The sequence below is a fragment of the Vibrio tetraodonis genome, assembly GCF_003350295.1.
Classification (GTDB): Bacteria; Pseudomonadota; Gammaproteobacteria; order Enterobacterales; family Vibrionaceae; genus Vibrio; species Vibrio tetraodonis.
The window spans coordinates 1-57,671 of sequence record NZ_QLYY01000016.1 but is presented as its reverse complement, the minus strand read 5'-3'; the positions used below and the strand labels follow the sequence as shown (position 1 = coordinate 57,671).

Genomic DNA, 57,671 nt, shown 5'->3' with positions numbered 1-57,671 from the left:
AGAAATTTTGTTAGGACTATTAATCAATGGCCACGATTCACACACTCAGCCAACTTCTGATCCAAAGCGATTGCCAATATCAGGTGTACGACCTTGGACGTCGTATAAAACACATTGATAATAAGACTTTTTCAGATGTCGAGCATGGCCTTCAGCCCTACCCTTACCCGTTACAACGCAAAGCTCATCTCGCAATTTGTTACTGGAATGAAAACAAACAACCATGGATCTGGTTCTTAAAGTTTGAATTAGATGAGCGAGGACTCCTTAAGCAAGCAGATGTAGGAAATTTTCTTAAATACGTCATCGAAGCCATGGGAACTCGTATCAATAAAGAGATGACGCAAGAACAACAGCAAAAATTGGCCAATAATCCCTATACCTTCAAGCCTGCGGAAGACAAAATGGCTGTATTCCATAGCCAGATTCGAGCTTTGCTATCTCTCCCTTGCAGTCAATATTATGAACATGCACAGTGCTACTTCTCAGGCGAACTTGGATGGAACAAGTGGCAAACTGTTGGGCTACAAGGTGTCACCGATATTTGTGCGCGCCTAAGCGAAGAACAGAACGGCGTGTATGTACGCAAAGCAATCAAGCAAGTACCAAACGAACCTTTATACGCTCTACTTGGCGCTCTTGAGCACTCCTACCTGCCAAATAAACTAGCAGATCGGCTAAAAGAATTTGCCTTCGAGAAAATCAATCAACAATGTCCAGACATTTTCCTGATTGGTGCGTTGACCCGTGCACTCTCAGGTGCAGATGACCAGTATTTGTACCCTGTGGTTCAGGAAGTCCTTTCATCGGCGCGTTTAAGTCACCAAGAAGTGCTCATTGGAATCGCGGGACGCTGCTGGCACATATTGACAAACCATGGCTTGGCGGAACAATTTTTACTGAGGTTGGCACAAACGGGTAATCAAGCATTATTTAATCAGTTATTTGCTGACCTAGTCATGTTACCTGAGCTGAGAATGGTATTACTGCCCTTGCTGCACTCAACACCATCTCCAGAGCTGGCAAATGCGCTAGCTCATCTCCAGCAAGCAACAAAAGGCTAGTTAATGATTGGGAATCTGTTTGCCATATTGGCCCTATTTTTTATCGCTTTTGTTTTCTGGCAACAGAGACGGCAAGCTGAATTAGCTAAAGTAATTGCAGCTAAAAAATGTAAGCAACTTGATTTGCAACTACTGAATATCGCGCTAAAGAAGCACAGTGCTAGAATGCCTGATGGCCGCTGGTATTGGCACTCTATTTATCAATTTGAATTTTCTTCACTTGGTGATGACTGCTATCAAGGACAATTGATTATGCGTGGCTTGAGCTTGATACGAGTGAAAGTTCCTCCTCATCGAATGTGAATACATAACGGAAATGCAATATGTCAGGATAAATATTGCCTTGTTGTTCAAAGCCTAGCTTCTCCAAAACCCGGATGGCGGGGATATCACAACTATCTACTTTGGCGCTCACTTGCGGCAGTTTTAAATCCGTTAATGCTTTGGGTAAGAAAGCCCCGATCACTTCACTTGCCACCCCTTTTCCCCAATAGGCTTTATCAAACATAAAGCCTAATTCTGGTTGTCTATCTAAATCATGAATAAATACATGACCGATATAGTCTCGTGAGCGATTATTAAGAACAGCAAGGGAGTATATGCTCGGGTCATAGAGAATACGTTGGAATAAGCGTTTAGCAGAAGATACAGTATGTAAAGCTTCTCGTTTATTAGAGTGCCTGACACAGTAACTCAGCATTAAAAACTCTGATTGTAGAGATTCATTGTAGGGAATAAGTAAAGTTCGACGAGTTGCAATAATCATGGCCCCACCTATTGACAGCGTGCCCCCTACATAGCAGGGGGCACTTTAATTCCTCGAGAAGAGAAATAAGGCCGAAAGTCATACCAACTAAAATATTTATTGTTGTAAGTTATTACTTTTTGACGTTGTTAGTTTAAATCATGACTAAACCAATACATCCTTGATGCATTACATCTTATTGGCTGTGTGCCTAGTTTTACTGCCTAGTCACCAAGATACACTGTGCTGAATGCTGGTGAGCTTCCATTTTTTATTTTAAGTATCAGTGCCCTAGCGACAGACACACTATATAAGATTCCGTAATATAAACAATGTAAGAAATCACTTTACTACTAAAGCTCCCAGCAAACAAAAAATTTAAAAACTTAATAATCAAACACTTAAAAACATCCACACCTCCCACTAATGATAAAACTAAATTTTATCTCACGAGGACTATAAGAGATCTCTTACAAGAGAGGTAAGTGTTTTCTATTCGCATTAGGGGGTGAGTTTAAGTATGATTAAGATACACCAAGAGCCGAGGAGAACCTATGCTTACTCAGGATGTTAGCCATGAGTTAACTGAAGTTTTACAGCAAATCCAGTCAGAAGGAAAAGATCCGACGGTGGCACTTGTCAGAGCTCGTTTGAATACACCTGTTCCTATCCCTGCTTTAATAAAAGTGATAAAAGACTGGAAGCATTCAAAGCATGTCCCAAAGGTAGAAGTTGCAGCGAAAGAGGTTAACAGCGATGAGAAAATCGCTAAGTTAGAAAAACAAATCACAGACCTAACGATGAGACTCGATAAACTAGAAAAGAAATTTTCTCAAGGTTAACTTTTAGGTTCAATATAGATATAAAAAAGGCTCAGCAATATGCCAAGCCTTACACGGTACTTTAAAAAGTAGATTACCAGCCAGTTACTTCACGTAGACCTTTACCGATATCAGCTAGAGACTTAACCGTCTTAACGCCTGCTGCTTCTAGAGCTGCAAACTTATCTTCCGCTGTACCTTTACCACCAGAGATAATCGCACCAGCGTGGCCCATGCGCTTACCTGGAGGAGCCGTAACACCAGCAATGTAAGAAACAACTGGCTTAGTGACGTTCTCTTTGATAAATGCAGCCGCTTCTTCCTCAGCAGTACCACCGATTTCACCAATCATTACGATGGCTTCAGTTTCAGGGTCTTCTTGGAACAGCTTAAGGATATCAATGAAGTTTGAACCTGGAATTGGGTCTCCACCAATACCAACACAAGTAGACTGACCGAAACCTTCATCTGTCGTCTGCTTAACGGCTTCGTATGTAAGTGTACCAGAGCGAGATACGATACCTACTTTACCTTTTTTATGGATATGACCAGGCATAATACCAATCTTACATTCATCTGGCGTGATTAGACCTGGGCAGTTAGGACCGATCATGCGAACGCCAGTTTCTTCTAACTTAACTTTCACGTCGATCATATCTGTAGTAGGGATACCTTCAGTGATGGTTACGATAAGCTCGATGCCCGCATCAATCGCTTCCAGGATTGCATCTTTACAGAAAGGCGCCGGTACGTAGATAACTGTCGCTGTTGCACCAGTCGCTTCTACGGCTTCACGTACTGTGTTGAATACAGGGAGACCTAGGTGAGTTTGACCACCTTTACCTGGAGAAACACCACCAACCATCTGTGTACCGTATGCGATAGCTTGCTCAGAGTGGAAAGTACCTTGGCCACCAGTGAAACCCTGACAGATTACTTTGGTGTCTTTATTAATTAGTACAGACATTATTTGCCCTCCGCAGCAGCAACAACTTTCTTAGCTGCGTCAGTTAGCGACTCAGCTGCAATGATATCAACATCAGAATTAGCAAGAACTTCGCGACCTAGGTCAGCGTTAGTACCTTCTAGACGAACAACGACTGGTACGCTTACGCCTACCTCTTTAACTGCACCGATAATACCTTCAGCGATCATGTCACAACGGACGATGCCACCAAAGATGTTAACTAGTACTGCTTTTACATTGTCATCAGAAAGGATGATCTTGAATGCTTCTGCTACGCGCTCTTTGGTTGCGCCGCCACCTACGTCAAGGAAGTTAGCTGGTTTACCGCCGTGTAGATTTACAATATCCATGGTACCCATAGCAAGACCAGCACCATTAACCATACAACCTACATTACCGTCTAGTGCTACGTAATTCAGTTCCCACTGAGCAGCGTGTGCTTCGCGCTCATCCTCTTGTGAAGGATCGTGCATTTCACGCAATTTAGGCTGACGGTAAAGAGCATTAGAATCAATGTTGATCTTGCCGTCTAGACAAAGTAGGTTACCTTCGCCTGTTACAACTAAAGGGTTTATCTCAAGTAAAGCAAGATCGTACTGTGCAAACATGGTACCCAGTCCCATAAAGATCTTAACAAACTGCTTGATCTGATCACCCGATAGACCTAGTTTGAATGCTAGTTCGCGGCCTTGGTATGCCTGAGGGCCAACAAGTGGGTCAATGGCAGCTTTATGAATAAGCTCCGGAGTTTCTTCCGCCACTTTTTCGATTTCGACGCCACCTTCCGTTGAAGCCATAAACACGATCTTGCGAGTTGCACGGTCAACAACTGCGCCTAAGTACAGCTCATTAGCAATATTTGACGCTTCTTCAACAAGTATCTTGGTCACTGGCTGACCGTTAGCATCTGTTTGATAAGTGACTAAGTTTTGGCCTAACCACTTCTGCGCAAACTCCTTAACGCCATCTTTTGTGTCATGTAATTCAACACCACCAGCTTTACCACGTCCACCTGCGTGTACCTGACATTTAACGACTTTCTTCTCTGTGTTTATTCTTCCCGCCGCTTCGAAAGCTTGCTGAGGAGTGTCACATGCATAGCCTTCAGGCACAGGCAAACCGAATTCTGCAAACAGCTGTTTGGCTTGATATTCATGCAAATTCATTTTGTTATTCCGCTTATTTTCCCTTGGAGGGGTTTATTATGTCCATGACGTTTACATCTGTTGACACAAACGTCTGTAGGGTCTTCTCAAGTAAACCGCTAATAATGTAACGATTCAAATGAAGGCGGAACGCTGAACCTGTTCCGCCTTTTAAAAACCATTACCACTGAATTAAAACATTCAATCAGCGGTAAGAGTTAACTATACGTCAAGAAGTAGACGTGCAGGATCTTCAAGGAGCTCTTTGATCGTTACCAAGAAACCCACTGACTCTCGACCATCAATTAGACGGTGATCGTAAGAAAGGGCAAGGTACATCATAGGCAAGATTTCAACCTTTCCATCCACAGCCATAGGGCGATCTTGGATTTTGTGCATACCAAGAATTGCAGATTGAGGTGGGTTGATGATAGGGGTAGACATTAATGAACCAAACACACCACCGTTCGTGATTGTGAAGTTACCGCCCATTAATTCATCAACAGTAAGTTTTCCGTCGCGACCTTTAATAGCTAGCTCTTTTATGCCTTTTTCAATCTCAGAAAAACCTAACGTGTCACAGTCCTTAAGCACAGGAGTAACCAAACCGCGCGGTGTAGAAACTGCCATGCTAATGTCGAAATAGTTATGATAAACAATATCGTCACCATCTATCGACGCATTGACCTCTGGGAAACGTTTTAGGGCTTCAGTAACCGCTTTAACATAGAAAGACATGAAACCGAGACGAATACCATGACGCTCTTCGAACTGATCTTTGTATTGCTTACGTAGGTCCATAATAGGCTTCATGTTGACTTCATTAAACGTCGTCAACATAGCAGTGCTGTTTTTCGCCTCAAGCAGACGATTAGCCACTGTCTTACGCAAACGTGTCATAGGTACACGCTTCTGACTACGAGCAGCCGCTGGAGCATCAACACTTGGTGATGCAGCTGTCGCTGGGGCAGATTTAGCATTAGCTAGGTGAGCCTCGATGTCTTCACGAGTAATACGACCACCCACACCTGTGCCCTTTACTTGACCTGCGTCTAAGCTGTGCTCAGCTAATAGACGGCGCACTGCTGGGCTTAGAGCGTCGCTCGTCTCTTCAGTAAGAGAGGCGGTGTGACGCTTATCAGGAGAGGCTTCAGCAGCCTCCGTTTTATCTGGTGTTGGCTCGCCAGCAACGGCACCTGGGTTGAGCTTAGCAATAAGTTGCTTGGAAAGAACGGTTGCTCCCTCTTCTTCAATTATCGCTTCAAGAACACCAGCTTCAGGTGCTGGTACTTCCAAGACTACTTTGTCCGTTTCAATATCAACCAGTACTTCGTCACGCTCCACTGCGTCACCTGGTTTTTTGTGCCATGTTGCGACTGTCGCGTCTGCAACAGATTCAGGTAAATCTGGAACCAGAATTTCAATTGTCATATCTGTTTCTTCCTTTCACTTCTAGTTCTTAGTTCGAAGTTGTTGTATTAACGGTAAGCGCATCTTCAACTAGCGCTTTCTGCTGTTTTAAATGTACGGACATGTAGCCAACCGCTGGCGAAGCAGACGCTGCTCTACCTGCGTACTTGAGATCCGCTCCAGCAGGAATTGCCATGCGGAAGTTATGCTGACTACTATACCAAGCGCCCTGGTTTTGAGGCTCTTCCTGGCACCAAACGCAATCTTTCACATTTGTGTACTGTTCGATCGCCGCTTTGACTTCTTCCAGTGGGAAGGGATAAAGCTGCTCAATACGCACGATGGCAACATCTTCCTGCTCATTGCTTCGACGCTGTTCTAGCAAGTCAAAGTAAACTTTCCCTGAACAAAAGACCACTCGCTCTACTTTGCTAGGATCTAAATTGTCGATTTCAGCAATGGCGGGTTGGAAAGTGCCTTCGGCTAACTCGTCGAGAGTCGATGTACACAGAGGGTGTCTCAACAGTGATTTAGGTGACATAACTATAAGAGGTCTGCGCATTGGCCTTACCACTTGACGTCTTATCATGTGATAAACCTGAGCTGGCGTTGAAGGAACAACAACCTGCATGTTTTGTTCAGCGCACAACTGCAAGTAACGTTCTAAGCGAGCTGATGAATGCTCAGGACCTTGCCCTTCATAACCATGAGGAAGCAACATAGTTAAACCACATAAACGTGCCCACTTCTGCTCACCTGACGAAATGAATTGGTCTATAACTACTTGAGCTCCATTAGCAAAATCACCAAATTGAGCTTCCCAAATGGTAAGACCACCTGGCTCTGCCGTAGCGTAGCCATACTCAAATGCGAGAACAGCTTCTTCTGATAAAACAGAGTCGTAGACTTCGAACGGACCTTGTTTATCATGTACATTTGCGAGAGGTATGAAGGTACTTGCATCTGTCTGATTGTGGAGCACTGAGTGGCGGTGGAAGAAGGTACCACGCCCAGAGTCCTGACCAGAAATACGGATACGCTTACCATCGTCAACCAAGGTTGCATATGCTAAGGTTTCTGCCATACCCCAATCTAGTGCTTTTTCGCCGCCCATCATTGACATACGGTCGTTGTAGAGCTTGTTGACTCGGCTTTGTAGCCTGTGGCTATCTGGGTACTGGCAAATGCGTTGTCCTAGTTCAACAAGACGCTCCTTGCTGTAGGTACTATCCCACGCAGCATCCCAATCGTGCCCAATGTATGGGGCCCAATCGACAGAATGCAGTGCCATAGGTCGCCATTCTTTTACAACGACTTCACCACGGTCAAGCGCATCACGGTACTCATTAACCAGCTGAGTTGCAGTATCAATACCGAACTCGCCGCGTTCAATCAAAACATCAGCATACAGCTTACGGGGTGTAGGGTGCTTTTTGATCTTTTGGTACATCAAAGGCTGAGTTGCATTTGGCTCATCTGCTTCATTGTGACCATGTCGGCGATAACATACCAAATCAATCACAACATCTCGTTTGAACTCGTTTCGATAATCCAATGCAATACGTGTGACAAACGCGACCGCTTCGGGATCATCTGCATTAACATGAAAAATCGGCGCCTGAACCATCTTGGCGATATCCGTACAGTACATTGTCGAACGGGTATCATTTGGATTGGACGTTGTGAAGCCGACTTGATTGTTCACAACAATACGTACAGTACCACCAACCCGGTAACCTCGAGACTGAGACATGTTGAAAGTCTCAGCAACAACACCCTGTCCCGCAATCGCCGAATCACCATGAATAGTAATCGGAAGTACTGTGCTTCCCTCAGTGTCACCTAAACGATCCTGACGCGCACGAACAGACCCTATGACCACTGGGTTAACAATTTCTAAGTGGGAAGGGTTAAATGCTAGTACTAGGTGAACATCACCACCTGGCGTTGAGAAATCAGCGGAAAAACCTTGGTGATATTTAACGTCACCCGTGCCCCAAGTTTCATCATGCTTGCCGGCAAACTCGTCGAACAGATCTTGAGGCTTTTTACCGAGCACATTGACCAACATATTCAATCGGCCACGGTGCGCCATACCCACGACAACTTCACGCATACCATTTTTACCAGCGTGCCTAATGAGTTCCTTCATCATAGGGATGAGCGCGTCACCACCTTCGAGAGAAAAGCGTTTAGCCCCCGGGAACTTGGCCCCAAGATAGCGTTCCAGTCCTTCCGCTGCAGTCAGCTCTTCCAAGAACTCTTGCTTTTCTCGTTTCGAGAATGATGGTTGACCAACAACTGACTCTAGTCGCTGTTGAATCCAGCGCTTTTGCTCAGTGTTTGTCATGTGCATATATTCTGCACCAACAGAACCACAATAAATTTTGTTCAAGGCTGAGTGGATATCCTTAAGCAACATAGTCTCTTGACCAATTGCAAAGGAGCCAACATTGAACGACTCTTCAAAGTCTTCTTCGGTGAGATTATGGAATGTGGGGTCTAGCTCCACCACCGTAGGGCGTTGCCATAAACCGAGAGGATCAAGTTTCGCTGCTTCATGACCGCGAAAGCGGTAGGCATTAATCAGCTGGAGAACTTTTACTTGTTTTGCGTCGACATCTGGGTCACTAACTTGGACATTGTAATGCTTTGTTTCTTGAGCGAGACGCCGGAAGTAGTCACGGATACGTGAATGAGGCTGTTCTTTCACCTCTTCTGAAGGCTTGGGCAAACCTTCAAATACACGTTTCCACTCCTCACTTACCAGGTCGGGATCACTTAGATACAGTTCGTAGAGATCTTCTACATAAGTTGCATTGGCGCCAGCCAAGTGTGAAGACTCGAGCCATGCCTTCATCACGCCGTTGTGCATATTTTCCCTTAACCAGTAGTTTTCACGTTTGCTTCGGTCTATGCCGAGCTATAGAAAGCCAGCTACCAAGGTAGCTGGCAATTTTTTATCAATTACACCGAGCGATTTACCAACATGGTCTTAATATGACCGATAGCTTTCGTCGGGTTGAGTCCTTTAGGACAAACACTTACACAATTCATAATACTATGACAACGGAAAACGCTAAATGCATCATCAAGATTTGATAAGCGTTCATCAGTTGCAGTATCACGGCTATCAATTAACCACCGGTAAGCGGCTAATAGACCAGCAGGTCCAATGAATTTGTCCGGGTTCCACCAGAATGACGGGCATGACGTGGTACAGCACGCACACATAATACACTCGTACAAACCATCTAAATGAGCCCTCTCGTCCGGAGACTGCAGGTTTTCACGAGACGGAGGCAGAGCATCATCGTCAATCAAGAAAGGTTTTACCTTAGCGTAATTATCGTAGAACTGAGTCATATCGACGATTAAGTCGCGAACCACAGGCAGTCCAGGCAATGGACGAATCACTAATTTCCGTCCTTTTAAAGCGGACAAAGGGGTGATACATGCAAGGCCATTTTTACCATTCATATTCAAACCATCGGAACCACAAACCCCTTCTCGACATGAACGTCGAAAAGCGATAGTCGGATCTTGCTCTTTCAGCAGGATTAACGCGTCTAACACCATCATGTCAGAGCCTTCATCGACCTCAAGAACGTAATCCTTCATGTAAGGCTTTTTGTCTACATCTGGATTGTAGCGGTACAAAGAGAAGTTCAGTTTCATAATTCAATCCTCCCCTAGTATGTACGAACTTTAGGTGGAAATGCGTCACGATGAACTGGTGTCATATTAACATCGCGTTTTGCCATTGCTTCCGTTTCCGGATTGTAAATTGAATGACACAACCAGTTTTCATCATCGCGCTCTGGATAGTCGAAACGCGCATGCGCTCCACGACTCTCAGTCCGGTAATTTGCAGCAACTGCGGTTGAAAATGCCGTTTCCATCAAGTTATCTAGTTCAAGACATTCAATACGTTGAGTGTTGAATTCTGATGACTTGTCAGCAAGATGAGCATCTTTGAGACGTTCACGAATAACTTTAAGTTCTTCCAAACCTGTCGCCATTGCATCACCTTCACGGAACACAGAGAAGCTATTTTGCATACATGTTTGTAGATCTTTACGAATCTGAACAGGGTCTTCCCCGCCAGTGCTATTTTCCCATCGCATAGTTCGAGCAAGTGATGCTTCAATGTCAGATTCAGTAGCAGGACGAGCTTCTGCCTGCGCAGCCAAAGTCTCACCTAGGTGAAGACCCGTTGCTCGGCCAAATACGACTAAGTCAAGCAGAGAGTTACCACCCAAGCGGTTAGCACCGTGTACAGAAACAGAGGCAATTTCACCACAGGCATACAGACCTTGAACTTCAACATCACTGCCATCAGCGGTTTGTTTAATCGCTTGTCCAGAAACCTGAGTTGGAACGCCACCCATCATGTAGTGACAGGTTGGGATTACAGGGATTGGCTCTTTAACAGGATCGACGTGAGCAAAGGTTCTTGAAAGTTCACAAATACCAGGTAGACGAGACTCAAGGACGTCTTTACCGAGATGGTCAAGCTTAAGCTTGATATGTGGCCCCCAAGGACCATCGCATCCGCGACCTTCGCGAATTTCTATCATCATTGAACGAGCAACAACGTCTCGACCAGCAAGATCCTTAGCATTCGGAGCATAACGCTCCATGAATCGCTCACCATCTTTGTTTAGAAGATAACCACCTTCTCCACGACAGCCTTCTGTCACGAGTACGCCCGCTCCAGCTATACCAGTTGGGTGGAACTGCCACATTTCCATGTCTTGCATAGGAACGCCAGCGCGTAATGCCATGCCTACACCATCACCAGTGTTGATGTGAGCATTCGTTGTCGATGAATAAATTCGACCCGCTCCGCCTGTCGCTAATACCGTTGCTTTAGACTTGAAGTAGCATATCTCACCGCTTTCCATACAGATAGCAGTACAACCCATTACAGCGCCATCTTGGTTTTTCACCAAATCTAACGCGTACCACTCAGAAAATATGGTGGTTTTGTACTTAACATTCTGCTGATAAAGGGTATGGAGAAGAGCGTGACCTGTTCGGTCAGCTGCTGCTGCTGTTCGAGCAGCTTGCTCTCCGCCGAATTCTTTCGACTGGCCGCCAAAAGGACGCTGGTAAATGGTTCCGTTATCAAAGCGAGAAAATGGCAACCCCATTTTTTCTAACTCAATAACAGAATCAGGACCATTTTTACACATGTATTCGATAGCGTCTTGGTCGCCGATATAATCTGAACCTTTGACAGTATCGTACATGTGCCACTGCCAATCGTCCTTGTGCGAGTTACCAAGGGCTACTGTGATACCACCTTGAGCAGAAACAGTATGTGAACGAGTAGGAAAAACTTTTGACAGCAAGGCACAGGTTAGGCCTTGCTCTGAGATTTGCAGTGCTGCACGCATGCCTGCACCACCAGCGCCGATTACTACGGCATCAAATTCGCGAACTGGAATAGACACTTACGCACCCCACAAAATAAAGAGACCAGAAAAAAAGTAGCCAAATAACACTGCGATTACACCCAACTGAAGGAAACCGCGTAATTTGGTGCACTTAATGTAGTCTGTAAGAACTTGCCATAGACCTATCCATGCGTGGATAAGCACTGATACCAATGCAAGCATAGTAAATACTTTTGTGAAAGTGCCACCAAAGAACTGTGTCCATGATACGTAAGAAATATCCGCGAAAGCACAGAAGCTTACTAAATATATAGTGTAAAGGGTCATAATGATCGCCGATGCACGGATTAGCAAAAAGTCATGCACACCATTGCGACCAAAAGATGAAATGTGTTTTACCATACTAAAATCCCCGCCAATACTGACAGAACGACTGTTGCTGCAAATGCAACCTTTGCACTCATCGCGCCAGATTCCAGCTCTTCAAAATGACCTAAATCCATTAGCAAATGACGAATACCACCTGCTATATGGTAGGACAAAGCTGTCAAAATACCCCATAAAATAAATTTCACAAAGAAACCGTCGACAATATCGACAGCTTGTGCATAACCTATTGGGGAAGACAGGGAAATGGATAGTAACCAAAGAAGTATCCCGATCGCGACAAACGTAATTACTCCCGAAACTCGGTGTAAAATAGATGCGATTGCAGTGATCGGAAAGTTTATCGTCTGTAAATCTAAATTAACAGGTCTTGACTTTCTTTCTTTCACGGGCTTGCTCACTCAGCTCCACTGAAGCATTTATAATTATGAACGAAATCTGACAGCTAACCTATAAAAGTTAACATTTATTCAACAGCTAACACGTCCAAAAAACGTAATGAAGTTGCATAAAATTTTAACACCAAGGGTTGAAACATCACCTCACATATGCTCCAAACCTTCATTTTATAAGGTTTCAGTCAAAATTTACGGCGCCAATATACGGCTGACCATATTTTAGCACAATTGATGTAACAATTTTTGCTACATAGAACAGATTTTTAACCTTATACGTATAAAAAATCATAACAAGTGCACAAGTCGGAGCAGAATAATTGACTTTGATAACGAACACACGTACAAAAATGTTACACAAACATCCTGGACGGATTTAATAATAAACAAAGGAGACTGTTATGGCGGATAAGAAAGCGACCCTTCATGTCGAAGGGAAAGCGCCTATCGAACTGCCAATTATGGAAGGTGCTCTTGGCACTCCCGTAATTGATGTTCGAACACTTGGAGCAAACGGCTATTTCACGTTTGACCCAGGTTTTCTTGCCACTGCATCCTGTGAATCTCAAATCACCTATATTGACGGCGGAAAAGGTATCCTTTTACACCGTGGTTACCCTATTGATCAGCTTGCTAACAACGCTGATTATTTAGAGGTATGTTATATTCTTCTTTATGGTGAAGCCCCCACGCGTGAACAGTACGAGCAATTTAAGCTCACAGTTACACGACACACTATGGTACATGAACAGATCGCGAGCTTTTTCCACGGATTCCGACGTGACGCTCACCCAATGGCCGTTATGTGCGGCGTAGTTGGAGCGTTATCTGCCTTCTATCATGACTCCATGGATATCAACAACGATACTCACCGCGAAATCACAGCATATCGTTTGTTGTCGAAAATGCCGACACTTGCCGCAATGTGCTACAAGTACTCGATTGGTCAGCCTTTCATTTATCCACGCAATGACTTGACCTATGCTGAAAACTTCCTGCATATGATGTTTGCTAACCCTTGTGAGGACTATGAAGTCAACCCCGTTGTCGCGAGAGCAATGGATAAGATATTCACTTTGCATGCGGATCATGAGCAAAACGCATCGACTTCTACTGTTCGTCTAGCTGGTTCTTCTGGTGCTAACCCATTCGCATGTATTGCCGCAGGTATCGCATCATTATGGGGACCTGCTCATGGCGGCGCGAATGAAGCATGTCTCAAGATGCTTGAAGAGATAGGCAGTGTTGATAAGATCACTGAGTACATCGAACGTGCGAAAGACAAAGATGATCCATTCCGTCTAATGGGCTTTGGTCACCGTGTCTACAAAAATTACGATCCACGAGCGACGGTTATGCGTGAAACCTGTCATGATGTTCTTGAAGAGCTGAACATTAGTGACCCGCTACTTGATGTTGCCATGGAGCTAGAGCGTATTGCTCTATCTGACGAATACTTCGTTTCGAAGAAACTGTATCCAAATGTTGACTTCTACTCAGGTATTATTCTTAAAGCCATCGGTATCCCTGTGTCTATGTTCACCGTAATCTTCGCGTTATCTAGAACAATAGGTTGGATTGCGCATTGGAATGAAATGCATAGCGACCCTCTTAACCGCATTGGCCGTCCAAGACAGCTCTACACAGGTAAGAAGCAGCGTAACTTCAAGCCTTTGCATGACAGAGGCTAAGTAACACCGATAAGCTCATATGAAAAAAGGCCGACATAACGTCGGCCTTTATTAAATTCGATAACTCTATAAAGCATTTACACAGGGTTGTCTATGTCGACAAACTCGACGTCTAAACCATGCTCTTTTGCCAACCATTCACCTAACGCTTTTACTCCATACCGCTCTGTAGCATGATGTCCTGCAGCAAAGTAGTGAATATCCATTTCCCTTGCGGTGTAAGTGGTTCTCTCGGATATTTCACCGGAGATAAACGCATCTAGGCCATGCTTAACCGCCAGCTCAATATAATCCTGCCCACCACCTGTACACCAGCCCACTGTTTCGATTAACTTTTCGCTATTTTCGGGTGCAATATGTAATGGAGAGCGATTCAGGGCCTGATTAATTCTTTGAGCGAATTCTTTCCCTGTGACAGGATGTTTTAATTGACCAAACATAGCAACCGACTGAGGGTGCCCTTCCAGACCCCCTTCAACTTGAATATCGAGAAGTCGTGCCAATTCGGCGTTATTGCCTAATTCTGGGTGTATATCCAGTGGCAAGTGGTATCCATACAAGTTGATGTCATTTTTTATCAGAGCGCGAATTCGATTACCTTTCATTCCCCGAATTGGCTCGGGCTCACCTTTCCAGAAATAGCCATGATGAACAAGTAATGCGTCTGCTTTCTTCTCTATTGCTTTTTCAATCAGAGCTTGAGAAGCGGTCACTCCTGTTACTATAGATTGAACCTCGAGCTTCCCTTCTACTTGAAGCCCATTGGGAGCATAATCTTTTACCAATTGAGGAGAGAGTTTTTCGTTTATAATTTGCTCTAATTGTGTATTTTTCATCTTAGCTTCCAAAAATCAATTTTTGCACACAGTGTATTGCAACAATATTTAGGATGCTAGTTTCAATCTAATCTGTTTAAAATGCTAATAGACTTTTGATTTTACAGAGACTAGGTATTAGATATGAGTGACATGTTGCGCTTTTACCATTGGATTTCGAATACACCTCCTTTGTTTAAGCTAACTCCCCCTTTTGAATCTCTACAGTCACTATCTGTTCAGCTTCCTTTGAATACTGACTATCGAGGTAACCCCAGATTGGGTTTCATTTACCAACACTTATCGACTCAACTGCTAATAAGTAGTGGCCATTACACCGTAGAATTAGAAGAGCTTCAACTCAATGACTCTAATGGTCAAACATTAGGTGCCATTGATCTCATCCTTAAAAATCACCAAACCAATATGCAGGAACACTGGGAAGTCGCGATTAAGTTTTATCTCCTTCACCAAGGCATTTGGTATGGACCTAATGCACACGATCAATTAGATAAAAAATTAGATAGAATGCTGTCACATCAGTTAAAAATGAGCAGTTCCACAGCATTTTTAGCCGAGCATCCTGAAATGAGTAGTTTATCTGAACACCTGCTTTTACAAGGTCGACTCTACATTAACCCTTTTTCATCGGAAGTGACTCCCACCCACTGTTTAGGATATGAAATAAACCCTTCTCAGATTTCAGGGTTTTGGTGTTTCGAGAAGCAATGGGAAAAAATTGCTGAGCCACTTTACGAGTTAGATAAACAGCATTGGGCTACTGGCATAGAAAAGTTTGAACGACAACTAAAAAAACCAAATGGGCGTTTTGTTCACGCACAAACTCAGCAGAAAGTATTTTGGTTTATCGTCCCTGACGATTGGCCGAAGAGACAAAAAAACTGATAGCCCTAAATATAAAAAGGTTGGCTATTGCTGCCAACCCTTTTTATCACAACCATTAACTATCATAAACCTGCGTTTTTGAACACCTGATTAACGATATCTTGGGCTTCTAACTCTATTTGTTTTAAGTGTTCCTCGCCCTTGAAGCTCTCACAATATATTTTATAAATATCCTCAGTACCGGAAGGGCGAGCTGCAAACCAGCCATTTTCTGTGGTGACTTTAAGGCCACCAATAGCAGCGCCATTGCCCGGGGCATGAGTCAGACGAGCGGTGATCTTTTCTCCAGCAAGGTTTTCTGCCGTGACCATGTCAGCCGAAAGCTTTTCTAAAACTTGCTTTTGAGGTCCGTTTGCAGTGGCCTGAAGACGGCTATAGTGTGAAGCCCCATGCTTGGCAGTAAGATTTTGATAATACTCTTGAGGATTCATACCCGTTACTGCCGTAATTTCTGCCGCAAGTAAGCAAAGAATTATCCCGTCTTTATCTGTAGACCAAGGTGTACCATCTATGCGCAGGAATGAAGCGCCAGCGCTCTCTTCACCACCAAAACCAAGCTTTCCTTGATACAAACCGTCGACAAACCATTTAAAACCAACAGGCACTTCACAAAGCTCACGCCCTAAATCACTGACTACACGATCGATCAATGCACTTGATACTAATGTCTTACCGACAGCCACTGATTCACTCCAGCCTTGACGGTGACGATACAGATAGTCAATACATACAGCGAGAAAATGATTAGGGTTCATCAACCCACTTGGCGTCACAATCCCATGACGATCATAATCAGGATCATTTCCAAAAGCTAAATCAAAATTATCTTTATGCGCCAGTAAACCGGCCATGGCATAAGGAGATGAGCAATCCATACGAATTACACCATCTTTATCCAAACACATGAACTGAAAAGAAGGATCAATAGCATCATTAACTAGAGTTAAATTTAACTCATAGCTTGTCGCAATTTGGCGCCAATATTCGATACCGCTTCCTCCAAGAGGATCAACGCCTATTTTGAGGTTTGCGTTTTGAATCGCCTCCGTATTAATGACATTCTTTAGATCTTCTACATATGGGGTAATTAAGTCACGTTCAACAAAACGCTCAGATGACTTAGCAGTTGTAATAGAGACTCTGTTAACACCGACAAGCTTCTCGGCAATTAATGCATTAGCGTAGTTTTCGATTGTTTTGGTTAACTCACCTTCTGCCGGCCCGCCGTGTGGTGGATTGTACTTAATACCTCCATCTTGGGGCGGATTATGAGAAGGGGTTATAACAATGCCGTCAGCTTTCGAGGTACTTAAAAGGTTATGAGTCAAAATGGCATGTGAAATTCCTGGGGTAGGTACATAACCATTACCTTGTTGGACTATCACTTGAATATCGTTCGCGATCAGAACTTCGATAACACTATAAAATGCAGGCTCAGAAAGCGCATGGGTATCCTTGCCGATAAACATAGGACCTGTGATACCGTTCTCAGTGCGAACTTGCACGATAGCTTGTGCAATAGCCAAAATATGGGCTTCATTGAAGGTGCACTTACTTGAAGTACCACGGTGACCAGAAGTACCAAATTTAACTTTATGATCAGTATTTAAAGGATCGGGCTGAAAAAGGTAATAGTTGGAAACAAGTTCAGGTAGGTTATGCAGATCTTGTTGTTGCGCTCTTGTTCCTGCGCGAGGGTGTATCGCCATTATCGGCTTCCTCTCTTTAAATCTAAAAAATCAAAAACCCCACAACACTCAATAAGTACTGAATACTATGAGGTTAAATCCAAGAGTGATCAGATTGAATTGGTTACTTTTTCAATTAAGTCAGCAGGAAAGTGCATCCTTGCCATTAATTGGTCAACCATTTGGCGTTTACGACTGGTGTTATTGTTGGTAATTACCCAAAACGGCGAGCCAGGGATTGCTTTAGGTTTCGTCGTGTTGCCATTTTCTAATAAGGTTTTCTCGTTGTTGGCAAAATAAACACGCTTACGCCCTTTGACTAGAGTTGCTTCAGAAAAGCCTTGAGGATCAAGACGATTAAGTGTTGATAACACTAACATAAAACGATCAATCGCCTTTTTGAGACCTGCAAATTCATCTGAAATAAGTAAAGAGCGCATGGCTTTTACGCTATCGACTCTTTCATCTTTTGCAGCATCTCTGCTCACAACAATTCCTTTCGCCTGCATCGCTGCTTTCATTGGTGTCGTTTGCTGCTCTTGAGCATTAACATCCAAAAGGCGTCGTAAGATATCGGAAGCACTTTCACCAATGTGTTGGGTTTGACCTGCGATGTAACGGTATAGATCCTCATCAACCTCAATTGTTTTCATTCGCTTTTCACAATCTCTATGTTTAAACTCTGTGGGATTATATACCTAACTACCCTCAATATGCGAGTTTCAGTTCTGTTATACCGATCTGATTCATAGCCCAATGAGGTACTACGTTAAATCAGTCACGAATATAGAAAAATGTCACAACTGCTTAACTATAAAATTGAAGGTGAAGGCCAGCCCATTGTGTTACTCCATGGCCTATTTGGTAATCTTGACAATCTTGGTTTGCTTAGCCGAGAGCTACGCCAAAACTATCAGGTTATCTGTTTAGATCTGCGAAATCACGGTCTTTCTTTTCAGTCGTTAGAGCATAACTATCAAGTTATGGCTCAAGACGTGATGACTACGCTCGAGCATATAGGAGTCAAAAGCTACATCTTAATTGGTCATTCAATGGGCGGAAAAGTAGCAATGAAGCTTGCAGAACTTGCCCAGTTAGAGGTTGAGAAACTAATCGTATTGGATATGGCGCCAGTCAGCTATTCTATAAGTCGCCATGACAACGTATTTAATGGGCTCAAGGCTGTACTCGAACAAAAGCCTACTTCTCGCCAACAAGCGATGCAAATTCTTGAGCACCATATCGAATTGCCCGGGGTGAGACAATTTTTAGGTAAATCACTATATAACAACGGACAACACTTTGAATGGCGCTTTAATGTACCTAGCCTTTGGCAGAACTACTGGGAAATCCTAGGCTGGGAGAACATTGGCGTCATAAACACGCCAACTTTATTTGTCAAAGGGGGAAACTCCGATTACCTTGCCACCGAATATCAAACTGACATACAGCAACAATTTTCCAATGCCAAAGCACATATTATTGCAAACACTGGCCATTGGCTTCATGCAGAGAAACCTCAAGAAGTATTACGCGCAATCGGGAAGTTTATTCAATAATGATAGAATGGGTCTCGTTTACCCATACCCGTTAACTTTACCTTTTAACAATGGTATAGTTCAGCGCAAGTAATTTGGCATAAAGGGATTCCATGCTATACGACTATATGAACATATTGGAGTCAATTGGGCTCGACTTACTTTTTGCGTCTATCTTTTTCTTAATCGGTATGGCAATAAAAGATGTTCTCAAAGCTGGGAATGTACCCCCGTTCGGTCGTCGTATTGTTTGGCTCGTGCTCTTCCTTGGCTGTGCTGGCTTTATCGCTAAAGGCCTGATTCAATTAAGCTGGGAAGGTACAGGGCTAGGTTAATTTCCCCTGATTTAAGCCACAACACATATTGGTAAAGGTAACGAATTTATGGCAAGTGTAGGCATCTTCTTTGGTAGCGATACAGGTAACACTGAAGCAATTGCAAAGATGATTCAAAAACAACTCGGTAAGCAACTGATTCATGTTCAAGACATCGCAAAAAGCAGTAAGGAAGACATAGATAACTTCGACTTACTACTGCTAGGCATTCCAACATGGTACTACGGTGAAGCTCAATGCGACTGGGATGACTTTTTCCCTGAGCTTGAACAAATTGACTTCTCGACCAAACTCGTTGCTATCTTTGGCTGCGGTGATCAAGAAGATTATGCAGAGTACTTTTGTGATGCTATGGGCACTGTCCGTGATATTGTTGAATCTAAAGGCGGCACAATTTTAGGTCATACATCAACTGAAGGCTACGAGTTTGAAGCATCCAAAGGTCTTGTTGAAGGTGATGACAGTTTGTTTGTAGGTCTATGTGTTGACGAAGACCGTCAGCCAGAGCTGACTAACGAACGTGTGACAAATTGGTGTAAGCAAATTCACGAAGAAATGTGCTTGGCAGAACTTGAGGGCTAGCCCTCAAGTGAATAAGGTCTTCAGGTTGGAAGGCCTTATTATGCAGCTTGCTTCTCTTCGGCAGTCTGATTCCTATAATCTGGCTTTTTGCGTACATACAGCTGACGTTTTACTTCTGAAACCACATTCCCATCATTGTCCTTTACAAAAATCACAAACTCTGGAAATGACTTATCTCCATTGACAGTTTGTTGCAAGATACTATCCAGCATTTCTTGTGTAACCATAAACTCTGCACAAAGATCGCTTTGTCCTGGCTTAATAAAATTAATGCTCGCCTGCTTATCCCAAACAAAATAACCATCGCCTAAGATACCCATCAACATCAAACAGTAAATAGGGTCAGTTAAAGAGAAAATACTACCTCCATATTGAGTACGATTGGCATTTTTATTCCACCAGCGCAACTTAAGCCTTACTTTGACCTCACGGAAATCCTCGCTAATTGAAACAATTCTGATACCTGCTCCCCAAAAGGGTGGCCATATGTTCAAAGCAAATTTAACTACCTTAGGTCTGTATAACTTGCTGACTAATTTACCCATACTTATCTTCCAAACTTACGCTCTTGGCTCACAATGTTAAAGGATTGTAACTGGTCTAATGAGATCCTACAGTGATGTTAAACTCGTTTATGAGATTAATAATAGTAACCCTTTGAAGTTCGTGGTTTATTGTTACCGTCTACTACCCTATAATGGTAGCAATAGTGAACTCTGCTCATTGCAGAGGTTAATTGATGGGAAAATTTATGTCGGACAACAACCAAGCTCTAAAGGATGCTGGTCTAAAAGTTACCTTACCAAGGTTAAAGATCTTGGAAGTACTACAACAACCTGAGTGCCAACATATCAGTGCAGAAGACCTGTACAAAAAGCTGATAGATCTTGGTGAAGAAATCGGCTTGGCAACAGTTTATCGTGTTCTGAACCAGTTTGATGATGCAGGAATTGTCACTCGACACCATTTCGAAGGTGGAAAGTCGGTATTTGAACTTTCAACCCAGCACCATCACGATCATCTAGTTTGTCTAGACTGTGGTGAAGTAATCGAGTTTGCAGATGACATTATCGAAGAAAGACAGAAGCAAATCGCTGCCGAATATAATGTCACTCTTACTAACCACAGCTTATATCTATACGGTAAATGCAATACAGGTAACTGTAAAGATAACCCTAATGCCCATAACAAGAAATAATGACCGCCATTTCCTGTTAGAACGCGTACAAGAAATATAAAAAAACCCACACCTGTTTAGTGTGGGTTTTTTATAATTCATTAGATATAAATTACTTAGCCTCAATTTTAGCCCAGGTATCTCTCAAACCAACAGTGCGGTTAAACACTAAAGCTTCGGGTTTTGAGTCGACAGCATCGGCACAGAAGTAGCCCATTCGCTCAAACTGAATCCCTTTTTCCGCTTCAGCATCAACTAGACTTGGCTCGACAAATCCATTCATCACAATAAGCGACTCAGGATTAACAGACTGAGTAAAATCATCAGCAGCAGCAGGGTTAGGCACAGTAAACAAACGATCGTATAAGCGAATTTCAGCTGACACAGCCTTATCTGCTGAAACCCAATGGATAACACCTTTAACTTTACGACCATCTTCAGGGTTCTTACCTAATGTGTCGGCATCATATGAGCAAAAAATTGTCGTGATGTTACCCTGCTCGTCTTTTTCGATACGTTCAGCTTTAATGACATAAGAACCACGCAGGCGAACCTCTTTACCTAAAACGAGACGTTTGTACTTCTTATTCGCTTCTTCACGAAAATCTTCGCGTTCAATCCATAGTTCACGAGAAAATGGAACCTCACGTTCTCCCATCTCTGGTTTATTTGGATGGTTTGCAACAGTCAGTGACTCTACCTTTCCTTGTTCAAAGTTCTCGATAACCACTTTGATAGGATCAAGTACCGCCATCGCTCGCGGCGCATTTTCGTTTAAATCGTCTCGAATACATGACTCAAGCGATCCCATTTCAATCATGTTGTCTTGCTTGGTGACACCGATGCGCTTACAAAACTCACGAATAGAACCAGGAGTAAAGCCACGACGACGCAAACCTGAAATGGTTGGCATACGAGGATCGTTCCACCCATCGACTAGGTTTTCAGTGACTAGCTGATTGAGTTTACGCTTAGACATTACCGTATATTCTAAGTTTAAGCGGCTAAATTCATACTGATGCGGCTGACAATCAATCGTAATATTGTCTAAAACCCAGTCATATAAGCGGCGGTTATCTTGAAATTCCAATGTACACAAAGAGTGTGTGATACCTTCCAGAGCATCAGAGATACAATGTGTAAAATCGTACATTGGGTATATACACCATTTATCGCCCGTCTGATGATGCTCAGCAAAACGCACACGATATAAAACAGGATCTCTCATCACCATAAATGATGAAGCCATATCGATTTTGGCACGCAGACACGCAGAACCTTCTTTAAACTCACCTGCACGCATTTTCTCAAACAGAGCTAGGTTTTCTTCCACACTACGATCACGGTAAGGGCTGTGCTTACCAGGCTGAGTCAAAGTACCTCGGTACTGACGAATTTCATCAGGACTTAACTCTTCAACATATGCCAAGCCTTTTTCAATTAATTCGATTGCGAATCCATAAAGCTTATCGAAATAGTTAGATGAATAACAAACTTCACCATCCCATTCAAAGCCTAACCAGCTCACATCATTCTTAATAGACTCGACATACTCTACGTCTTCTTTTTCTGGGTTAGTATCATCAAAACGAAGATTACATTTACCCTGGTAGTCCTGAGCAATACCAAAATTTAAGCAAATTGACTTAGCATGACCTATATGCAGGTAACCATTCGGTTCCGGCGGAAAACGAGTATGTACGCTAGCATGTTTACCATCCGCTAAATCCTTATCTATGATTTGGCGGATAAAGTTCGATGGACGAGCCTCAGCTTCACTCATCTATATCACCTCAATGGTTGTAGTATCGTTCAGAAAAGTAGTCAGCAAGGAGCAATAGACATGCTCCAAACATTTAATGCCTAATAATCCACAATTCTCTCCCATTACACAACTACAACCTAGTGTTAATTGGCAAATATTGATTCATTTTTACCAATTAAGCGCAAAACAACCCAATTGTTCGACTGTCATACTCTACTCCGAGCCCAAAACAACAAAGCCTCCCGTAGGAGGCTCTAGAATGAGTAATCTATCTTAAGTTGGGATCACAACTGAAGACAGGTCTTCATCTTTAGGAATTTTCTTCATTTCACCCGCCACGATTTCAGCAAGTGGGCCTAGAATGACTTGAACGTTGTTAGCACCCAGTTTCACTACCCCCATAGCTCCGAGGTTCTTGAGGGTCGACTCATTGATCACACTGGTATCTTTAATCGTTAAACGCAAGCGCGTGATACAAGCATCAATTGCAGTAAGATTTTCATGTCCTCCAAGGGCCTTGAGGTATTGCTTAGCCAGCTCCAATGAATTACCTGAAGCGACAAGATAAGAGGAATCCTCATCTTCACGACCTGGTGTTTTAAGGTTGAACTTCACAATCACAGTGCGGAAAACCGCATAGTAAATACAGAAGAAGACTAAGCCTTGAGCTATCAACATATACCAATTTACAGCAAGTGGATTTCGTGAAGAAAGAATCATATCAACAAGGCCAGCAGAGAAGCCAAAGCCTGCTATCCATTGCATTGAGGCTGCGATATAAACCGATATCCCTGTTAATACAGCGTGCAGTCCATAAAGCATAGGAGCAAGGAACATGAATGAGAACTCGAGAGGCTCAGTCACGCCAGTAAAGAAAGAGGCAAAGGCTGCAGCAATCATGATTGATGCAACTTTTTCTTTGTTCTTAGATTTTGATGTATGGTAAATCGCTAGCGCAGCGCCTGGTAAACCAAACATCATAATAGGGAAGAAACCAGCTTGATACATACCAGTCACACCTACAATACCTGTGCCTTCCGCAATTGATTTTGCTCCGCCAAGGAAGTTAGGAATATCGTTTATGCCTGCGACATCAAACCAGAAAACTGAGTTGAGTGCATGATGAAGACCGACTGGAATCAAAAGTCTGTTAAAAAACGCATATATACCAGCACCTAGCTCTCCCATTCCTTGGATTGACTCACCAAAGCTCACCAACCCGCCGTATACCGAAGGCCAAATATACATCAAAACAAAGGCGATAAAGATGCCTGCAAACGAGGTTAAAATCGGTATCAAACGTTTACCAGAGAAAAACGCCAGCGCTTTGTGAAGCTCAACATGTGAAAAGCGATTATAGATCTCAGCTGAGACAACACCCACTAAAATACCGACAAATTGGTTGTTAACCTTGCCAAATGCAGCAGGCACGGCACTCATATCAATGCCTTGAATTTGTGACACCGCGCTGGGAGACAGCAAAGTGGTAACTACAAGAAAACCGACAAAACCAGATAACGCAGCCGCACCATCTTTATCTTTAGACATACCGTAGGCAACGCCTACAGCGAAAAGTACAGACATATTTTCAATGATGGCGGAACCTGCCTTAATACAAAAAGCCGCAACTGCGCTGTTCGCCCCCCAACCAGTTGGATCTATCCAGTACCCGATACCCATCAATATTGCAGCAGCAGGAAGCGTTGCAACGGGTACCATCAACGCCTTACCTACTTTTTGGAAATACCCAAGAACATTCACTGTCAGTTCCCCCTATAGGATTTAATATTTTTGTTTTTTGGCGACTTTTTTTAGCCACACAATTTAGTTCTTCCAGTGTATGCTTTTAATTTCGCCCTGCAAATTTAAACCTTATCAATTGTGACTATTATCACCGGATTTAAGGCTAGAGAGAGGTTTTTGCTAGCAAGATCATAAAACTTATTTTACAATTCAAAAAATGATAATTTGAGCCGTTTTGAGTGACGTTTTAAATTTACTTTTCGTAAGCGCAAAAATAAAAAACGAAGAATGAATCTAGATCTCAAAAACGTTCTCAATGACATTGACTTAGATAAGTTTGTTTAAGCATATGACCTGCATAATCTATTGATTACAATTCATTGATTAGGATAATTTACCTCTAATTGCAGTTCACAAATAAAGTTAAAAAAACCTTATGCATATTACGATCACAAAAATAATTGCCGATGCATAAATTTAATTAATGAGGATTCGCTAAACATGTATGCGCTAACTAATTGTAAAATTTTCACGAGTAACGATATTCTCATTGATCATGCCGTCGTGATTAAGGATCAGCTGATTAGTGCTGTATGCCCGAAAACGGAACTCCCTCATGATATCAAGATCATTGATTTAAATGGCGCGAACCTAAGCCCTGGTTTTATCGATCTACAACTCAATGGCTGTGGCGGCGTCATGTTCAATGATGCGATAAACTCTGAAACACTCGAAATAATGCATAGAGCAAATCTAAAGTCAGGATGTACTAGCTACTTACCAACGCTAATCACGTCATCTGACCAAGATATGATCCAAGCAATCAAGGCGACGAGAGAGTATGAGGCTAAATACCAGAACCAGTCTCTTGGCTTACACCTCGAAGGGCCTTATCTAAATACAGCAAAAAACGGCATTCATAATATCGACTATATTCGCCCGTCCGATGATGAGATGATCCAGTTAATTTGCGATAATTCAGATGTCATTACTAAAGTGACGCTTGCACCTGAGCATAATGCATCCGAGCATATTCAACGTCTTAAGCAAGCTGGCATTACAGTATCAATCGGCCATTCAAATGCGACCTATTCACAAGCTCGTAAAGGTTTCGAATCAGGCATTACCTTTGCCACTCATTTATTTAATGCTATGTCGCCAATGGAAGGTCGCGAGCCTGGTGTTGTCGGGGCTATTTACGATACACCTAGTGTATATACAGGTATTATTGCTGATGGGCTCCATGTTGATTATGCGAATATTAGAATTGCTCACAAAATCAAGGGGGAAAAGCTTGTATTAGTGACTGATGCCACAGCTCCTGCAGGCGCAAACATGGATTACTTTATTTTTGTTGGTAAGAAAGTATATTACCGCAATGGCAAGTGTGTTGATGAAAATGGTACACTGGGCGGCTCTGCTCTGACCATGATTGAAGCGGTTCAAAACACAGTAGAGCATGTCGGTATCGCTTTGGACGAAGCACTACGAATGGCAACATTGTACCCTGCACGGGCAATAGGCGTAGACAATAAATTAGGCCTAATACGTCAAGGCATGATTGCAAACCTCGCCATTTTTGATCGTGATTTCAATGTTCAAGCGACAGTTGTTAACGGACAATATGAGCAAAGTTGAGAATGAATGGCGGACAAATAGGTAATGTAGACTTAGTAAAACAACTAAACAGCGCAGCCGTTTATCGATTAATTGATCAACAAGGCCCAATATCGAGAATCCAAGTTGCCGATGTAAGTCAGCTAGCACCTGCTAGTGTGACCAAAATAACCCGTCAGTTACTCGAGCGTGGATTAATAAAAGAGGTCGCTCAACAAGCTTCTACAGGTGGCAGGAGAGCGATATCTTTGACGACAGAGGTCGCTCCATTCCATTCAGTCGCAATCCGCCTTGGAAGAGATTACATACAATTTAGCCTCTTCAACCTCGGTGGTGAGGAGCTACTATCAGAGTCCCAAGAGTTCTTTTATACAACACAGGATGACTTAGTCGACGGCTTGACCACCTACCTCAGGCAATTTATCGACTCCCATCAAGCCATCATAAACCAACTCATTGCGATAGGTATTATATTACCCGGCTTGGTAAACCCCGAGAATGGTGTTGTTGAATATATGCCCAACATCACAGTAGATAACCTTTCACTGGCAGATATAATAGAGCATAACTTTCACGTACAATGTTTCGTGGGCAACGATGTTCGTGGCATGGCTTTAGCCGAGCACTACTTTGGAGCGAGTCAGGATTGCCAAGATTCTATACTGGTGAGCGTTCACCGTGGGACTGGTGCGGGTATTATCGTGAACGGACAAGTTTTCCTCGGATTCAACCGTAATGTGGGCGAGATTGGCCACATTCAAATTGATCCATTAGGAGAACAGTGCCAGTGCGGCAACTTTGGCTGCCTAGAAACAGTCGCAGCGAATCCCGCAATTCTTGACCGGATTAAAAAGCTAACCAAACAAGGGTATGAGTCCAGCTTGAGCGGTAAAGAAGGGTTGACTATCCAAGATGTATGCGAACATGCCAATATAGGTGACGAGCTTGCCAAACAAAGCTTAATCCGAGTTGGTAACCAACTCGGAAAAGCGATCGCAATAACAATTAACCTTTTCAACCCACAAAAAATTGTCATCGCGGGTGATATCACCCAATGTAAAGACATTGTCTTCCCTGCCATTCAGCGTAATGTCGAAAATCAATCATTGACCACTTTCCACAATAATCTGCCCATAGTGGCGTCTGAAATTGATAAAAAGCCGACATTAGGCGCATTTTCAATGATTAAGCGTGCCATGCTCAATGGTGAGTTACTGCAAAAATTACTAGAAGATTGAGCGCGATATCTTCCTTCATAAGTTAAACTTACGCGTTACATAGGTAGCCCGTTTTTAATTGCATAAGAATCATATATATGGAACTCGTCTTACTCTCTGCTGCTTTTCTCGCTGGCTTTGTTAGCCTTAAATGTCACTTACCGCCACTGGTTGGTTTCCTCCTTGCTGGCTTTGCTCTTCACAGGTTCGGATTTGAAAGTAATGAGACCATAGTAACACTTGCCGATCTTGGGGTAACCATACTGCTGTTTTCTATAGGGTTGAAGTTAGATGTAAAAACACTTTTATCCAAAGAGATTTGGGCAGGCGCGACTCTCCATAACTTGTTTTCTACCGCACTATTCTGCGCGGCACTATTTGGCTTAAAGTTTCTCGGAATAAGCTCCTTAGCCAGTATGTCACCGGAGCAACTTTTGTTGTTAAGTTTTGCCCTATCTTTTTCCAGTACTGTTTTTGCCGTCAAAACCTTACAGGAAAAGGGGGAGATGAACGCTACCTATGGCACCATAGCGATTGGTATTCTTGTCATGCAGGATATCTTCGCAGTGATATTCCTGACCGCATCAACCGGAAAAATTCCCCACTGGTACGCCATTATTTTATTTACCCTGCCGCTTCTTCGTCCATTATTTTACAAAGTACTCGACTGGGTGGGCCATGGAGAAATGCTGGTTCTGTTTGGTATCTTCTTTGCCTTAGTTGTGGGAGCTGGGCTATTCAAATTCGTTGGTATGAAGCCAGACCTTGGTGCTCTCATTTTGGGTATGTTGCTCGCAGGCCACAGTAAGGCATCGGAGTTATCCAAAGCCCTGTTTAACCTCAAAGAACTCTTGTTGGTATGCTTTTTCCTCAATATCGGTCTGTCTGTCCAACCAACCATGACAGGGTTAGCATTAGCTCTGCTATTTTTGCTCCTTTTACCCATAAAAGGGATTTTGTACTTTGCTGTACTTAATGCCTTTAAATTCAGAGTTCGAACCTCTCTGCTCGCTTCACTTAGCTTGTTCAACTTTAGTGAGTTTGGCCTGATTGTAGGGGGGCTCGCATTTAAACTCGGCTGGCTGAGCAGCGACCTATTGGTTGCTTTGGCACTTGCGGTATCGATTTCTTTTATTATCGCCTCACCACTTAATCGCAAAGGACATGAACTCTATCGTCGTTCAGGACACTGGCTAAAAGAACACGCCGCAGAAAGTCTAAACAACCGAGATAAATTGATTAATCCTGGCAATGCACAAGTGTTAATTCTTGGTATGGGACGAATTGGCACAGGCGCTTATGACGAAATAGTGACCCGGTATGGCAAAGTAAGCCTCGGAATTGAAGTAAGAGAAGATGCAGCAGAGGAGCATCAGCAAGAGGGGCGTAATGTCATTGCCGGCGACGCAACAGACCCAGATTTCTGGGAGCGAATTTTGGATACAGCGAACGTCAAATTAGTACTACTTGCTATGCCTCATCACCAAGGAAATCAAATTGCCTTAGAGCAATTAAAGCAAAGAGGATTTAGTGGTCAAACGGCTGCCATTGCCGCCTATTCAGATCAAATAGAGAGTCTACTCGAAGAGGGAGTAGACGCAGCCTTCAATGTATATAGGGAAGCGGGTACTGGTTTTGCTCGCCATGTTTGTGACCAGCTTAACCCTCAGCTAACTGAAAAATAACCTTCCTCATTTGAAAGGCAGTACTTTGCTGCCTTTCAAGACACTCGTCGTTTTTTGTCTATAAAACAGGCTGAAATTAAAATACATTCATAAAAGAGCCGATTAAATTAAATAAAATTTAGTGCAAACTAGTTTGTATAAACTTTTTTGTTATCTCTTGTTGATTTTTTTAACCAAAATGGCAGATTTTAGCTAACAGGTTAAAAAAAATTTATAAAGGAACTCATATGTGCTCTATCTTCGGTATTCTTGACATAAAAACAGATGCCCAAACACTACGCCCAGTCGCACTCGAAATGTCCAAAAAGCTGCGTCATCGTGGTCCTGATTGGTCTGGGACCTACTCTTCTAATAGAGCCATTCTTGCTCATGAGCGTCTTGCGATCGTCGGATTAAATAGTGGTGCGCAGCCTCTGTTTAGCTCTGATAAAAAGCACATATTGGCGGTTAATGGAGAAATCTACAACCACAAGGAACTTAGAGCTCGTTACGAAGGGAAATATGATTTCCAAACCGACTCTGACTGTGAAGTTATCTTGGCACTTTATCAAGATATGGGTGAAGAACTCCTTGAAGAACTCAACGGAATCTTTGCATTCGTGCTCTATGATGAAGAAAAAGACCAATATCTTGTCGGTCGTGATCATATTGGAATTATCCCGCTATACCAAGGCTATGATGAGCACGGCAACTACTATGTCGCATCTGAAATGAAAGCATTAACGCCAGTATGTAAAACCATCAGCGAGTTTCCCCCAGGCTGCTTCTATAGTTCCAAAGATGCCGAGCCGAAACGTTACTATGTTCGCGATTGGAACAAATATGCCGCAGTACAAGGCAACACAACCAGCAAAGAAGAGCTAACCGCAGCACTTGAAGCCGCCGTTAAACGCCAGTTGATGACAGATGTACCTTATGGTGTACTTCTATCTGGTGGTCTAGATTCATCCATTACTTCAGCCGTTGCGAAGCGTTTTGCAGCTATGCGTATCGAAGATGATGAAAAGTCAGAGGCTTGGTGGCCTCAATTGCATTCATTTGCGGTGGGTTTAGAAGGCGCTCCAGATCTTAAAGCGGCAAGAGAAGTGGCTGAAAAAATTGGCACAGTTCACCATGAAATGACCTACACCATTCAAGAAGGTCTCGATGCTATCCGAGATGTTATTTACCACATTGAAACCTATGACGTAACAACCATTCGTGCATCAACGCCTATGTTCCTTATGGGACGAAAAATAAAAGCCATGGGTATTAAAATGGTCTTATCTGGTGAAGGTGCCGATGAAATTTTTGGTGGTTACCTCTATTTCCACAAAGCACCGAATGCTCAAGAGTTTCACGAAGAAACGGTACGTAAGCTACTAGCGCTTAACATGTTTGACTGCGCGAGAGCCAACAAATCTTTAGCAGCTTGGGGCGTTGAAGGACGAGTGCCATTCCTTGATAAAGAGTTCATTGATGTTGCCATGCGCTTAAACCCACAAGATAAAATGTGCGGTAACGGAAAAATGGAAAAGCACATACTGCGCGAATGTTTTGAACATTACTTGCCAGACTCTATCGCATGGAGACAAAAAGAGCAGTTCTCTGATGGTGTCGGGTACAGCTGGATAGATACCTTAAAAGAAGTCGCTGAAAGTAAGATCACAGATCAACAAATGGAAACCGCGAAATTCCGTTTTCCTTACAACACACCGACCACAAAAGAAGGTTATGTCTACCGAGAAATATTTGAAGAGCTATTCCCTCTTCCATCGGCAGCAGAATGTGTACCAGGCGGACCTTCTGTCGCCTGTTCTTCGGCAAAAGCAATTGAGTGGGATGAATCTTTCCAAAACTGTGTAGATCCATCAGGAAGAGCAGTTCAGACAGTGCACAATGACGCTTACTGAGTCTACGACAAACTCTAACTGCATTTAGTTCTGTGCTGATCACCCCTTGATGTTGTGACAAACAACATTAAGGGGTGATTTATTATGAGCCTGTCATATCTGCGAGGAACACATAAGCAATTGAGTTATAACGTAATACTTAAACGTTTAACAAAAAAACATCATGCATATGACAAGAAAATGTCAGAACCCAGCCCTCATAACTGAAAACTTAGTTCCACAAAAAAATCCAGCCGAAATAACAAGATTAATTACACCTATTTTTCAAAAGGTTATGCTAAAACCATAAATGACACTGATAAATCAGTATATTGCAGATATTTTAACTGATTAGTATATGTACTAGCATATTAAATTCTTTAATGGACTAGATTAGTAAAATTTATGGCAAATCATCGACAAATACTCGGTCATCCTCGAGGCCTATTCCTATTGTTCGGTACCGAACTTTGGGAACGTTTCTCTTACTATGGTATGCGCGCCATTTTAGTGCTGTATTTAACAGACAAAACAATCAATGGTGGCCTAGGCTGGACAACAAAAGACGCACTAGATTTGTACGGTATCTACACAGGTCTTGTCTATATCACGCCTTTGATTGGCGGCTGGCTTGCAGATAACTACCTCGGCCAACGCAGATCCATATTAATGGGCGGCGCGCTGATGGCGGCTGGCCAATTTACACTGGCATTACCTGCTGAAATGATTGGTATGAGCACTCTTCACAGTTTTTATCTCGGTCTCGCTCTGCTGATTGCTGGTAACGGTCTATTTAAACCCAATATTTCGACCATGGTGGGCGATCTCTATCAAGAGGGTGACAACCGCCGTGATGGTGCCTTTACCATTTTCTATATGGGTATCAACTTAGGGGCATTATTAGCCGGAATCATTGTCGGTTCGGTCACTGGGGAATTTGGCTGGAAATCAGGTTTTGTTGTGGCAGGTATTGGTATGGTGATTAGCCTTGTCATGCAAATGAGTTTAGCTCAATCTTGGCTTGGCGACATTGGTATGGAACCTTCTGCCAAGCGTGAACTTGCCAACAAAAAATCGCACAGAAAAGAGCCACTCACTAAAGAAGAATTCGATCGCATCAAAGTCATTTTGGTCATGAGTGTGTTCACGATTGTCTTTTGGGCAGGGTTTGAACAAGCTGGCGGTTTGATGAACATTTACACCCAACAATATACAGATCGTATGATCGGCGGCTTTGAAGTTCCTGCCGCTTGGTTCCAATCGCTAAACCCGTTTTTCATTATTACCCTAGCACCAATACTCGCGATTTTATGGGTTAAACTGGGTAAACGTGAGCCTAACTCTCCGGTTAAATTCGCACTTGCAATGTTCTTCCTAGCTTTAGGTTTCCTATGTATGGTCGGCGCTGTGATGGAGCAAGGTGGCGACACGAGTGTCAAAACTTCTATGCTTTGGCTAGTAGGCGCTTTCTTCTTCCATACATTAGGCGAGCTTTGCCTCTCTCCAATTGGATTGTCTTTGGTCACTAAACTAGCTCCTCTTCGCTTAGCTTCTTTGATGATGGGCGCATGGTTTGGTTGTACTGCAATTGCAAACTACGTCGCGGGCTATGTTGGCTCACATGTGGGCGAACTTGGTGCAATGGCAATCTTCAGTGGTATTGCGGTCACAGCGATTATTTCTGGGGTTATTTTATTACTCTTCTCCAATACACTTGTCCGTTGGATGCATGGCGCAGAATCTCCGCTTAGCAATGCAGAGCACGTTGAAGAGCAGCAGAGCCTAGCAGTATAGTAATTACTGAACATACAAACAAAGCGCCCGACACTAAATCGGGCGCTTTTTAATGTTAGCTAGCACTAACTTTGGTAATCCTACTCGCTTTCGCTTTACTAGCCGAGACAGAACGAATATAGACACTGCCTTGCACTGTTGGCCGCTGGCTATCTGTATAGGTTTTCCACTCCAGTCCATCTATTGAGTATTGCAACTCCACACCAGGGAAAGCACTGTTCATCATAAGCTTGCCCGCTTCGATTCTTCCACCAGGTATAGGAAGACGGTAATCAATGCCTGCTTTTTCAAGTTTTGCCAATTCACGTTGACCAAGGAGGTTAGCGAAGCGATTGTAATCGTTATTCAGTTGTTCCTTATCCACCCGACGAGTATCTTGAGAATACTCCACTTCGGCTTTGACATCGTTTTCCCAACCTCCTTTATGCCAAGCTCGCTCAGCCGCAGCCAACACTCGTGGAAATACCATGTACTCATATTGCTCATCATCTCGAACCGTCTCAGACCAAAGTTGGGCTGATAATCCATAAAAGGGTCCAGCGATAACATCTGTGCTTCCAGAGAAGCCTTTACCATCTCGATCTAATGATGTTTCAGCATTCTGCGGCATGTTTTCTGGAGCAAAGCTGAACATTTTTCTTGTATCAGTTGCACGCGTTGCCCAGTAGTATCCACGCTCTTTAGGATCTACTTCATATGGCATATCCATGTAGACATAATCAGGGTTTGAAACAATGACATCGTAGCCTTTACTCGCCCATTCATACACAGACTTTGTTCCTCCCCAGTAAAGCACATCCCAGAAATTCACACGAGTATTAGCCGTTGCAAAGGATGCTGGCCCTTCACTATATTTGAGGCCATCTTGCCACGCTTGAAAACTTTCGATTTGCTTATCTTTTGCTATTTTCGCAACCTGCTCGGCAAAATAACTTGGTAAGTGAGCAAAATCGCTTACAGCGCCACTGGCCACCAGCTCCTGACACTGAGGAGACTTAGCAAAGGGTTTGTCTTGTTTTGCAAGATCTATGTTACCTTTCCATTCAACCTTATCCGCGGTATTACTATCTTGAAATCCCGCTCCAAGTTTAATGTTTTTCGCTTCATCACCACCAAAATGCCATGTGGTTAATGGCGCACCCGCCTCTTTATACATGGCCGCAACTTCTGCGATAACTTTATCCACAAACCTGGCAGATGATGGCAGACATGGGTTGATAAAACTCTTCTTGTCGTAAAACTGAACTGTTGTAACATTTGATGTATCTTGAGGATCAAGTAAGCGATATTGATTAGCCTCTTCTACCTGATTGGCTTGCATTAGACGCTGATACCTCGCTTCCATTGAGACGACAGCTGCTCTCGCATGCGCTGGCATATCAATTTCAGGAATCACTTCAATATTACGTGCATTGGCGTACTTCAAGATCTCGACAAAGTCAGCACGGCTAAAATATCCGCTGCCAAAGTTATTCGCCTCTGGCCCCGAGCCGAGTTGAGGTAATAGGCAGTTCTGCTCTGTCTCGTCAAAACAGCGCTGACCTCCGATATCGGTAAGCTCTGGTAAGCCGGGTATTTCTAAACGCCACCCCTCATCATCAGTGAGATGTAAGTGCAACTTGTTCATCTTATAGGCCGCCATTTGATCAATAGTGGCAAGAATAGCCTGCTTAGAATGGAAATTACGCGCTACGTCGACCATGATGCCACGATAATCAAAGCGCGGAGCATCCTTAATAGAAACGACTGGCAAGGTGTCTGGAGACTGGCTATCAACCAAAGCAAAGATGGATTGAACGGCGTAAAATGCTCCCGCTTGATCAAAAGCATTAATCTTGATGCCGTTTGTGCTGATTTGCAGTTGATAAGCGCCGGACTTAATAAATTCACCCGAGAATAAGTTTGGATCAATAGCCAAATTAACCGCTTGGCGACCATCAAGCGTTATCCCGATCAATTCGCCTCGGGTCTCAAGTGCCTGATACTGTTCAGGGGTAAATGCTTCTGGCGGCAGTGCAATACCCTGAGTAATATCTAGCTTACCTTGACCTTGTTCAATATGTATGGGGGTTGGAATCAAGGACGCTGACACATCTTGCTTGACTAAATCCTGATTTTTCTCATAGCGAGAGATCGCAGTTGCAAGAATGTTCTTGTCATCAGGTGTGCGTTTTAAGTTATTCCCCTCTAGGCCCGAAACATATGAAGCCGTATCTTCAGTATCTAGCGAAGCAATCACTCTTGGCTCAGCGTGAGGAGAGGTGACGAATGCCCGTGGCATAAAGTCAGTTTCAAATAGCTGCCAGTACTCACCAATCAAAGGCAATACCACTTTTTCACCAGCCGCAAAGCCATCAAATTTATCGGTAGGCTCTAATTTATGTAAGTCACCAGTAACATGGGATACTTTGAATTGGTCATTATCGACATCAAGAATTAAGCGAATACTGTGAAAGTAAATTGACCAATCTTTGGCATCAACCGCTTGTCCCTGATTAACCATAGTCATAGTCACTTGATTACAGGAAGCCCATTCAGCCCCCAGCTCTTGACATGCTAATCCTTGGTTCGCTCCATGATTTGTGAGCACTTGATAATCAATATCAAGGTTTTCCGCTAATGAATTGACCACACTTTGCTGTGAAGATTGCAAAGTACTACACCCTACTAATGTCGCAATAATCGATGTTGCGAGCAGACCTTTTTTAACCATCCAACGTTACTCCTCATTTAACTGCTATTACCAGCATATTCCGAGATGTTGAAAGGGGTAAAATAATCAAGTCATGAAAGTGATCCTGCTCGAACTTAAGCTTCATTAATGACAAAAAAGTAATTATAAACAATGGATTAAAGCAATAGTTAAAAACGTCATTTAGAAAACAACAATCTTTCTTTGAATTAAATCACACTAAAAATCACAAGACTTATGAGTGTTCGAATCCGGATCACAAGACGAGTGACATAAGATTAAGCTAAGCTATATAACAAAATATAAAAATGTGATTTTATACTCAAATTGCTATTGTTAAATTACGTTAAAAGGCCTCTATTTCAACAATTCTTCCGTAAGGTAAACGGCTAAATGCAAAAACTATGGTTATCAATTTTCCTCTTCACCTGCTCACTATCATCGTTCGCTGAGCCACTATATTGGTATGCCGAGAAAGGAAAAACGCGTTACCTTATCTTTGGTTCAGTGCATGTCGGCGACAAAAGTATGTATCCTCTTGCCAAAACGATTACCGACACGCTAGCAAAAAGCTCAGGGCTGATAGTGGAATCAGACATAAGGAAAATGCAGGATGTTCGCTACCCTGACGTCACAATGGTGACCAAAGATGTTCTCAATCCCAAGCAAATGGAGACTTTACGCGGTTTGGCGAGCCTTTTTAATATTGATGCCATGCAACTTCTCGATAGCCCGCCGTGGGCGACAGCACTAACCCTACAAATAAAGCAGTTTGAGTACCTTGGTTATCAAGCATCTTATGGTATAGATACGCATTTAATGTACAAGGCGACCGCTCAGAACCTTCCTATATTTAGCCTCGAGTCTCTTCAGTTTCAAATCGACTTACTAACAGGACAAAAAGAGTCAGGAAAAGAGCTATTGGTGAGTGCGTTAGATGAATTTGACCGCGCAGAAGATTTAACCAAGTGTTTAATTACCAGTTGGAAAGCCGGAGACTTGGAAAAACTCAATCAGTTTGCACAGTTAACTGAAATGTCGCCAGAGCTAGAGAACGCTTTTATTAGCCAAAGAAACCTCAACTGGGCAGAAAAACTGGCTAAGCCAACTTGGTCAAAAGAGCGTAAAGCAAGCTATGTTGTAGTCGTTGGCACTATGCACCTGATTGGCGAAAATAACCTGCTTACTTTACTCAAAGCCAAAGGGTTTAAAGTCACACAGGGCTCAACCAGCCGCGCCGCTAACTGCCAGTTTGAATATTAGGCTTTGCTTATTTTAGTGATTACATTTTGTTCGATACAAAACACACCTAGAAGCAACAACTTACGCAACTAGTCCAATATTATTGATCTAGATCAGTACTCTATGTGTCATTTCGCCTTATCGTAATACCTGTCATCACTACTTCACGACTGGAGGCAACATGGATTTATGGCTAAATCTCCTGTTTGGTAATGCGGTTGGACTATCTTCTATGTTAGTCATTTTCGGAGCTTTAGGCTTGATGCTGTTCTATGGTGGTTACTTCATCTACAAAGTAATGCATGACAAATCTCCTCACTAGAATCGCCTAGCCCTATCTGAAAATAGGTTGTTGCTATGCACCGAAGTAGATTGATTGTCTGCTTCGGTTTTTTATTTGTTGGTGCAGCCAATACTGTTAATACTCATGTATACTAACAATATCGATTTACGGCCTTCGTATTACCTTATGCCTCACGATAATGAATCCACTCTATTTCAAGCATTAATGGGGGATGTGACCCCACTAAAACAAGATACCGTTGAACTCCCCAAATCCCATAACGTCACCGAAGCGCACATAGCACGACGTGAAGCCGCCATCTGGCTTGATGAAAACGATCCGCAGTATTTATCCCTTGAACACGCTCCAATGCTCAAACCTGAAGATCTGATCGAATTTAAACGCGATGGAGTGCAAGAAGGCGTCTATCGCAAATTGCGTTTAGGTAAATACCCTATTCAAGCTCGCTTAGAGCTTCATCGTAATAGCTTAAAAGATGCCAGAGATGCGCTGGTTAGATTCTTAGAGCAATGTATTGAAATGGACATACGCAGTGTACTTATCGTTCATGGACGCGGCGAAAAGTCCAATCCTCCCGCCTTGATGAAGAGCTATCTTGCGAACTGGTTAACTCAAATTAAGGACGTACAATCAGCCCATAGTGCCCAAGCATTTCATGGCGGCACTGGAGCTGTTTATGTCATGCTGCGTAAGAGCTCCGAAAAGAAATTAGACAACCGAGAACGCCATCAAAAACGGCGCAGTTAAACGGCTCCCTTACTCAAACAAAACATTAGTGATAGAATACCTCCAATTCGTTAAGGACTCTTGTTAGTCCACCAATATTCCGTTGTGAAACGTTAAGAGAGAACACTATGCCATCTGAACCAAAGCGCCTGAATAAATTTATTAGTGAAACCGGTTTTTGCTCGCGAAGAGAAGCAGATCGGCTGATTGAGCAAGCTCGGGTCACCATTAATGGTCAAGTCCCCGAAATGGGTACTAAGGTGCAAAGTGGCGATCACGTTTGCGTTGATGGCAACCCGATTAGCGAGGCCACCGAGCGCCCTATCTACATAGCATTAAATAAACCAACGGGTATCACCTGCACCACAGAAAGAAACATTGCTGGTAATATCGTTGACTTTATTGGTCATAAAAAACGTATTTTCCCGATTGGACGCTTAGATAAACCCTCTGATGGTTTGATTTTTTTGACCAATGATGGCGATATCGTCAACAAGATCCTTCGTGCGGGTAACAATCACGAGAAAGAATATGTGGTGAGAGTCAACAAGCCTATCACAGATCAATTCATCAAAAAAATGAGCGCCGGCGTTGATATCCTTGATACCACCACCTTGCCTTGTAAAGTCACCAAGGAAACCAAGTTTTCCTTTCGCATTGTATTAACACAGGGACTAAATCGACAAATTCGCCGAATGTGTGAAGCGCTCGATTATGAAGTGTTTAAACTGCGCCGCGTTCGAATTATGAATATTACCCTAGATGGTATTCCAAACGGCCAGTGGCGCTACCTAACAGACAGTGAAGTGGACCAAATTCTGGCAATGTGTGAGCACTCTAGCGGTACAGAAGATGCCTCCAAAACCGATACTCACGGCAAAACAATACGCAGAGCAACGGACGCCAAGCTATTTGATAGCCGCGAGGAAAACCAAGGCTCAAAAGCAAGACGCAATCAAAAAACGCGCACTTTTAAAGGCAAAGACGCCGATAAATTTCGCCGTAGCCCCAATGCTAAAAAGGCTCGCTCTGAATCCTCTGAAACTAGAGCAAAACAAGGCAAGTCTAGCCCTCATTCAGGCCAAAAAGCCCAGCCCAGAAAACCGGGCACATTAAGCCTAAACAAGTAGCTTGCGAGCGAAACTATCCCTTTTAGAAATCAAAGCTATTTAGCCCACGCTAAATAGCTTTTTTATTCATGGGTCACCAAACAAGCTTAGCTTTACGATTTGGTAAGCACTTTAGCCACACTAGGACAGGTAATGTCATTAGGCTGGTCAGCGCCATATCGGCTAGGGTGTGATAACCTTGATACAACATCAATAAGCAGTAACAAAGCATGGATATCACCGTGATACGTCTGACTTCTTTACCAATCAATGCAAGGGTTGTGACGAACACAAGCGCCAAGGCAGTATGCGTACTATAATCAAGCCCAATTGACGCATAGGCTGCAAAATAAGCATCAAGAAACATTAAGGCATAGATATACATAACGCCCAATGAAGTGGTCACGGCCTCAAAAAGCGCACTTTTTATCCCTAGACGACTCGCCTTTATCAGTAGCCAAACTAGTGTCAGAATGCCCAGCAGAGGAATATATGAATCCGCGATAGCGTCCAGCTGTTGATAAGTCACTTTTAATCCCCCAAACAACCAAAGATACCCCTTAATCAAACATCACCATCTTAAAATACTTCTTTTACCAATTCTATATCCGTTATAGCCAGCCACTAAAAAGTCACTTGATTTAAATACACAAACCTCCCTCCAGTGTGAAATTAGTCTTACTGCTCAAAATTGAATTAACTATTGTTTAATAGAAGTTAGTAGCATATAAATAGGCACAAAAATTAAATCAACACCCAATCGGGTGAATATAAATATCATTTCAACGTCACAAAGGCATAATATGCATAAATCACTCATTGTAACTTTGGCTGCTTCTATAACCTTAACTCTGCCAAACACCATGGTTTTTGCTAATGGAAATTCCGTTGAGAGGCAAAACCTCACTTCAGAACTACAGCACCCCTTCGATAAAGCATGGCAACTTCATTTTGCTAAAGACTACGCAAAAATCACCCAATCGATACCCGACCCTTTGCTGGTCACATCACAAGAAGTTAAACGGGCACTTGCCAAGCATGGCTACCATGATATTGACCCAGACGCTGTTTTTTACCACAGGTTTGATGGCGCTCAAAGCAGCCATAGAACCTACAATGGCTGGGCACACTATGAACACCCGAAACAAACATACACGGTAACTCAAGCTGTCATGCTTAATGCATTCAGCCGCTACAGAGATACTTTTCCGGATACGATTAACGTCGATACTGGTATTTACACTCAGGATGCCAGTGGCGAAGCGTTCGATGAAAGAAACGAAGTACGCTTACTGTCTTCGAAGCTATGGGATATTGCCTATTATGACCTAGACATTCAAAGCTCTTATACTCAAGCACTGAAAAATTTCTGGGCCGAGAACACCACACGCTACACCCAACTTATGCGAGACAGCTACGCTTTTTCTGCCTACAAAGAATATAAGCATGGTGTACTAAATCAAGCTCAATACCAACTGGCCATCTCTTTACTTAGCCCAACCAAGATAAGAAACGTGAATGTGTACCGATTTGATATCTACGGCTATGACTCAACCGACATTTTGCTTATCGAAGATAAAAATGGTCAAGGAGGGCTAATGTATATTCCTGGCTCAACCCAGCCTTTCTTTGCTTATAGAAGTGAACGTCAGCTCAAAAAGCACCTGTTCACAAGCTTGAGGAGCCCTGCAGCTCAAAAAGATATGGAAAAGCATTTTAGTCTTTACCTCAGGCAAAATGGTTCCTCCTATTACGGAGTCGATTCTGCGATAAAAGGCTTTGCGACAGGGTCATGGTCAGAGGGCTACATGATGATGAAACGCCATCCAGTCCATGGCAATGTGTTCGCTCGAATGACAGAACATATGAAAGCTCGTTTGGTCAGCGATGGCGATACAATGATAAAATCCAACCAAGAAGCTCAACGAGACTACATTCTATCAGTTGCTTATAGTGTTATGACTATACTGCCCGTGGTGGATGTGATCGCACCTGAAATTGGTATCCCTCTTAATATTGGCCTGAGTGCAAGTCAGTTTGGTTTAAGCATGGATAAAGCCATTTCAGGTGACACACTACAAGAACGCCTTGAGGGAACAAAAATGTCATCGATTAATGCTGCCATTATCGGCGCAACGACACTATTGCCAGCTCTTGCACAATATGGTCGCTCACTGGCACAAGCTACAGACATAGCAACAGAGTCTCTGCCAAATACCATTGTTTTGAATCCTGGTTTTCCCACTTATCAACTCAACGAGTTTACTTCCATGCCACGACTGGTGATTCATCCACAAACAGGGGAGGAGCTTTTAGGGGTGAGGATCATCAACAAAAACCGAGGCGCTTTGCTACGCTCCGACGGATTTGGTTACTATCGAGAAGTCGACGCCGCCAGTGGTCGTTTGCTTGAAGGTAAACGCGTAATACGCACTGTAAATCCAGAAACAGGTGACGTGCAGTACCTTGAAAACCTTGGTCTGCGCGGTGGTGGTGATGATATTAGTAACGAGGTCACCCAGGATGTAGAGACCGCATCAGGCCATGGCACTGAAAGAAGTGACGTACCTGAGCTCCTTTTGCCCGAAGATTTACCTGAACGCCCAGGTATGGGTGGCTCTGGTTATGCAGATATGGAAGGTAGAAATGATGAGGCATTGCGTGATTTCTATGAACTAGAAAGTAAGGTTGACCCTCAAGCCTACCTAACCAACGTGAGTAAATTACACGAAGTAAGTGCCGCCGCACAACGTGAAATTCATAACCTTCCATTCTACAAAACGTACGATACAGATCTTCAGGGAGCATTAGTCTATCGAGGTGACTCACGCTTGCCTGACGAAATTTTCCATTCGGGCTTTAATCGAAAAATTGAGCCTATCGAGTATACACAGCTTGCCCATCACACCCGTGGTATACGCGGCGTAATATCAACTACGACAGATCAAAGTGTTGCCGTAAACTATGCGCTGAAGTATCAACGTGGCTACGTATACTCGATTGAGCTCAATCATGGTGGAAAGTCCGTTGATACTTTATTTAAAGACGAGACCCTCAGTGAAATTGCTACTTTAAATATTCCACCAGAAGACATCATGTTTGCCTTGGGCCCATTTACCGGAGCAGAAACGTCTTACCTAACTTTACTTGAAGATAAAGAGCTTCGCACGGCCGAGTTACTGATTAACCCTCATGCAACAGCGTCACCTGAAGTCGCACAAAGAGCATTTGAGCAAATGAAGGCAACTCTTAAATACCCATTAAGCCCAGAGATGTCGTTCAGTGAGCGCTATGCGAATAGAAAGGACCTATTCTGGCACCAAGACGAGCAACATTTAGCTACCCAAGACACAGCCCACTGAGACTAACACGGCAATAAGCGCCAGTAATTATACTGGCGCCTCATATTTATATACATTGAAGGCTTGGCATGCTTGTGGAAACCACTAAGCCATATACAGCAATTAGGCATTTTGAGATAACATGAGATTGATGAATCAAGCAAGGCGCTCTTTGTAATAAAACACTCTACTCTTTCTCCCTACCCAGATTTTCAGGCTCTTCCTGCTGTAAATTTTCAGCTAAGCCAATTTCTCCAGCAAAAAATAGTAGGCTCCCGACTGCTGATAATGTTTCATTGCCCTCTCTTGCTGGGAAGTCACCCGCTTTATTGACACTATCTGGCTCTATAACATTATTACAGACAACACTGGCGCAGCCTTCCTCCACTATCTTTTCTGGCGGAAAATCTGGCACATCGGCCAAACAATTTACCGCTAGAGTAGCAATAAAAGCAGATAAAACAGCACAATACTTCATTACCAGAATCAACCTATTTATCATTAATATATCAGCTAGGACAATGATAACCCCCTCGCGTTCAAACAAAAAGGCAAAAGCCTCAAATCAAACAGCTCATTTCTCAGCTTCATATTGAAACATAGTTTACTTGCAAGGCCTTATGATAATCCCCGAAACCACGAGGATATCTTGTTCTACCAATTTTGGATGCATGCCTTTAGGTCCATTTCTATTGTTCGTAATCAATACCTTCATCTTTGCCAAATGGGTAATTCGTTCATCGTCTCAGACAAATGGTCGATAAAGGCTCTTAAAAGCGGTGTAACCTGTTTACGCGTTTCGTATATGGCGTAAACACCTAACGTTTGTGGTTTCCAGTCGGATAACAATTCAACCAATTTACCTTCATCAATTAGCGGCTTTACACTCGGCGCAGGCTGTAAACTTATGCCACAACCTTTGAGTGTTGCGGCTAACAAAGCCTCAGAAGTGTCGGCACTGATATTCCCCTTGATAGCAACAGATTCACGTCCATTTGGTCCCTCAAACGTCCATGCCGTACGGCCAAAATAGCTAAAGGATAAGCAGTTATGATATTCAAGATCTTGGGCATTACTCGGTATACCTTTTTTCTCGATATAAGATGGCGCGGCACAGATGATTGAGCGGCACTCTCCTATATGTTTAGCCACTGCATTTTGTGAAAGATCATTGGTAATTCTGATCGCCAAATCGACTCTCGAATCAACAAGGTTAACCGCCTTGTCCGTAGAGAGAATATCAATCGAAACTTCAGGCCAACGTTCAACAAATTGGCGAATCACATCGACTAAACAGCTTTCTACGATCGAATAGCTTGCTGTAATACGCAGCTGTCCCTTCAAGTTGAGCGCGTTTTGGTCTCTTATCCCATTCAACGAATCTTCTAGAGCGAGTAGTTCCCTTGCAACATCCAGTGTTTCTTTTCCGGTTGTGGTCAAGCTCAAGCTGCGCGTCGTTCTATGCAGTAACCGCGTATCCATCCATTTTTCTAATTCTGACAAATATCGAGTTACCTTACTTCTGGATATATCTAAATGCTCAGCAACCGCACTTAAGCTACCGCGTTCCACTATTTCAACGAAGACTCTCATCGCTTCGAGTCTATCCATATCGCGTCCTTTTTTGAATCAAATTAACCAATACGACCCTTATTATATGACCGAAAAATGCAACAGTGAAAGTCGATTTGATGTCTATTTCATCTAATTATAATCGAATAATATTCTTATCACTTTAATTGAAGGTGACATTGGGTCACCGATGATAAGGAACAAAAAATGAAAAAACACACAGTATCACTATTAGCGACCACATTATTTTCAGCGGGTGCTCTTTCGGCAGAAAAGCTCAATATCACTCACTACAATCCTGGTTCAAACGCAATATTTCCGGTCAGCTCTGTACTGGTTTCGGGTGAAAAGGAAGCCATTTTATTTGATGCGCAATTTAGTACTACAGATGGACAAAATCTGGTTGAACTAGTGAAAGAGTCAGGCAAAACACTGTCTATGATATACATCAGCGCAGGCGACCCAGACTACTATTTTGGTTTAGAGCCTATTGTTGCTGCATTTCCAAATGTGGAAGTGGTTGCGAGCAAATCCGTCGTTGACCATATCAACAAGACCAAACAAGCAAAGTTAGAGTATTGGGGCCCTATCTTGGGAGAGCATGCGCCCTCCAAAGTGGTTGTACCAACTGTATTTGATAAGACATCTTTGACGCTTGATGGTCAGACAATTGAAGTCAAGGAGATAAATTCTCACCAAGCTTATCTTTGGGTTCCATCTGAAAAAACAGTCTTTGGTGGTGTCTCTGTGTACAGTGGTGTACATGTTTGGATGGCTGATACACAAAAGAAAAAAGCGCGCGAGCAATGGGCCCAATCCCTTGAAAAAATGAAGAAACTAGAACCAGAAGTTGTCATTCCCGGCCACTATTTGGGTGAAATGCCGAAAGGTATTGACGGAGTTCAGTTTACCATCGATTACTTGGGAAAAATTGAAAGTGTTTTAGAGGGAAAACCTAATCTAACCTCACAAGACATCATCAATACAATGAAAAATACTTACCCGGAATTTCATGCCACTGAAGGCGATCTAAAACTGGGAGCACAAGTACTGAGTGGGGAAACAGAGTGGCACTAACTGAATGATGCGACGTATCAATCTTGGATAGCATGACTAAGCCACATTCAACACCTCAATAATATTGCCTTGGCGGTTGTCGACAAGGCAATAACTCTCAGGAACTATCTTGCCATGAATATTCACTTTAGAGCCGCAAATACAACCGACTTTGACAATGTGGTTGAACTCTATGTTAATAACATGAACCTCAGTGCCTTCACTAAAGCAACCTGTATATCGGATCTGCGTAATCTTGCTATTCTCCATTTAGCGCAAGACTTTCATAAAGCCAATATGATCACGGTGGCCCAACACCAAGGTAAAATTTGTGGTGTACTTATGGCTACCAGTACGAATACAAACCAAGTTGCCATACATTTTGATCCAGAGCCAAGGCTAACAAAAGCATACCTAGCTCTAGAAGGGACACTTCAAGGCCAACAAATACTCGCTGAGCGTCAAGATAACACTCCAGCTAACCACGATAACGAATACGAGGATCATTCAAAGCTTCTCTTGATTTGTATCGATAACAAATACCGCCGGCAAAAACTAGGTTCACAACTTATCGAGCAATATGAAGCATTTTTACGTCAATTGGGTGTAAATCAGTACCAACTTGTCTCTGACAGCCTCTGTACTTACCAGTATTACGATGCGAATGGGTATACTCGCATCAAACAAGAAATAAATACTTTTAACCCAGGCGTTACTCGCTTTATTTATACCAAAAACGTCTGATACCTTTGCTGAAAACAAAAAGGGCAAAAGCCCTTTTGTTTGATTGAGGTTTGTTGTGAGACTATGCCTGCTGGCGCGTCGCACAAACTACGATTTCGCGTATGCATACACCTTGAGGCTGCTGGTAGGCATACTCAACAGAGCGGGCAACATCGTCTGGGGAAAGTGCTCCGCCCATTGACCCTTTCCAATCTTCGTAGCCATCAATAATATCGCTTGAGTTGGTGTGCGACAGTAACTCAGTTTCGACTGCACCTGGGGCGATAGTTGTCACTCGCACATTAAAGTCTGCTACTTCTTCACGCACATTTTCAGAGATGGCATGAACAGCAAACTTAGTGCCGCAGTACGCTGCATGATTGGCAAATGATTTTCGGCCCGCAATTGAGCTGATATTGATAATGGTGCCCGTTTGGCGAGCTTTCATAGGAGCCAGTACCGCCTGCATCCCATTCATAAGGCCCATAACATTAACATCAAACATGGTTTTCCATTCAGCCGAGTCTTGGACATCAAGTGGGCTTAGCAGCATCACCCCTGCATTATTGACAATGCAATCGGTCGGGCCAAACTTCGCTTCCGCCTTAGCGATGGCAGCCTCAAATGATGACTTATCAGTTACATCGACTTTTTCACATAGGGTATTAGGTAAATCTAATGCCTGAAGACGATCTACACGACGAGCAAGCAATAACAAAGGATGCCCCGCATCACTTAGACGACGTGCGATAGCTTCACCAATACCTGAACTTGCACCTGTGATAACGATTAATTTTTTCATGTTTCTCTCCAATGATTTATCCAATTGACAACATCTGTTGTTGCGATGGATGTATGTTAAGAAAAACATTGGTGTTGATATATAGCGCTTAAATCAAATTACTGTTGTTATATAGCAACAATAACTAAGTACATAAGTAAAAGCCGTAGTCTGCTCACTTAAACAAAGGCGTAACCTGAACTATTAGAAATCACGCTCAAAGCATTGCTTTATAAAGTCGATAAAGGTTCGCAGGCGGATCGGTTGATATTTATCTCTATGATAAATGGCGGAGAATGGCACCAATGGAATTTGCCATTGCGGCAGAACACGAACAAGCTCCCCCTCACTCACGGCTTTCTCACAATACATAATAGGGGTACGAATAATGCCATTGCCGACAAGTGCAGAATTGATCATCGCATGACCATTTCTACTGACCAGTTGGCCCTCGATGGTGACATCATAATGCTCTTGGCTGTCTTGAATTGATTGAAAACTCCAGCGTGTGATTGAACCTATAAGGCAGCGATGCTGAGTTAAGTCTCTAGGGTGCTTGGGGCTGCCATATTGCTCGATATAACTAGGGCTGGCTAGTGTCGCAATCTCAACATCCATCAGTTTTTTGGCAATAAACCCTGAGTCTTCCAACTCTCCCATACGAAAAGCGATATCAAAATCATCTTGGATCAAGTCAACCCTATGGCTACTAAAATCTAGGTATATTTGTATTTGGGGGTATTGAGCCATAAACATGGCCACATAGTGAGAGATAATGCTTTCACCAATATACCCACCGACACAATTTACTCGAATTAAACCACGCACCTCTTGGGTATCATCAACCGCGGCAATCAAGGCTTGATCGATCTCGTTTAACGCTTTTTCGCATTGAAGGTAAAAACGCTCACCTGCATGGGTTAGCTTTAAACTACGTGTGGTTCGCGTAAGAAGTGTTACCTTCATCTGTTTCTCGAGCGCACTGATCTGCCGAGAGACATGAGAGCGAGAAACAGACAACGCCTCGGCCGCCTTGGTGAAGTTACCCAATTTGGCTATAAGCACAAAGGTTCGAACATCGGATAAGTTAATATTGTTTAGCATTCGGATCACCGCGGATTATTGTTGCCTTATGACAATAACGGTAAGATTGTTCTACACAATCAAACGCCAACACAAGAATATTTGATTTGATTAGAAAAAGCTCAATAGAGAGCTTTTTAATTTTAGTACTTTATTCAATAGAAATCGCTTTGACAGGTGCATACTTATTTTCCGAGTCATCGACGTTATAATGAACGGTAATTGTCGTTTTAGCATGCTTTACAGACAACAACGTTGATAGAAAAGTGTTAAAAGCGATGTCACTTTGTGCTATTCGAAAATACCTAGCATTGCTTGGCATATTTTCTAATGTGAACAGTATTTCACCTCGATGGCCATTTGGCCAATTCTCACCGTATAAATTTATCTTGTCTACCTTACCTTTATAAGATCCTGCATAAACATTGAATGACACTAAGCCGATCAACAGCAAGGAAAGTAGTTTCTTCATTTAAAAATCCTTTAAATTCATATGGAAATAACTATTTGTTCCGAATCTATATACCATAAAAATTCATATTATAAATGTATTAGTAAGATTAATCTGCTTTAGTCCAACAGGGCACTTTAATAAAGGAATATAATCCCACTATTCACGTGACTATAACAAAACGAAAAACTAGGCGTTATACCGATAAATTTAGTGGGAGCTAAAGTGTTATCTCCCAGATAGAGCTCTGCTTTATACGAGCAGCAGGTATATCGCTCTATTGGCATTCAACCCGTGAGGGAATCCTTATCTCTTGGGATGTGATCGTTTCGCCCACTTGGATCATTACCGCTCCAACATTATCGTTTTTTAAAAAGACTTTACTGCTATGATCGAACCCATAAGATGTGGAAGGGCTCATAATTTGAGTGGTGTGCTGCCACTTAGTTTTGATAAACGAATGCCCATGACCGCAGATAATATGTTGAATATTTTCATTATTTAAAACAGAGGTCGCGACTTCTTTCTGGTTTTCTAACCCGATTTCATTGAACCAATCACAGTCATTTTCAAAAATGGGGTGATGTATAACTATCACTGTCTCTTGCTTGGCATGGTCAATTCTTTTAATGTCTTCACTGGCAACTCGGCCTGCCCCTAGCATCATTGCCTTTTTCGGCTTTTTGCTAGAGTCAATAAACATGAAGTTAAACATCTCTATGGATACCTGTTCAGCCACTTTTATCGATGTGTCTTTGAAAGCAGATTTCATCATATCTATGCAGTCATGATTACCCGCGATTGCGTATATATTGGACGTGCTAATATGCTCAGAAATTAAACGAGCAAAGATTTGATACTGAGGTATAGTTGGGCTTTCGCAAATATCCCCAGTGATAAATAGATAGTCAAAGTTTAAACGATTGATAAAGTCTAATGTATGCGCCAACGCTTGCTTAGCGTTAACTTTATTTAGATTAAAATGACAATCACTAATTTGAACTATGGTTTTCATTTCTAAGCTTCTCTATTTAATAAGCGACTGGAAAAACCGCCACTTACTCATTAGATACGTTCGTATCTTTCTATGACCCTAGCTCTGAACTAGGGCCATGGATTATAGCAAACTAAACGCTGCATTTTTAGAAGCTAACATTGAAATTAATGGCTGGTGTAAGCAGTTGTGAACGCTCATAAACTAACCTTTTTCTCTTTTCTTTTAATCGCTTAGCATTTTCTTTGTCAGGATTGTTGGCTAGTTGATTGTCGATAAGCGAGATTTCGGTATCGAGCTGTTGGATACGCTGTTTGCGTTGATATTCCTGACGACCTAATTGGTAATTTTCAAGAAATCGCTTGTTGCTGCATACGCCATAATATCCTCTGCCCTCTCTTCCCACGGTGTAACCATTGTCCGGTGAGCAATAGATGATAGTGCCATTATCGAAGCCCTTTTTCCACTGCGTTCGATTTGGAGTCACCCCGGCTTCGTTACAATCTTTTGTATAGCTATTAATAATGCTTGGCGCGTTGCCATTTAAGCCATTTTGGTAACCGACGTTATACCAGTCTGCGGTTTTACATTCTTCGGGAGACATGCTGGCGCAGCCAGAGAGCAAAGTGATTAACGCAAAAGGGATTGGTGCTCTTTTCATCCATTATTGTCCTTTAAACTGATTCTAACCAAAGAGTGTATAATGAACACTGTTCATATTAATTGGTGAAATCATTATATTCGCAAATGTGTTTAGTTGACAGTATTGGTGATAAGTTCCCTTGTCTGAATGGATTTATGTCCAAAAGCGTTTCATATATGCTTATTCACAGCACTCGAACTCAGCACTTTAGTTCTAGAAAGTGCCTAGTGAAACTGTTCTGGACATAAATGCGTTGGCGGTTTTACTAATTTAGCAAGTCATAAATTAGCTCAGGTATGGCAAAATCACCTGAGATCCCTTTTTATTATAAAAAGCGGAGGGAGATGGTCAGTTCAATCACAAAGAAGGTATACGAAGTAATGCGAACAACTGAAACGCCGCTTGTCTTCTTGCGATTTCTTCCATGGCGTACTGTAACATTTCAGGGATTTGATTATTCTCCGCAGCAAGTAGAACCGCTTGAAGACCAAGGTCAACCTTTTTTCTTCCAACCGTTTGGTGATAACGGAGTAGTTCACAAACCTCGATGGTGTGCCGCCCTTTCTCTGTTATATATCGGTAGGTCGCGCCTGGTACTGCAACCTCAATGTGCTCATCATAATTATCAAAATGAGGATGAATAATTCGATAATTTGCACTCTTGCTCGGAAACCCCTTATCAGTTAAAAAGTAAAGGTGAATAGCCTTCTTCAGAGAATTGCCAATGGTCAAGCTAGTGTTGTTTTGGAGGAATAGCCAAAGTAGAAATAATTCAGAGCACCATCAATTTGATTAAAAATCAAGGCAAATAACGATGAATAGAAAAGATGCCATGTCAAAATCAGACATGGCAATATTCGCGTTATTTTCGATAACGGGCTTTAAACATAGTATTTACGCTTCATTCTCAAAGCGACGTTAACCAAAGCGATTAAGACAGGCACTTCAACCAAAGGCCCAATGACACCGGCAAACGCTTGATCAGAGTTTAAGCCAAATACAGCGATGGATACGGCGATGGCCAATTCAAAGTTGTTGCCTGATGAAGTAAAGGCGATAGACGCATTTTGATCGTAAGGGATCCCCAAACGTTTTCCGATGTAAAAGCTTACAAAAAACATCACCATAAAATAAATGATGAGTGGTGTGGCAATACTCAGAACGTCCATGGGTAACTCGATGATCATTTCACCTTTTAGACTAAACATCAAAACGATGGTAGCCAAAAGTGCAATCAGAGTGATGGGGGAAATGCGCGGAATGAAGACGTAGTTGTACCACTGTTCACCTTTGGCTGAGACCAAGAGTTTACGGCTTAAAAAGCCGGCTAAGAAAGGAATACCTAAATAAATCAACACGCTCTGGGCAATATCCCAGATAGTGATATCGACAACAAAGCTTTCCAAACCAAAGTAAGGAGGTAAAACAGTAATAAATAGCCATGCCATAAAACTGTAGGTGACAATTTGAAACGCGCTATTTAGAGCAACGAGGGTTGCGCCATATTCTTTATTTCCGCCACAAATGTCATTCCAAACCAACACCATAGCAATACATCGAGCTAGGCCGATCAGGATGAGTCCCACCATATATCCGGGTTGATCTCGTAAGAAAACAATCGCTAAGAGGAACATTAAGGCAGGCCCTACCAGCCAGTTCATCACCAAAGAGAGCGTTATCGCGCGTTTATCGCGAGTCACTTCCCCTAAAAGGCTGTAGTTCACTTTTGCCAGTGGCGGATACATCATTAAGATCAAGCCAATAGCAAGTGGAATATTGGTTGAGCCAACAGATAGACTCTCATTCCACTGAGCGACTTGGGGAAATAATACGCCAACTCCGACACCAAAGGCCATGGCAAGAAAAATCCATACGGTTAGGTATCGATCGAGAAAACTCATTTTTTCAGATGCGCTGGTTTCGACACAGCTTGAGATGTTAGTCATACAAACCTCTTTCAATTGAAATTAATAAGCCAGCGAAATTGAACATCATTCGCTTACACCGTTTGAACACGACTTACCTTTGAGGAGCCGCAACTCAGGCTCGATAAGTGTCAAATTATATTTGAGGGTGATCTCCAGCACTTGCTTGACCCAAGGTGCGAGCATGGGGTTGATCTGGTAGTAAATCCACTTACCGCGTCGCTCATCCAGAACCAGTCCGTATTTTCGTAATTCGGAAAGGTGCCGAGATACTTTGGGTTGGCTCAGATTAAGCGCCCTCATTAGATCACAAACGCATAACTCTCCTTGTTTTTGCATTAAAAGCAGAGATTTAAGCCGAGTTTCTGCAGCAAGTGCTTTGTAAAGAAGGATTGGATCGAGCATAGGAACTCTTCAATGGGAAATACATATGGAATATCATATATATGAAATTCCATATATGTCAACTTTTTCGTTAAATATGGACTTTGGAGAGGCAAATAAATTTAGGAAAAATAAGCAATCCACGATAGCGAGCTTATTGTTGACCAATGATGTGTCAGTTATATTACTCAGACTAGAATGTGATGGATTGGCGGAAATAAAGAAAAGTAACGCCGCCAGCAGTGATCAAAAGAATAATTCAGGACACACACCAAAAGAACTTAGATCTTATTTGCCAGGGAGCCATTATTATGAACCGGGAAATGAGGATTCGGAAGATGAGGATCATAGAGCATGGCGAGATTATCATTTAAATTATTATCTTAATCTACCGAATATCACCTTTGGTCATTGATTATTTAATAAGACAATTTAGGGACTGTCATTTACCCATGAACTGGAACCTGTAAATTGCCATTAAGTCCATAATTTAATATTAATAAACCACCTAGCTTTCACTGTAAAATTGAACTTCATTATTTGCTAAACTTTGATAATTTTTAGTCGGGAAAACGCACTCCCTTAAACTGTGTAGAGTATTAGCTCTGAATGATTATGGGGCAAAAACCTCTTACCTGCCCAAAACCCTCGGGCCAATAAAAAGCCCCTAAACACCAAAGTGTTTAGGGGCTAAATCGATTAAAGGTTTGGTCTTTATCTTGTTACGGCGTGTAGTAGGTTGCCGCACCAGGGCCGACAGGTAGGCCAAACACAAATACCCATAGGTAGAAGAGTAGGCTCCAGCCAACGATAAAGCACAGTGAATAAGGCAGCATGGTGGCTATTAGGGTGCCAATACCAAGGTTTTTCACATAACGCGTCGCAACCGCTAGAATAAGGGCGAAGTAGCTCATCATAGGCGTGATAATATTGGTGGTCGAATCGCCAATACGATACGCCGCTTGAATGGTTTCTGGCGCGTAGCCAACTAGCATCAGCATAGGTACAAAGATAGGCGCCGTCACCGCCCACTGAGCTGAAGCTGAGCCAATCATCAGGTTGATAAAGCCGCACATCAAAATAAAGGCGAAGAACAACATTGGCCCTGTTAAACCAATCTCTTGCAAAAAGCTTGCGCCCGACACAGCAAATACTTGACCAAAGTTGGTCCACTTGAAAAAGGCGACAAACTGGGCGGCGAAAAACACCAGTACAATGTACATGCCCATTGAGGACATCGACTTTGACATGGCATCAATCACATCACGGTCAGTTTTCATTGTGCCGACAACTTTGCCGTAAACTAGCCCTGGAACCGCAAAAAAGACAAAAATAAAGGCGACGATACTTTTCAAAAATGGTGAGCCCGCCACTGTGCCAGCATCGGAGCGTAAAATGCCATCTTCTGGCACTATAGTCCAAGCGAGCAATGCACACACAACCAAAACTGCAAGGCCGGCGCGTTTCATGCCTTTTTTCTCAACCTCGGTTAGCTTGCCCATTAAGTCATTTGATAAATCTTCTGACGCTTCATCTTGGTTGTATTTGCCCAGTTTAGGCTCAACAATTTTTTCAGTAACAAAGGCGCCCGTTGCGGCAATAAAGAAAGTTGAAACAAACATGAAGTACCAGTTTACTTCAGGGCCAACCGTGTAGCTTGGGTCTATCAATTGCGCGGCGGTTTCTGTGATCCCAGATAACAAAGGATCCAAAGTCCCAATCAGCAAGTTAGCAGAATAGCCGCCAGAGACACCGGCAAAAGCGGCAGCAAGGCCAGCTAAAGGATGTCGACCCAAAGAATGAAACAGCATAGCTGCAAGAGGAATAAGGACAACGTAACCAAGCTCAGAAGCCGTATTAGAGATAATGCCAGCAAAGACAACTGTGATGGTGACCATGCGCTTTGAAGCGCCCATCACCATACCGCGCATCACAGCAGAAAGTAGCCCTGAGTGTTCGGCAACTGCAACACCCAATAAGGCAACGAGAACGGTTCCAAGCGGCGCAAAACCAACAAAGTTTTTCACTAAATTGGTGACGATTAACTCTAGGCCATCGGCATTGACAAGGCTGACAACATGAATCATGCCGTCTGCCGCTCGCCCTTTTACACCTTCTGGTCTTGGGTCAGCAACCGATAGTTCAAAAAAACCAGCAATGCCTGATGCGACCAGTACAGCGGCACAAAGGATCACAAATAATGTGATGGGGTGAGGCAGTAGGTTGCCTAGGTACTCTACCATGTCTAAAAAGCGCGTGAATATCGGCTTTTTAGGTGAGTTAGGTGTAACTGAAGCAGATGACGTCATCTGATCCCTCCTTGTTAGTTTCTCCTGCGCTTTGTAACAATTTTCCAACAAAGCCTGCGAAGATTACTCAACAAAGAAATCAATTAAAAGTCGTAAATGTAACAAATCGTTAGTCTGATCATGATATCTCAGGGAATAAAACCCTAAAATTAGTGATATACCCGATATAATCGACAATAATCAATATAATCAGTTACACCACTAATTTTATTTGCTCAGCGCTGAACCGCTTTAAAACGTGGGTTGGCCTTGCAAATCACATATAGACGCCCTCGTCGCTTTACGATTTGGCAATCAGGATGACGTTTTTTCGCGCTCTTTAATGATTTCAGTACTTTCATTTACTCGTTTCCTTTCGAAAACTGGCCAAATCGACGCCTAAAGTTCGCCACTCGACCTTCTTGGTGGATCACGCGCTGCTTACCTGTGTAGAAAGGATGAGATTTAGATGACACCTCAACCGTAAAATAGGGGTAAGTTTTGCCATCTTTCCACTCAATAGTGCGATCGGTTTGTAAGGTTGAACCAATCAAAAAGTATTCATCAATACTGGTGTCATGGAACACAACGGTTCGGTATTCTGGATGGATATTGTCTTGCATCGTTAATTCTCAAATAAGTGTTATGTTATAACGTTATTTATGATAACCATTCTCATTACGTATTACTAGTGTTTTTTATGTTAGCTTTACGCCACCCCTGTTTTTAGAGAAAAGCCATGTATTCTGTAGAACCTATCGGTTTTATTGAAAGCCCATATAAAGAGAAGTTTGCCGTTCCTCGCCAGCCGCGGCTTGTGACTGAGGCTCGCTCTAGAGTTCGCTTAATCAACGCCGCCAATACTTCAGAAGCGGTAAGAGAGCTGGATCAGTTTTCACACCTTTGGCTGCTGTTCTTATTTGATCAAAATTTAGAGGCCGGCTGGAAACCCACGGTGAGGCCACCAAGATTGGGGGGTAATCAACGCGTCGGCGTGTTTGCGTCTCGCTCAACATTTAGACCCAATGGCATAGGAATGTCGGCGGTTGAAATGAAAGGGATAGATAAAGTCGGTGAGCAAGTGTATCTTGATCTTGGCAATGTTGATCTCGTCGATGGCACACCGATTATCGATATCAAACCTTATATCCCCTACTCTGACTCGATAGATGATGCCCATGGTGGCTACGCTGAAACCGCGCCCGTCACACTCGCGGTAAGCTTTTCACCAGCGGCTACCGAGCAGTTAACCAAGCACCGTGATACTCAACACGTGAAAACCGTTATAGAACAGGTGCTGGCGCAAGATCCACGTCCAGCGTATAAAAAAGGCAAGCGTGATAGTAAAGAATACGCCGTCAATCTATTCGATTTGAACGTCAAATTTAGCATAAGCGACAACTTAGTCACGGTTAGTGCAATTGAGTACTTTTGACAAAGGCGTTTGACTGATATTATAGGCGGCTATTTATTTCCCTGATGGGGATTCTCTCCTCCTGTCCTTCTTGGCTGGAGAAAATAACTTTAATAAACGGATAAAATTAATGCGTACCAGTAATTATCTTCTTTCTACTTTGAAGGAGACTCCAAACGACGCAGAAGTTGTGAGCCACCAGCTCATGCTACGTGCAGGTATGATCCGTAAGCTGGCTTCAGGTTTATACACCTGGCTACCTACTGGTCTTCGTGTACTGCGTAAAGTCGAAAACATCGTTCGTCAAGAGATCGACAATGCAGGCGCAGTCGAAACTTTGATGCCCGTTGTTCAGCCGTTTGAACTTTGGGAAGAGACAGGCCGCAGCGAAAAGATGGGCCCTGAGCTACTTCGCTTTACTGATCGACATACTCGTCCGTTTGTTCTTAGCCCAACCGCTGAAGAAGTGATCACTAGCCTAGTGCGCAATGAAGTGAGCTCATACAAGCAGTTGCCGCTTAACTTGTACCAAATCCAGACTAAGTTCCGCGATGAACGCCGCCCTCGCTTTGGCGTGATGCGCGCACGTGAATTCTGCATGATGGATGCCTACAGCTTTGATATCGACAAAGAAGGCCTACAAAAGTCTTACGATGCTATGCATGACGCCTACTGCAAAGCATTCGATCGTATGGGTCTTGAGTATCGCCCTGTGCTTGCCGATTCTGGTGCTATTGGCGGTAGCGGCTCACAAGAATTCCATGTGCTGGCTGAAAGTGGTGAAGATCTTATCGCCTTCTCGACAGAATCAGACTATGCAGCAAACATAGAAAAAGCAGAAGCAGCGGCTCCTTCTGGTGAGCGCGTACAACCGAATCAAGAGATGACGCTGGTTGATACACCAAATGCAAAAACCATCGCCGAGCTTGTAGAGCAACATGGCCTAGCAATTGAAAAAACGATTAAAACACTGTTTGTCAAAGCATCTGAAGAAGTGGATGCCGATATCATCGCGCTTATCATTCGCGGCGATCACGAGTTAAACGAAGTCAAAGCAGAAAACCTTCCGCAAGTGGCGGCTCCTTTAGAAATGGCCACCGAAGAAGAAATTCGTGCGCTAGTGGGCGCAGGACCTGGCTCTCTAGGTCCAGTCAATCTAAGCCTGCCCTTTATCGTTGATCGCACCGTTGCGATAATGAGCGATTTTGGCGCTGGCGCTAACATTGATGATAAGCACTATTTTGGCATCAACTGGGGCCGTGATGTTGAGCTTGGCCAAATTGAAGACTTGCGCAACGTAATCGAAGGTGATCCTAGCCCATGTGGTAAAGGTAGCTTGATGCTTAAGCGCGGTATCGAAGTGGGTCATATCTTCCAGCTTGGTAACGTTTACTCTCAAGCAATGAACTGCGGCGTACTTGGTCCTGACGGTAAAAATGCCATTTTAGAAATGGGCTGTTACGGTATTGGTGTATCACGTGTTGTTGCTTCAGCTATCGAACAGAACCACGACAAGTATGGCATCATCTGGCCAGACGCTCTTGCGCCTTTCCAAGTGGCTATCGTTCCAATGAACATGCACAAGTCAGAAGAAGTAAGAGAAGCGGCTGAGAAGCTTTATCACGAGCTCTCTGAGATGGGCATCGAAGTCTTATTTGATGACCGCAAAGAGCGCCCTGGTGTGATGTTCTCTGATATGGAGCTTATTGGCATACCTCATACTGTCGTGATAGGCGATCGCAGCATGAAAGAAGGTAACTTCGAATATAAGAATCGTCGCACTGGAGACAAGACTCCGGTGGCTATGGCGGAGGTCGTCGCTCACCTAAAAGCGCAACTTGCGTAAATCTTAGTAAGTAGTACGCAAAAAGGCTGATGGTAATACATCTAATGCCGTTCGGATAAGTATTAACACTTATATCTAAATGGATATTTGGCCCGAACAAAGAGGACTGAACGTGGAAACGTTCGGTCCTTTCTTTTATCTGGCAAAATGAAATGGCTGATGCTCTCTCGCATTTGTTTGAGCCTGACAGGTAAAGTGCCATCGGGGCTGAGCGCTAGCCATCGCAACTGGGCATCTATCAAATTTATTGCTGCTGTGAAGCTAACCCGAGTTGGGCTTACATTGGCATCTTCGGCAATATGAATCATTTCTAAACGTACTAAATTATAGGCAAGCA

At 43.0% G+C, this 57,671-nt stretch carries 54 protein-coding genes and 1 pseudogene; 24 read left to right on the top strand and 31 right to left on the bottom strand.

Annotated features, from left to right (window positions below; all coding sequences use genetic code 11):
* Window positions 1-26: 26 nt before the first annotated feature.
* Window positions 27-1,064 (top strand): DUF3549 family protein, encoded by a 1,038-nt coding sequence (locus DPF90_RS12335; RefSeq protein WP_114786644.1) that lies wholly within the window; start codon window positions 27-29, stop codon window positions 1,062-1,064.
* 3 nt (window positions 1,065-1,067) lie between these two features.
* On the top strand, window positions 1,068-1,367 hold the full coding sequence (locus DPF90_RS12330) for a DUF3301 domain-containing protein (protein ID WP_114786643.1): 300 nt from the start codon (window positions 1,068-1,070) through the stop codon (window positions 1,365-1,367).
* Here DPF90_RS12330 and DPF90_RS12325 read toward each other — a convergent pair.
* Window positions 1,315-1,830: a GNAT family N-acetyltransferase gene (locus DPF90_RS12325; protein WP_114786642.1), complete on the bottom strand. Its 516-nt coding sequence runs from the start codon at window positions 1,828-1,830 to the stop codon at window positions 1,315-1,317. The two genes, DPF90_RS12330 and DPF90_RS12325, sit on opposite strands and share 53 nt — an antisense overlap.
* A gap of 533 nt (window positions 1,831-2,363) precedes the next feature.
* Between DPF90_RS12325 and DPF90_RS12320 the strand changes: the two genes are divergently transcribed.
* Window positions 2,364-2,651: a hypothetical protein gene (locus DPF90_RS12320; RefSeq protein ID WP_114786641.1), complete on the top strand. Its 288-nt coding sequence runs from the start codon at window positions 2,364-2,366 to the stop codon at window positions 2,649-2,651.
* Between the two features lie 73 nt (window positions 2,652-2,724).
* On the opposite strand, the gene sucD is transcribed toward DPF90_RS12320, so the two are convergent.
* The 8 genes from sucD to sdhC form a co-directional block, all read right to left on the bottom strand.
* Entirely contained in the window at window positions 2,725-3,597 is an 873-nt protein-coding gene (sucD, locus tag DPF90_RS12315; RefSeq protein WP_006881309.1) for a succinate--CoA ligase subunit alpha, read from the bottom strand.
* Window positions 3,597-4,763, bottom strand: a complete 1,167-nt coding sequence (sucC, locus tag DPF90_RS12310) for an ADP-forming succinate--CoA ligase subunit beta (protein WP_114786640.1) — start codon at window positions 4,761-4,763, stop codon at window positions 3,597-3,599. Before sucC ends, sucD begins: the two co-directional genes overlap by 1 nt.
* A 201-nt stretch (window positions 4,764-4,964) precedes the next feature.
* Window positions 4,965-6,173: a 2-oxoglutarate dehydrogenase complex dihydrolipoyllysine-residue succinyltransferase gene (gene odhB / locus DPF90_RS12305; RefSeq protein WP_114786639.1), complete on the bottom strand. Its 1,209-nt coding sequence runs from the start codon at window positions 6,171-6,173 to the stop codon at window positions 4,965-4,967.
* Between the two features lie 28 nt (window positions 6,174-6,201).
* Window positions 6,202-9,027, bottom strand: coding sequence for a 2-oxoglutarate dehydrogenase E1 component (gene sucA / locus DPF90_RS12300; RefSeq protein WP_114786638.1), 2,826 nt, complete (start codon window positions 9,025-9,027; stop codon window positions 6,202-6,204).
* Window positions 9,028-9,119: 92 nt separating this feature from the next.
* Window positions 9,120-9,830: a succinate dehydrogenase iron-sulfur subunit gene (locus tag DPF90_RS12295; RefSeq protein WP_114786637.1), complete on the bottom strand. Its 711-nt coding sequence runs from the start codon at window positions 9,828-9,830 to the stop codon at window positions 9,120-9,122.
* Between the two features lie 14 nt (window positions 9,831-9,844).
* Window positions 9,845-11,611: a succinate dehydrogenase flavoprotein subunit gene (gene sdhA / locus DPF90_RS12290; protein ID WP_114786636.1), complete on the bottom strand. Its 1,767-nt coding sequence runs from the start codon at window positions 11,609-11,611 to the stop codon at window positions 9,845-9,847.
* Complete coding sequence (gene sdhD, locus DPF90_RS12285; protein ID WP_114786635.1) at window positions 11,612-11,956, bottom strand: succinate dehydrogenase, hydrophobic membrane anchor protein; 345 nt, start codon at window positions 11,954-11,956, stop codon at window positions 11,612-11,614.
* Entirely contained in the window at window positions 11,950-12,342 is a 393-nt protein-coding gene (gene sdhC, locus DPF90_RS12280; RefSeq protein ID WP_114786634.1) for a succinate dehydrogenase cytochrome b556 subunit, read from the bottom strand. Before sdhC ends, sdhD begins: the two co-directional genes overlap by 7 nt.
* Window positions 12,343-12,737: 395 nt before the next feature.
* On the opposite strand from sdhC, the gene DPF90_RS12275 reads away from it, so the two are divergent.
* On the top strand, window positions 12,738-14,027 hold the full coding sequence (locus DPF90_RS12275; RefSeq protein WP_114786633.1) for a citrate synthase: 1,290 nt from the start codon (window positions 12,738-12,740) through the stop codon (window positions 14,025-14,027).
* A gap of 77 nt (window positions 14,028-14,104) precedes the next feature.
* Here the strand turns inward: DPF90_RS12275 and DPF90_RS12270 are convergent, their stop codons facing one another.
* Entirely contained in the window at window positions 14,105-14,863 is a 759-nt protein-coding gene (locus tag DPF90_RS12270) for a Nif3-like dinuclear metal center hexameric protein (protein ID WP_114786632.1), read from the bottom strand.
* 123 nt (window positions 14,864-14,986) lie between these two features.
* Between DPF90_RS12270 and DPF90_RS12265 the strand changes: the two genes are divergently transcribed.
* Entirely contained in the window at window positions 14,987-15,748 is a 762-nt protein-coding gene (locus tag DPF90_RS12265; protein WP_114786631.1) for a DUF1853 family protein, read from the top strand.
* Window positions 15,749-15,810: 62 nt separating this feature from the next.
* On the opposite strand, the gene pgm is transcribed toward DPF90_RS12265, so the two are convergent.
* Both pgm and seqA read right to left on the bottom strand, forming a co-directional pair.
* Window positions 15,811-17,457 (bottom strand): phosphoglucomutase (alpha-D-glucose-1,6-bisphosphate-dependent), encoded by a 1,647-nt coding sequence (pgm, locus tag DPF90_RS12260; protein ID WP_114786630.1) that lies wholly within the window; start codon window positions 17,455-17,457, stop codon window positions 15,811-15,813.
* Window positions 17,458-17,546: 89 nt separating this feature from the next.
* The gene (gene seqA / locus DPF90_RS12255; RefSeq protein ID WP_114786629.1) at window positions 17,547-18,089 is read right to left on the bottom strand and encodes a replication initiation negative regulator SeqA; all 543 of its coding nucleotides are present in this window, start codon (window positions 18,087-18,089) and stop codon (window positions 17,547-17,549) included.
* 141 nt (window positions 18,090-18,230) lie between these two features.
* Between seqA and DPF90_RS12250 the strand changes: the two genes are divergently transcribed.
* The 3 genes from DPF90_RS12250 to fldA all read left to right on the top strand — a co-directional run bounded on the left by DPF90_RS12250 (window position 18,231) and on the right by fldA (window position 19,891).
* Window positions 18,231-18,995, top strand: coding sequence for an alpha/beta fold hydrolase (locus DPF90_RS12250; protein ID WP_114786628.1), 765 nt, complete (start codon window positions 18,231-18,233; stop codon window positions 18,993-18,995).
* A 92-nt stretch (window positions 18,996-19,087) separates the two neighbouring features.
* Complete coding sequence (locus tag DPF90_RS12245; RefSeq protein WP_114786627.1) at window positions 19,088-19,309, top strand: DUF2788 domain-containing protein; 222 nt, start codon at window positions 19,088-19,090, stop codon at window positions 19,307-19,309.
* A 48-nt stretch (window positions 19,310-19,357) separates the two neighbouring features.
* Complete coding sequence (gene fldA / locus DPF90_RS12240; protein ID WP_114786626.1) at window positions 19,358-19,891, top strand: flavodoxin FldA; 534 nt, start codon at window positions 19,358-19,360, stop codon at window positions 19,889-19,891.
* Window positions 19,892-19,929: 38 nt separating this feature from the next.
* Here fldA and DPF90_RS12235 read toward each other — a convergent pair whose 3' ends face one another.
* Entirely contained in the window at window positions 19,930-20,436 is a 507-nt protein-coding gene (locus tag DPF90_RS12235; protein ID WP_114786625.1) for a DUF4442 domain-containing protein, read from the bottom strand.
* A 206-nt stretch (window positions 20,437-20,642) separates the two neighbouring features.
* Between DPF90_RS12235 and fcrX the strand changes: the two genes are divergently transcribed.
* Entirely contained in the window at window positions 20,643-21,089 is a 447-nt protein-coding gene (gene fcrX / locus DPF90_RS12230) for a ferric iron uptake transcriptional regulator FcrX (RefSeq protein ID WP_114786624.1), read from the top strand.
* Between the two features lie 91 nt (window positions 21,090-21,180).
* Here the strand turns inward: fcrX and glnS are convergent, their stop codons facing one another.
* Together glnS and nagE are read right to left on the bottom strand one after the other, a co-directional pair.
* On the bottom strand, window positions 21,181-22,851 hold the full coding sequence (glnS, locus tag DPF90_RS12225) for a glutamine--tRNA ligase (protein ID WP_114786623.1): 1,671 nt from the start codon (window positions 22,849-22,851) through the stop codon (window positions 21,181-21,183).
* A gap of 255 nt (window positions 22,852-23,106) precedes the next feature.
* Window positions 23,107-24,594 (bottom strand): N-acetylglucosamine-specific PTS transporter subunit IIBC, encoded by a 1,488-nt coding sequence (nagE, locus tag DPF90_RS12220; protein ID WP_114786622.1) that lies wholly within the window; start codon window positions 24,592-24,594, stop codon window positions 23,107-23,109.
* Window positions 24,595-25,077: 483 nt separating this feature from the next.
* Here nagE and nagA point away from each other — a divergent pair, with 483 nt between their 5' ends.
* The 5 genes from nagA to DPF90_RS12195 all read left to right on the top strand — a co-directional run bounded on the left by nagA (window position 25,078) and on the right by DPF90_RS12195 (window position 32,760).
* The gene (gene nagA, locus DPF90_RS12215) at window positions 25,078-26,214 is read left to right on the top strand and encodes an N-acetylglucosamine-6-phosphate deacetylase (protein ID WP_114786621.1); all 1,137 of its coding nucleotides are present in this window, start codon (window positions 25,078-25,080) and stop codon (window positions 26,212-26,214) included.
* A gap of 2 nt (window positions 26,215-26,216) precedes the next feature.
* A complete protein-coding gene (gene nagC / locus DPF90_RS12210) occupies window positions 26,217-27,431 on the top strand; it encodes a DNA-binding transcriptional regulator NagC (RefSeq protein WP_114786620.1) in 1,215 nt (404 codons plus the stop codon).
* Between the two features lie 77 nt (window positions 27,432-27,508).
* Window positions 27,509-29,095 (top strand): cation:proton antiporter family protein, encoded by a 1,587-nt coding sequence (locus DPF90_RS12205; protein WP_114786619.1) that lies wholly within the window; start codon window positions 27,509-27,511, stop codon window positions 29,093-29,095.
* Between the two features lie 227 nt (window positions 29,096-29,322).
* Complete coding sequence (gene asnB / locus DPF90_RS12200; RefSeq protein WP_114786618.1) at window positions 29,323-30,987, top strand: asparagine synthase B; 1,665 nt, start codon at window positions 29,323-29,325, stop codon at window positions 30,985-30,987.
* 384 nt (window positions 30,988-31,371) lie between these two features.
* Window positions 31,372-32,760 carry a peptide MFS transporter gene (locus DPF90_RS12195; RefSeq protein ID WP_114786617.1) on the top strand — a complete coding sequence of 463 codons (1,389 nt, stop codon included), beginning with the start codon at window positions 31,372-31,374 and terminating at the stop codon, window positions 32,758-32,760.
* 55 nt (window positions 32,761-32,815) lie between these two features.
* Here DPF90_RS12195 and DPF90_RS12190 read toward each other — a convergent pair whose 3' ends face one another.
* Entirely contained in the window at window positions 32,816-35,473 is a 2,658-nt protein-coding gene (locus DPF90_RS12190; RefSeq protein ID WP_114786616.1) for a beta-N-acetylhexosaminidase, read from the bottom strand.
* Window positions 35,474-35,845: 372 nt separating this feature from the next.
* Here DPF90_RS12190 and DPF90_RS12185 point away from each other — a divergent pair, with 372 nt between their 5' ends.
* From DPF90_RS12185 to rluF, 4 genes are all read left to right on the top strand, one after another.
* On the top strand, window positions 35,846-36,715 hold the full coding sequence (locus DPF90_RS12185; protein ID WP_114786615.1) for a TraB/GumN family protein: 870 nt from the start codon (window positions 35,846-35,848) through the stop codon (window positions 36,713-36,715).
* A 160-nt stretch (window positions 36,716-36,875) separates the two neighbouring features.
* Entirely contained in the window at window positions 36,876-37,016 is a 141-nt protein-coding gene (locus DPF90_RS12180; RefSeq protein ID WP_114786614.1) for a DUF3149 domain-containing protein, read from the top strand.
* A 147-nt stretch (window positions 37,017-37,163) separates the two neighbouring features.
* Entirely contained in the window at window positions 37,164-37,745 is a 582-nt protein-coding gene (gene smrA, locus DPF90_RS12175; RefSeq protein WP_114786765.1) for a DNA endonuclease SmrA, read from the top strand.
* Between the two features lie 107 nt (window positions 37,746-37,852).
* A complete protein-coding gene (rluF, locus tag DPF90_RS12170) occupies window positions 37,853-38,854 on the top strand; it encodes a 23S rRNA pseudouridine(2604) synthase RluF (RefSeq protein WP_114786613.1) in 1,002 nt (333 codons plus the stop codon).
* A 73-nt stretch (window positions 38,855-38,927) separates the two neighbouring features.
* On the opposite strand, the gene DPF90_RS12165 is transcribed toward rluF, so the two are convergent.
* Window positions 38,928-39,362, bottom strand: coding sequence for a hypothetical protein (locus tag DPF90_RS12165; RefSeq protein ID WP_240314513.1), 435 nt, complete (start codon window positions 39,360-39,362; stop codon window positions 38,928-38,930).
* 274 nt (window positions 39,363-39,636) lie between these two features.
* Between DPF90_RS12165 and DPF90_RS20460 the strand changes: the two genes are divergently transcribed.
* Window positions 39,637-42,195, top strand: coding sequence for a dermonecrotic toxin domain-containing protein (locus tag DPF90_RS20460; RefSeq protein WP_240314512.1), 2,559 nt, complete (start codon window positions 39,637-39,639; stop codon window positions 42,193-42,195).
* Window positions 42,196-42,361: 166 nt separating this feature from the next.
* Here the strand turns inward: DPF90_RS20460 and DPF90_RS12155 are convergent, their stop codons facing one another.
* Both DPF90_RS12155 and DPF90_RS12150 read right to left on the bottom strand, forming a co-directional pair.
* A complete protein-coding gene (locus DPF90_RS12155) occupies window positions 42,362-42,652 on the bottom strand; it encodes a hypothetical protein (protein WP_114786612.1) in 291 nt (96 codons plus the stop codon).
* A 233-nt stretch (window positions 42,653-42,885) separates the two neighbouring features.
* Complete coding sequence (locus DPF90_RS12150; protein WP_114786611.1) at window positions 42,886-43,785, bottom strand: LysR family transcriptional regulator; 900 nt, start codon at window positions 43,783-43,785, stop codon at window positions 42,886-42,888.
* A 168-nt stretch (window positions 43,786-43,953) separates the two neighbouring features.
* On the opposite strand from DPF90_RS12150, the gene DPF90_RS12145 reads away from it, so the two are divergent.
* Window positions 43,954-44,823 (top strand): Vmh family MBL fold metallo-hydrolase, encoded by an 870-nt coding sequence (locus DPF90_RS12145; protein ID WP_114786610.1) that lies wholly within the window; start codon window positions 43,954-43,956, stop codon window positions 44,821-44,823.
* 114 nt (window positions 44,824-44,937) lie between these two features.
* Window positions 44,938-45,546: a GNAT family N-acetyltransferase gene (locus tag DPF90_RS12140; protein WP_114786609.1), complete on the top strand. Its 609-nt coding sequence runs from the start codon at window positions 44,938-44,940 to the stop codon at window positions 45,544-45,546.
* A 61-nt stretch (window positions 45,547-45,607) separates the two neighbouring features.
* On the opposite strand, the gene DPF90_RS12135 is transcribed toward DPF90_RS12140, so the two are convergent.
* The 8 genes from DPF90_RS12135 to DPF90_RS12100 all read right to left on the bottom strand — a co-directional run bounded on the left by DPF90_RS12135 (window position 45,608) and on the right by DPF90_RS12100 (window position 51,807).
* On the bottom strand, window positions 45,608-46,327 hold the full coding sequence (locus tag DPF90_RS12135) for an SDR family oxidoreductase (RefSeq protein ID WP_114786608.1): 720 nt from the start codon (window positions 46,325-46,327) through the stop codon (window positions 45,608-45,610).
* A gap of 183 nt (window positions 46,328-46,510) precedes the next feature.
* Entirely contained in the window at window positions 46,511-47,410 is a 900-nt protein-coding gene (locus DPF90_RS12130; RefSeq protein WP_114786607.1) for a LysR family transcriptional regulator, read from the bottom strand.
* 130 nt (window positions 47,411-47,540) lie between these two features.
* Complete coding sequence (locus DPF90_RS12125; RefSeq protein WP_114786606.1) at window positions 47,541-47,861, bottom strand: hypothetical protein; 321 nt, start codon at window positions 47,859-47,861, stop codon at window positions 47,541-47,543.
* Between the two features lie 256 nt (window positions 47,862-48,117).
* Complete coding sequence (locus DPF90_RS12120) at window positions 48,118-48,855, bottom strand: metallophosphoesterase family protein (protein WP_114786605.1); 738 nt, start codon at window positions 48,853-48,855, stop codon at window positions 48,118-48,120.
* A gap of 127 nt (window positions 48,856-48,982) precedes the next feature.
* Window positions 48,983-49,495, bottom strand: a complete 513-nt coding sequence (locus tag DPF90_RS12115) for a DUF2799 domain-containing protein (protein WP_114786604.1) — start codon at window positions 49,493-49,495, stop codon at window positions 48,983-48,985.
* Window positions 49,496-49,834: 339 nt separating this feature from the next.
* The gene (locus tag DPF90_RS12110; RefSeq protein WP_240314511.1) at window positions 49,835-50,209 is read right to left on the bottom strand and encodes a hypothetical protein; all 375 of its coding nucleotides are present in this window, start codon (window positions 50,207-50,209) and stop codon (window positions 49,835-49,837) included.
* 149 nt (window positions 50,210-50,358) lie between these two features.
* Window positions 50,359-51,423 (bottom strand): ACR3 family arsenite efflux transporter, encoded by a 1,065-nt coding sequence (gene arsB / locus DPF90_RS12105; RefSeq protein ID WP_114786603.1) that lies wholly within the window; start codon window positions 51,421-51,423, stop codon window positions 50,359-50,361.
* 45 nt (window positions 51,424-51,468) lie between these two features.
* The gene (locus DPF90_RS12100; RefSeq protein ID WP_114786602.1) at window positions 51,469-51,807 is read right to left on the bottom strand and encodes a metalloregulator ArsR/SmtB family transcription factor; all 339 of its coding nucleotides are present in this window, start codon (window positions 51,805-51,807) and stop codon (window positions 51,469-51,471) included.
* A gap of 25 nt (window positions 51,808-51,832) precedes the next feature.
* Here DPF90_RS12100 and DPF90_RS12095 point away from each other — a divergent pair, with 25 nt between their 5' ends.
* Complete coding sequence (locus tag DPF90_RS12095) at window positions 51,833-52,201, top strand: hypothetical protein (RefSeq protein WP_114786601.1); 369 nt, start codon at window positions 51,833-51,835, stop codon at window positions 52,199-52,201.
* 307 nt (window positions 52,202-52,508) lie between these two features.
* On the opposite strand, the gene DPF90_RS12090 is transcribed toward DPF90_RS12095, so the two are convergent.
* From DPF90_RS12090 to DPF90_RS12080, 3 genes are all read right to left on the bottom strand, one after another.
* Window positions 52,509-54,095 (bottom strand): AbgT family transporter, encoded by a 1,587-nt coding sequence (locus DPF90_RS12090; RefSeq protein ID WP_114786600.1) that lies wholly within the window; start codon window positions 54,093-54,095, stop codon window positions 52,509-52,511.
* 215 nt (window positions 54,096-54,310) lie between these two features.
* Window positions 54,311-54,436 (bottom strand): type B 50S ribosomal protein L36, encoded by a 126-nt coding sequence (ykgO, locus tag DPF90_RS12085; RefSeq protein WP_114786599.1) that lies wholly within the window; start codon window positions 54,434-54,436, stop codon window positions 54,311-54,313.
* On the bottom strand, window positions 54,437-54,697 hold the full coding sequence (locus DPF90_RS12080; RefSeq protein WP_114786598.1) for a type B 50S ribosomal protein L31: 261 nt from the start codon (window positions 54,695-54,697) through the stop codon (window positions 54,437-54,439).
* A 116-nt stretch (window positions 54,698-54,813) separates the two neighbouring features.
* On the opposite strand from DPF90_RS12080, the gene tsaA reads away from it, so the two are divergent.
* The gene (gene tsaA, locus DPF90_RS12075) at window positions 54,814-55,509 is read left to right on the top strand and encodes a tRNA (N6-threonylcarbamoyladenosine(37)-N6)-methyltransferase TrmO (RefSeq protein ID WP_114786597.1); all 696 of its coding nucleotides are present in this window, start codon (window positions 54,814-54,816) and stop codon (window positions 55,507-55,509) included.
* Between the two features lie 109 nt (window positions 55,510-55,618).
* Window positions 55,619-57,334, top strand: coding sequence for a proline--tRNA ligase (locus DPF90_RS12070; protein WP_114786596.1), 1,716 nt, complete (start codon window positions 55,619-55,621; stop codon window positions 57,332-57,334).
* Window positions 57,335-57,396: 62 nt separating this feature from the next.
* On the opposite strand, the pseudogene DPF90_RS12065 reads toward DPF90_RS12070, so the two are convergent.
* Window positions 57,397-57,671 (bottom strand): annotated as a pseudogene (locus DPF90_RS12065) (IS4 family transposase); the annotation flags it as partial.

What these genes read in the sequence shown, in the direction of transcription:
- DPF90_RS12125 (WP_114786606.1), bottom strand. Translation starts at nt 47,861, where the DNA reads ATGAAGAAACTACTTTCCTTGCTGTTGATCGGCTTAGTGTCATTCAAT.
- DPF90_RS12090 (WP_114786600.1), bottom strand. Translation starts at nt 54,095, where the DNA reads ATGACGTCATCTGCTTCAGTTACACCTAACTCACCTAAAAAGCCGATA.
- DPF90_RS12180 (WP_114786614.1), top strand. Translation starts at nt 36,876, where the DNA reads ATGGATTTATGGCTAAATCTCCTGTTTGGTAATGCGGTTGGACTATCT.
- DPF90_RS12185 (WP_114786615.1), top strand. Translation starts at nt 35,846, where the DNA reads ATGCAAAAACTATGGTTATCAATTTTCCTCTTCACCTGCTCACTATCA.
- fldA (WP_114786626.1), top strand. Translation starts at nt 19,358, where the DNA reads ATGGCAAGTGTAGGCATCTTCTTTGGTAGCGATACAGGTAACACTGAA.
- DPF90_RS12080 (WP_114786598.1), bottom strand. Translation starts at nt 54,697, where the DNA reads ATGCAAGACAATATCCATCCAGAATACCGAACCGTTGTGTTCCATGAC.
- DPF90_RS12205 (WP_114786619.1), top strand. Translation starts at nt 27,509, where the DNA reads ATGGAACTCGTCTTACTCTCTGCTGCTTTTCTCGCTGGCTTTGTTAGC.
- DPF90_RS12325 (WP_114786642.1), bottom strand. Translation starts at nt 1,830, where the DNA reads ATGATTATTGCAACTCGTCGAACTTTACTTATTCCCTACAATGAATCT.
- sucD (WP_006881309.1), bottom strand. Translation starts at nt 3,597, where the DNA reads ATGTCTGTACTAATTAATAAAGACACCAAAGTAATCTGTCAGGGTTTC.
- DPF90_RS12070 (WP_114786596.1), top strand. Translation starts at nt 55,619, where the DNA reads ATGCGTACCAGTAATTATCTTCTTTCTACTTTGAAGGAGACTCCAAAC.
- DPF90_RS12235 (WP_114786625.1), bottom strand. Translation starts at nt 20,436, where the DNA reads ATGGGTAAATTAGTCAGCAAGTTATACAGACCTAAGGTAGTTAAATTT.
- DPF90_RS12135 (WP_114786608.1), bottom strand. Translation starts at nt 46,327, where the DNA reads ATGAAAAAATTAATCGTTATCACAGGTGCAAGTTCAGGTATTGGTGAA.
- DPF90_RS12095 (WP_114786601.1), top strand. Translation starts at nt 51,833, where the DNA reads ATGGAATATCATATATATGAAATTCCATATATGTCAACTTTTTCGTTA.
- DPF90_RS12295 (WP_114786637.1), bottom strand. Translation starts at nt 9,830, where the DNA reads ATGAAACTGAACTTCTCTTTGTACCGCTACAATCCAGATGTAGACAAA.
- DPF90_RS12270 (WP_114786632.1), bottom strand. Translation starts at nt 14,863, where the DNA reads ATGAAAAATACACAATTAGAGCAAATTATAAACGAAAAACTCTCTCCT.
- ykgO (WP_114786599.1), bottom strand. Translation starts at nt 54,436, where the DNA reads ATGAAAGTACTGAAATCATTAAAGAGCGCGAAAAAACGTCATCCTGAT.
- nagC (WP_114786620.1), top strand. Translation starts at nt 26,217, where the DNA reads ATGAATGGCGGACAAATAGGTAATGTAGACTTAGTAAAACAACTAAAC.
- DPF90_RS12265 (WP_114786631.1), top strand. Translation starts at nt 14,987, where the DNA reads ATGAGTGACATGTTGCGCTTTTACCATTGGATTTCGAATACACCTCCT.
- DPF90_RS12155 (WP_114786612.1), bottom strand. Translation starts at nt 42,652, where the DNA reads ATGAAGTATTGTGCTGTTTTATCTGCTTTTATTGCTACTCTAGCGGTA.
- sucC (WP_114786640.1), bottom strand. Translation starts at nt 4,763, where the DNA reads ATGAATTTGCATGAATATCAAGCCAAACAGCTGTTTGCAGAATTCGGT.
- DPF90_RS12120 (WP_114786605.1), bottom strand. Translation starts at nt 48,855, where the DNA reads ATGAAAACCATAGTTCAAATTAGTGATTGTCATTTTAATCTAAATAAA.
- fcrX (WP_114786624.1), top strand. Translation starts at nt 20,643, where the DNA reads ATGTCGGACAACAACCAAGCTCTAAAGGATGCTGGTCTAAAAGTTACC.
- DPF90_RS20460 (WP_240314512.1), top strand. Translation starts at nt 39,637, where the DNA reads ATGCATAAATCACTCATTGTAACTTTGGCTGCTTCTATAACCTTAACT.
- DPF90_RS12195 (WP_114786617.1), top strand. Translation starts at nt 31,372, where the DNA reads ATGGCAAATCATCGACAAATACTCGGTCATCCTCGAGGCCTATTCCTA.
- smrA (WP_114786765.1), top strand. Translation starts at nt 37,164, where the DNA reads ATGCCTCACGATAATGAATCCACTCTATTTCAAGCATTAATGGGGGAT.
- DPF90_RS12150 (WP_114786611.1), bottom strand. Translation starts at nt 43,785, where the DNA reads ATGGATAGACTCGAAGCGATGAGAGTCTTCGTTGAAATAGTGGAACGC.
- rluF (WP_114786613.1), top strand. Translation starts at nt 37,853, where the DNA reads ATGCCATCTGAACCAAAGCGCCTGAATAAATTTATTAGTGAAACCGGT.
- DPF90_RS12245 (WP_114786627.1), top strand. Translation starts at nt 19,088, where the DNA reads ATGCTATACGACTATATGAACATATTGGAGTCAATTGGGCTCGACTTA.
- DPF90_RS12320 (WP_114786641.1), top strand. Translation starts at nt 2,364, where the DNA reads ATGCTTACTCAGGATGTTAGCCATGAGTTAACTGAAGTTTTACAGCAA.
- DPF90_RS12190 (WP_114786616.1), bottom strand. Translation starts at nt 35,473, where the DNA reads ATGGTTAAAAAAGGTCTGCTCGCAACATCGATTATTGCGACATTAGTA.
- DPF90_RS12330 (WP_114786643.1), top strand. Translation starts at nt 1,068, where the DNA reads ATGATTGGGAATCTGTTTGCCATATTGGCCCTATTTTTTATCGCTTTT.
- asnB (WP_114786618.1), top strand. Translation starts at nt 29,323, where the DNA reads ATGTGCTCTATCTTCGGTATTCTTGACATAAAAACAGATGCCCAAACA.
- DPF90_RS12335 (WP_114786644.1), top strand. Translation starts at nt 27, where the DNA reads ATGGCCACGATTCACACACTCAGCCAACTTCTGATCCAAAGCGATTGC.
- DPF90_RS12130 (WP_114786607.1), bottom strand. Translation starts at nt 47,410, where the DNA reads ATGCTAAACAATATTAACTTATCCGATGTTCGAACCTTTGTGCTTATA.
- DPF90_RS12275 (WP_114786633.1), top strand. Translation starts at nt 12,738, where the DNA reads ATGGCGGATAAGAAAGCGACCCTTCATGTCGAAGGGAAAGCGCCTATC.
- odhB (WP_114786639.1), bottom strand. Translation starts at nt 6,173, where the DNA reads ATGACAATTGAAATTCTGGTTCCAGATTTACCTGAATCTGTTGCAGAC.
- DPF90_RS12100 (WP_114786602.1), bottom strand. Translation starts at nt 51,807, where the DNA reads ATGCTCGATCCAATCCTTCTTTACAAAGCACTTGCTGCAGAAACTCGG.
- sucA (WP_114786638.1), bottom strand. Translation starts at nt 9,027, where the DNA reads ATGCACAACGGCGTGATGAAGGCATGGCTCGAGTCTTCACACTTGGCT.
- DPF90_RS12145 (WP_114786610.1), top strand. Translation starts at nt 43,954, where the DNA reads ATGAAAAAACACACAGTATCACTATTAGCGACCACATTATTTTCAGCG.
- arsB (WP_114786603.1), bottom strand. Translation starts at nt 51,423, where the DNA reads ATGACTAACATCTCAAGCTGTGTCGAAACCAGCGCATCTGAAAAAATG.
- pgm (WP_114786630.1), bottom strand. Translation starts at nt 17,457, where the DNA reads ATGGCGATACACCCTCGCGCAGGAACAAGAGCGCAACAACAAGATCTG.
- glnS (WP_114786623.1), bottom strand. Translation starts at nt 22,851, where the DNA reads ATGAGTGAAGCTGAGGCTCGTCCATCGAACTTTATCCGCCAAATCATA.
- tsaA (WP_114786597.1), top strand. Translation starts at nt 54,814, where the DNA reads ATGTATTCTGTAGAACCTATCGGTTTTATTGAAAGCCCATATAAAGAG.
- sdhD (WP_114786635.1), bottom strand. Translation starts at nt 11,956, where the DNA reads ATGGTAAAACACATTTCATCTTTTGGTCGCAATGGTGTGCATGACTTT.
- DPF90_RS12140 (WP_114786609.1), top strand. Translation starts at nt 44,938, where the DNA reads ATGAATATTCACTTTAGAGCCGCAAATACAACCGACTTTGACAATGTG.
- DPF90_RS12250 (WP_114786628.1), top strand. Translation starts at nt 18,231, where the DNA reads ATGTCACAACTGCTTAACTATAAAATTGAAGGTGAAGGCCAGCCCATT.
- seqA (WP_114786629.1), bottom strand. Translation starts at nt 18,089, where the DNA reads ATGAAAACAATTGAGGTTGATGAGGATCTATACCGTTACATCGCAGGT.
- nagA (WP_114786621.1), top strand. Translation starts at nt 25,078, where the DNA reads ATGTATGCGCTAACTAATTGTAAAATTTTCACGAGTAACGATATTCTC.
- DPF90_RS12115 (WP_114786604.1), bottom strand. Translation starts at nt 49,495, where the DNA reads ATGAAAAGAGCACCAATCCCTTTTGCGTTAATCACTTTGCTCTCTGGC.